The organism is Bowmanella yangjiangensis (genome assembly GCF_017255015.1).
Lineage (GTDB): Bacteria > Pseudomonadota > Gammaproteobacteria > Enterobacterales > Alteromonadaceae > Bowmanella > Bowmanella yangjiangensis.
In genome coordinates, this window is the sequence record NZ_JAFKCS010000001.1 from 1 (window position 1) to 57,671 (window position 57,671).

Here is a 57,671-nt window from a genome sequence, read left to right on the forward strand (position 1 = left end):
CAAATAGGGTTCCTTGGCGTGGCCCGCGTCGGAACCGGGTAGGTTGCTTGAGCCTGTGAGTAATTGCAGGCCTAGATGAATGATTGCCCTCGACAGAACCCGGCTTATCGGCCAACTCCATCCTTTTCTAATCCCGTCTGATATGGGACGTTAATCAATTTCCTGCTTATCTGGTTTTTCGTTCTTCGAGAAATGAACCAGCGGTACCCAAGTTTCTGCCCAAGTATGGTAAGGGTCTTCCCCTTTTGTACTTAAGGCTGCACTCAGAAATTCGATAAAGACCCTGACCTTGGCGGGTAGGTAAGTTCGCTTAGGGTAAATAGCAAATACACCGTTTTGTTGCTGTGGCGGTCTAAAGTGGTGAAAAAGTGACACCAGCTCGCCACTTTCCAAACCCGATTTAGCCAGAAAATGTGGGAGCTGGGCTAAACCAAGCCCGTCACTGCACATGTACGCCATGGCTTCACCATCATCGGTAATATGGCTGCGATCCAGTTCTGAGTGTATGTATTCACCTCGTGCATTGGGTAAAAAAATCGGCTGCAGTTGTTGTGTTTCTTTAATTCTGAATCCAATCCAGTGGTGTCCGACGAAGTCCTCGGCACATCTAGGTATACCCTTTCTCTGCAGGTATTGAGGGGAAGCACAAATAAGGAAATCCATAGGGCTGAGACGCCGGGCGACCAAGCGACTGTCTTTGAGATAACCGGTGCGTATCGCGATATCGATATCCCTCTCAATAATGTCTGCATGTAAATCACTAATTTCCAGTTCCAGTCTAATGGCCGGATAGCACTGGCTAAATTCGTGTAATAGCGGGCGAATATACAGATGTCCGTAGCAGACGGCGGAGCTGATGCGCAGGGTACCGCTTGGTGAGTCATTCAGATGTTTAAGATCGTCTTCGCAGGAAGATAAGTCCATCAGCGTTTTTCGCACTGCCTGGGCGTAACGCTGACCTGCTTCTGTAACTCTAAGTTGCCGGGTCGAGCGTTGAAATAAGGTGAGACCAAGCTTGTCTTCCAGACGACCAATGGCTTTGCTGACCGTCGACGGATCCGTTGAGCAGGCTCTTGCCGCTGCAGCAAAACTCCCGCCATCGCAGGTTGCCAGAAAAATCTCTAATGAGCGAAGTTTATCCATTGGCACAGCTTAACATGACTATTCATGAATAGTATTCATGACTTAAAGGGTTGTGTGCCTATTTTCTCTTGTCGTATCGGGAATAAAATTCACCAATCTCTTTAAACACCTTATGTTATGTGAGGATTCATGCTTAAAAAAATCCAGGCAGATAATGCGCTTTCCTATAGCTTCTTTGCATTTATCGCTATGGCGGGTTTGTCTTATGTAAACTTTTTACCTGGTGTGGTGAGTGCGCTCGCTGGCGGTATTGGTTTTTCAGAGGCCGAGGCCGGTGAAGTCATCGCAAGTAACCTGTTTGGCGGTCTATTAGGCTGTGCCGGTGCGTTTTTTCTGGTGCGACGAATTGACTGGCGGCCGGCTATGTTTGTACTTCTGGCTTCTCTCACCCTGGTTGATTTGAGCACCATATGGGTAGATAGCTACCACCTGATGCTTGGCTGGCGTTTCGTTGCCGGTTTAATCGGCGGGTTAAGTATGGGCATTATCTTTTCCGTACTCGCCCGTCTGAATAGCCCAGATCGTGCGTTCGGCTCTTTGCTATTAGTGCAGTTTGTCGTTGGTGCGGTGGTTATGTATCTGCTGCCCGGTTTGGAAACTTTACTGGGTACTTATGCGGTATTTTTTGTTATGGCGGGTTTAGCTTTCTTAAGTTTTCTGCTGCTTGGCTTAGTGCCACAGGTTCCCCGCAAGCTTGATAAAAAAAGGTCTTCAAGCGAGTCTAATGAAGGAAAAGCGCATGCAATACTATTGATGCTAGCCATTGTACTTTATCTCTGTGCTGCCAATGCCATTTGGGCGTATGTTGAACTGATTGGTTTGAAGGCGGGTATCGACGATGTTAGCGTAAGCTCATATATTGCATCGACCAGCTTACTGGGTTTGCTCGGTGCGATGTTACCTATAGTCAGTGGTAATCGTTTCGGACGATTATATTGGTTGCTTGCTGGCGTGATGTTATCAATCGTCTCTGCGGCAATGTTAAGTTTTATTCCTCTCACCCCCATTCTCTATGTCAGTGCCATGGCAATGCTGTTTTTCGCCTGGCCCGCGGTTAACTCCTATTTACTTGCCGTGGTTGCCGAGCTGGATAGCAGTGGTAGATTGTCGTCTTTGGCGGCCGTTATTTCACTGTTGGGTTTGGCAACGGGGCCTTTGATTGCGTCTGGCTTACTTAGCAATGGCGACTTCTCGGTGATGCTTTACAGCTGCATGTTTATTTTCCTTTCCAGTTTTGTGTTTTTGTACAAACCCGTAAAGATGACGGAAACCGTCAGAGGCGGCGATTTGTCGTCACAGTATCAGTCTTGAATCGCGTTATGCATGGTTGCTTTGCTTTAAATAGGTGTGAAACAAGGAACAGGAAATGATTAGATATATTTTCAACAAGATGCTGCTGGCGATGAAAAACAAGTACAGCTACGACGTAACTTATCAGCAAGACATACTTTCAACAGATGTGGCCGCATTTTTAAAATTTATGGGACTACAGATGATGGCGTCTCACTCAGGAAATGTGCCCGCAGGGCTGCTGTATGCAGCAAGAATACGGGCCATTATCTCTGAGGATTGCGGTCCATGTGCGCAATTGGTGGTAAATATGGCGCTTGAGGCTAATGTAGCGCCTGCTGTTGTGCGCGCTATTGTTGATCGGGACTTAAATAATTTGCCGGAAGATATTGCATTGATTGTGCAATTTACCGAATTGGTTTTGGCACATGATCCACTGGCCGATCCATTGCGCAGCAAAATACTCGCGTTGTGGGGGCAAAAGGGATTAGTTGCGCTTGGTTTTGCAATTAGTTCCTGTCGGGTTTATCCAATACTGAAGTACAGTTTGGGGCATGGACACACCTGCAGTCGTATTATAGTCGATGGCCAGTCGCTGGCTCCTGTCCGTTAGTGCATGAACCCCGTTGGGTCGATAGTGAAAACTACTACTGTTTGATAACAACGCCGATTTAGTTTGGTAAACCTGCATGAGTTAAGAAGGTGATCCGGCTTGAGTATGCAAATGCATACATAGGTGCAGTCTGGCTGCTATCGCTTTTTGCCATCCTTTTATAAGCTTTTCCCCGTCAAGACCAGAAATTCACATTTCACTTAAGAGGCAACGCTTATGAAAAAGTCAACTTTCGCATTGTTAGCATCTATCTCTGCTATTGCTTTCTCTCCGGTTAGCCAGGCGGATATCAACGAAGACCTGCAGAATATCTGCACAATCGTTAAAAACGACGACAAGTCTGAACTGCGTAAAAAAATTAAGAAGGTCCAAGACGATTACAACTTGCGTCTGGGTGACTATTACACCGGTATCAGTTGCGGTGGTAGTAGCCTGATTCGCTATGCAATGGAAAATGGTGCCACTGAAGTGGGTACCTTCATGATTAAGAAAATGAGTAAGGGAGACCTGACTCAGGCAGAGTCTGATGGACAGATGCTGCAACAATGGGCTGAAGCCAATGGCCATATTGCCAGTCCTATCGGGCAGGAATTATTAGCCCGTATTAATTAATTCGCTTAAAGGCGTTTTAAATAGAAGACCTTCGTACGCTTCGGAAAGTGGAAATGGATTACGGCAGTGGCTCAGCACACTGTCAACGGATTGGGCGGCACTCTCTCGAAGGTCTTGACGCCTCTTAATTTGAGAGAGTGTTATTGCCCAACTTATATAAAACCCCGCTTTGGCGGGGTTTTTTCTTAGCTGCGCTTGGTGTTAAACCAATAAGTTGCGCTGATAAACTTATCTTTGCGAAAAAACAGCAGTATCAATAGCAAGCCAATGTAAAGCGTTGGCTGAAGGATGTCCGACTTTACCGACCAAATATAATGCAAGGCGACAAGTCCGCCAGCCGGATACACCCAGTTATGCAGTTTCTGCCAGTTTCGTCCCAATCGACGCTGCGCGGCCTTAGGTGAAGTTAGGGCCAATAGCAGCAATATAGTCCAGGCTAGGAATCCAACGGTAATGTAAGGCCGTTTAACTATTTCCGAGCCCAGCAGATACCATTCAAGCTGCAATTCAAACAGAATGTAAGTCAGCAAATGTGCGCTTGCGAAAGCAAAGGCATACAGGCCAAGAAGGCGCCTAAACTTCATCAGTGGCGACGCTCGCAGTAACTTTGCCAGTGGTGAGATACACAGACACAGCAGCAGTAAATTGAAAGCGCTGATACCAGTAAAATGCAACAGCGCCTCCACGGGATCGCCGCCCAACTGATCATAAGCAGCCTGGTTGAAAACCAGCGAGGCCCAGCCGATACAAAGGCCATGAATAAACACTTTTATCCAGAATATGGTGGAGCCATTAAGTAGCTTTGCCAGCTTCATCAATAAGAACGTCCCAGATCCATGCCGCTATAAAGGCTTGCGACTTCCTCGTAGCCGTTAAATGGCAAGGTATCGATTCGGTTGCTGGCAAACAAGCCGCCAGTGGTAATTCGTCGCTCTCTAGCCTGGCTCCAGCGAGGATGGTCAACCTTGGGATTTACATTGGCATAGAAACCGTATTCATTGGGTGCCAACAGATTCCAGGTGGTTGGTGGCTGCTTGTCGGTGATACGAATACGCACAAGAGACTTAATGCTTTTGAAACCATATTTCCAGGGGACAACCAGGCGAATGGGCGCTCCGTTTTGGGCGGGCAAACTCTTGCCATATAGGCCCACAGCCAAAAGCGTCAGTGGATGAGCTGCTTCGTCCATGCGCAGTCCCTCCACGTAAGGATAGTCGATACCTCCGCCGCGAAAGACACTGGCCTGGCCTGGCATTTGTTTGGGATCATACAAGGTTTCAAAAGCAACATATTTGCCGCTACTTAGCGGCTTCGCCTTTTGCAACAGAGCCCGCAAGGGAAAACCAATCCAGGGAATCACCATTGACCAGGCTTCTACGCAGCGCAGCCGGTAAATACGCTCTTCCAATGGGGCGATTTTATAAAGTTCATCCAAGGATAAGCTAAAGGGATTTTCAACCAGTCCGTCTACTTGTAGTTGCCAGGGATCAACCTTGAATGCCTGGGCATTGGCTTTGGGATCGGCTTTATCGGTACCAAACTCATAAAAGTTATTGTGACTGGTTACTTTATTGAGTGGAGTCAGCGTTTGGTTGTCGTTTTCCTGTTTCGCATAGCTAAGGGCGTGAGTTTTGAATCCAGGTGGGTCATCGCCGAATAAATTGAAAGCCAGAGACTGGCCTGGTGACAGTAGGGCACCTGCGCCAATAAAACCAAGCTGTTTTAGCACTTGGCGACGATTTTGATATACCGACTCATCGGTAACCTGATTTTCCGCTATGGTTTGATAGCGGGGGCGTTTAATTAGCATCGAATGTCTCGCATCGCTGTTAAATCTGATACTGATACGAAACAAGACAGGAAAAAGGGCCAATTTGTTGCATAGTTTATTGGCCCCTATCTGCAGTAATGTTTAACTTTTTAGCGCAATAGATTTTTCAGTTGTGCTACATGCTCTGTACAGTCACCGATATTACAAGCTACCCATTCAGGTGAGTAATAGGTTTCCAGATAGCGCTCTCCGCTGTCACAAAGTAAGGTCACGATAGAGCCGTTCTGGCCTTTTTCACGCATATCTGCCGCTTTTATAAGTGCGCCCCACATGTTGGTGCCGGTTGATGGGCCAACCTTTCTACCCAGTAAGTTTTCCAGCCATAGCATGGTGGCAATGCTGGCGCCGTCCGCTACTTGTAACATGTCATCGACCACGCTGGGTACGAAAGACGGTTCCACTCGGGGACGACCAATGCCTTCAATTCTGCTGCCGCAGGAGGTCAGGCCTGCATCTCCGCTGTAAAAATAGGGGTAGAACACCGAATGTTCGGGGTCGACTACCAATAGTTGCGTATTAAGGCATTTGTATCTGATATATCGGCCAATAGTGGCGCTGGTACCCCCCGTACCGGCGCTCATGACTACCCAGCTTGGAATTGAATAACGCTCGTATTGCATCTGTTCGAAGATACTGCACGCGATATTGTTATTGCCTCGCCAATCGGTAGCGCGCTCGGCATAGGTGAACTGGTCCATATAGTGACCATCCAGTTCTTTGGCCAGTCGCATGGATTCGGCGTAAATTTGATCGCTCTTTTCAACAAAGTGGCATCGTCCACCGTAAAACTCTATTTGCTGTATTTTCCGCTGTGCCGTGTGTTTGGGCATGACTGCAATAAAAGGTAAGCCCAGCAATCTGGCAAAGTAGGCTTCTGAGACGGCGGTACTACCCGATGACGACTCAATGATGGTGCTGTGCTGATTAATCCAACCATTGGTTAACGCATACAGATAAAGTGAACGTGCCAGTCTGTGTTTCAGACTGCCGGTTGGATGTGTACTCTCATCTTTAAGGTAAAAGTCAATTTGCTCGAAGCCTGGCACATCTAACTTGATCAAATGAGTATCTGATGAACGTTGGAAATCAGCCTGGATACTTTCTATGGCCTGGTGGGTCCACTCTCTACACATTTCGGGTTGCCTTTGCGGTAAACAGACACAGATAACCTGATTGTCTGTGCCGTAGATTTATCTTGTGCATAAGTTATATCAAAAAGTTGTATGTGATTCGACATCACTGCTGTGTTTGGTGCCGATGAATGATCCTGGCATAGCATCCATGTATAAAAATCGCACATTTGGATCGGCAAGGTGCACTTTTTAATCCACAGGACCTTATCAGCCTGTAGAGCACTTTCTACAGTCAAAAGAAGATCTTAGATTGCTCTTTGGGTAGCACGCTTTTAAGCAAAAGCAAGTGATTTTGCCTAACTAATGACTTTTGACTTGAAATAGCGGAAACTTGGCGCCACTTAGTCATTCACATTTATATAAAAAGAGAACAGATTAAATGGCTCGCAACTACGTTATTTTGGATAAGGAAGCTCATAAGAAGCTTAAGATCAAACAAGACTCGACTCTGGCTCATGGCAAGTCTTCACACCTTATTGGTGTTTCAATTCGCGAATTCGCGCGTGCCTCCAGCGCAGTCCCTTTAGTACTGATTAAAGACGAATCTTCAGAGCGTTACTATGTGGCTGGACTATATGGTCTGAAGGAAGGTGTGAACCTGTTTTATTCAGAAGAAGGTTGGCAGAGCCATTTTGCGCCGCTCAACCTGCAACGTTACCCTTTCGATGTGCGTCCTAACGGTGATCAACTGTCTATCTTTATCGACAAAGACAGTGAACTGGTGGGTGAAAAAGAAGGTTTCGACTTGTTCAAAGAAGATGGTTCAGTGTCTGAGTTCCTGGAAACTCGTCAGCGTTTACTGACAGACTTGGTGAACAGCGAGAACATGACGCAGGAATTCATCAAGCAACTGGTTGAGCTTGACCTGGTAGATGAAATTCGTCTGGGCATCCGTTATGCCAACGGAGAACAGCGTCAATTGGTGGGTTTAAACAGCATCAGCGAAGAGAAACTGATGAAGTTGGATGATGAGCAAGTATTGAAACTGCACCGCAGTGGTTTCCTGGGCGCTATGTATGCCATGCTGAGCTCTATGGGCCAGTTGAATCGCTTGGTGCAGTTCTCACAGAAAACTGAAAACCCAATCGCTTCTATTCAGATGTTGCCTAAAGAACAGGCTCCTGCTGCAGAAGCCAGCGCTGAAAAAGCGAACTAATTACTTTCCAGGATCGGGAGCTCTTCCCGATCCTGATTTTTGACTGCTTTTTTCTTAGAAAAACAGAAATTCTCACAGCTCGACCTTATTTGCCACTTTTCCCCACTTAATCAACTACTTCCGCAGAACCCTTGATATATCTGGTGTTTGGGCCCGGATTATGGCGATTTTTATTCCTTGACACCCCGTAGTGGGGATACCTAAACTGTCAAATGTGGGTAAAAGTGGCAGAAAGTGGAAAAAACAATTTTAAAAAGGCTAGGGGATGTTCCGCGGCGCTAACGCAATCAGTCTGGACAATAAAGGACGTGTAACGATTCCAACTCGTTACCGGCAGTCTTTGCTGGACGATTGTCAGGGACAGCTGGTATGCACGATCGACAGTCAGCAGCCCTGTCTGCTGCTTTACCCACTCTCTGAATGGGAAGAGATTGAACTGAAGCTCAGCCGCCTTTCCAGTATGAACCCCCACGAGCGAAGGTTGCAACGTTTACTTCTTGGTTATGCCTTAGAAGGGACGATGGACAATAGCGGGCGCTTTTTATTGTCAGGCCCGCTTCGCCAACACGCCCATCTGGATAAGCAAATCATGTTAGTTGGTCAACTGAATAAGTTTGAGATCTGGGATGCCGGGATTTGGCAACAGCAGATTCAGGCTGATGTTGAGATCGAACAACAAGGTGGCTTTGAGTTAACCGAGAGACTTCAGGATTTTTCATTCTAATGGCCAGTGACTTTGTTCATCAGTCGGTTTTGCTGCACGAGTCAATTGAGGCACTGGCAGTTAAACCCAATGGCATCTACCTAGACGCGACCTTTGGTCGGGGCGGTCATTCGCGCGCTATATTGGCAAGTTTAGGTAGCCAGGGCCGGCTGCTGGCACTGGACAGAGATCCTCAAGCTATTCAGGCAGCTCAGGCACTTGCCGATGAACCGCGTTTCCAGATCTTTCATTGCGCTTTCTCCAATCTCCTTGGGGTCACTGAAGAACTGGGCTTGACCGGCCAGATAGATGGTATTTTGATGGATCTTGGGGTTTCCTCTCCGCAACTGGATGACCCCGAGCGTGGCTTTAGCTTCATGCGCGACGGTCCTTTGGATATGCGTATGGACACCAGCAAGGGGCAAAGCGCTGCCCAGTGGCTGGCTGAAGCGGAGTTGGAAGATATAGTCACTGTGTTGAAAGAATATGGCGAGGAGCGTTTTGCCAGACGAATTGCTCATGCCATCGTCACCACCCGTGATGAACAGCCACTAACCCGTACCCGTCAGTTAGCTGAGTTGATTGACCAGGCTGTTCCTTTTAAAGACAAGCATAAACATCCCGCAACACGCAGTTTTCAGGCGATCCGTATATTCATCAATCGCGAATTAGATGAAGTCGCCAGCACCCTTGAGCACGCTTTGAAAGCGCTCAGGCCCGGTGGGCGTTTGGCAGTGATTAGCTTTCATTCCCTGGAAGATCGCCTGGTAAAGCGTTTTATGCGCGACCAAAGTCGTGGCCGTCAGGTACCCGCAGGACTACCTCTTACTGAGGCCGAATTAAATGTCGGTAAGGCCATGAAACTGATTGGCAAGGCTATAATGCCGTCGGCCGCTGAGTTATCTGTAAATAACCGGGCCCGCAGCTCGGTGCTCCGGGTGGCGGAAAAGCTATGAAAGACGGGCAAACTCAATTCAGCCTGGTTGTCCTGATTTGGACGGATTTAACTCGCCACCCTGTGCGAGTTTTGTTGTATTTAATGGTGCTGTTAAGTGCTGCGGCAGTCATTTTAAGTTCTCACCATAATCGGCAGTTAGCCATAGTGCATGAAAAGCTTATGCAACAACGCGATCAACTGGATGTTGAGTGGCGTCATTTGCTGCTTGAACAAAGTGCGCTGACTGAACATAACCGGCTGGAAAGCATGGTGCGTAAGCAACTGAACATGCGTCGTCCGCTGCCGCAAGATGAAGTGGTGGTGAAAATCAAATGACCAAAGCCCACGCCAAGAAAAATCTTAAGCCCCGTTTGGTTGAATGGCGTTTTATGCTGGTGGCCGGCGTGGTGGTGTGTGTGTTTATGGCATTGGTAGCCAGGGCTGCTTACATTCAGGTTATTGAGCCCGACTCATTGATTCAGCAGGGGGACAACCGCACCAAGCGTACCCGCTACACTCAGGCACATCGTGGCAACATTATGGATCGCAATGGTGAAGAACTGGCTGTCAGTGTGCCGGTTCGGGCCATCTATGCGGATCCTAAGCTGGTGCACGACAACGGTGGCTTTGCCGATAAGCGTCGTTGGCAAGCGTTGGCCGAGGTATTAGGTCAGAACGTAGACGAGATTTACAGCAAGCTTGGCGATCCAAAGAAACGCTTCGTGTATATCCAGCGACAGGTATCACCCGCAATGGCTGACTATGTTGACCAACTTGACTTACCGGGTGTTTACCTGCGTAACGAGTCGCGTCGTTATTATCCTGTGGGCGAAGTGTCGGCCCAGCTAGTGGGTTTTACTGATGTGGATGACAAGGGCATTGAAGGTATCGAACGGTTATATAATGACTGGCTGACCGGTACGCCCGGTGAACGTAAAATTCGTCGGGACGGCAAGGGACGCCAAGTAGAAATCCTTGATGAAACCCAAAGTGAGCCTGGGAAAGACCTGCAATTGACCATTGATCAGCGCATTCAAGCCCTTACATATAAGGAGCTTAAGCAGGCAGTGGGTACTTACAAAGCAGCGTCCGGTTCTGCTGTGGTGGTGGATATCCATAGTGGCGAAATTCTGGCGATGGTGAACAGCCCATCCTTCAACCCAAATAATCGCAGCGGCGTATCAGCCCATCGCATTCGTAACCGTGCCATTACCGATACCTTTGAACCAGGATCCACTGCTAAACCTTTGGCTGTATTGGCTGCTCTGGAGTTCGGCAGTGCCAACCTGACTGACACTATCGACACCTCACCTGGCTGGATGCGGCTAGGAGGGAGTCTGGTACAGGATGCCCGCAACTATGGCGAAATGGACCTGACCGGCATAATTCGTAAGTCCAGCAATATGGGTACCTCAAAGCTGGCCTTGTCTGTGCCAAAGGAACACTTTATTGAGCTGTATTACCAGATGGGACTGATTGGCGATACTGGCACGCATTTGGTTGGCGAAAGTGGCGGTATTTTCCATGACCGTTCACGTTGGTCGCAGCATGAATTGGCTGCACTGTCTTTTGGCTACAACATTGCGGTTACGTCTGTGCAGCTGGCTAGGATGTACGCCATTATTGGTGCCGGTGGTATGAAACGCCCGCTGTCCATTATCAAGTCAAACCAAAGCGTGCCTGCTGAAAGAGTGCTGAGCGAAACTAATGCCAATGCCATGGTGAAAATGTTGGAAGCCGTGGTGCTGGAAGGTGGAACTGCCACTAAAGCCAGGGTGCCTGGCTATCGGGTAGCGGGAAAAACAGGCACTAGCCGCAAGGCCGTAGCCGGCGGCTACGGTGAAGAATACGTAAATAACTTTGCTGGACTGGCTCCTGTGTCGGATCCGCAGCTAGCGGTAGTTGTGATGATCAACGAACCAGGGGGTGACCTGTATCACGGTGGTGACACTGCCGCGCCGACTTTTGCACGGATTATGGCCGGTGCACTGCAACTGCTGAATGTTCCGCCTGATGATAAAGCCGTTAACTCGCTGGCAGCGGTGAATAATGGAGGCAAGCATGACTCCTGATATGACCTTACGCCAGTTGCTAATGCCTTTTGGCATCGATGCACCAGCCATCGAATTGCAAGATATGGTACTGGATAGCCGCGAAGTGGCCATTCACAAACTATTTGTGGCGGTAATTGGCCACAATCTGGATGGCAGGGATTTTATTCCGCAAGCGATCAGCCTGGGTGCCAAGGCGATTTTGGCTGAAACCCGCGATATGTCAGAACACGGCAATATGGAAATGCGTGAGCAGTCCTTAATTGTGCAGTTTTATGCCTTGAATGAAAAATTATCGGCCCTGGCGGCACAATTCTTTGCATATCCCGCCGAGCAATTGCAAATCGCCGCTGTGACGGGCACCAATGGCAAAACCAGTACCGCGCAACTGATTGCGCAGCTAAGCCAGGCCATGGGACAGACGGCTGGCACTATTGGCACACTAGGTGCGGGCTTGCTGGATCACATTACCGAAGGGACGAACACTACGCCGGATGCCATCAGCATGCATCGTTTATTGCGGCAGATGCAGGACGCCGGGGCCGGACTCGTGGCGTTGGAAGCCTCTTCTCATGCCTTAGTGCAGCACCGTATTGCCAACCTTAAGACGGATGTGGCGGTGTTTACCAATCTGACCCGCGACCATCTTGATTATCACGGTGACATGAGCCGTTACGCTGCTGCTAAGCGACTGCTTCTGGAGCAACCAGGATTACGCACGATAGTGCTGAATCAAGAAGAAAGTGAGAGCGAGAACTGGCTGGCAGCGTCCCGTGGACGCTTTGAAGTAGTGTTTTATGGTCTTGGGCAGGCCAAATACCCGACGCAGCCATATCTACTGGCCAGCCAGGTTGAGTACTTGCCCAGCGGCTGCCGTATTCAGCTTAAAAGTAGTTTTGGAGAGGCTTGGGTAGATTCGCCGCTTCTGGGTGAGTTCAACGTGTTGAACCTGGTGGCTGCCCTGTCGGTCCAACTGGGCTTTGGCCGCCCGCTGTCTGAACTGGCAGACGCGGTGAGCTGCATACGTACTGTACCCGGGCGGCTTGAAGTGTTTCACCGTGAAGACCTGCCCACACTGGTCGTTGATTATGCCCATACTCCAGATGCGCTGGAACAGGCACTTAAGGCTTTACGTCTGCATACACAGGGGCGTTTGGTTTGTGTTTTTGGTTGCGGTGGCGACAGAGATAAAGGCAAACGTCCGCTAATGGGACGAATCGCTGAGCAATACGCGGATGTTGCGATCATTACTAACGACAACAGTCGCTCAGAAGATCCACAGCAGATTGCCTGTGATATTCAGGCGGGTATGCAAAATCCAGCAGCGGCACTTATAGACCTGGACAGACAATCAGCGATCCGACAGGCCATAGCCAATTGCCATGCCGGTGACGTTATCTTACTGGCCGGTAAAGGCCACGAAAACTATCAGATTATTGGCAATACAAAAATTAACTACGACGAACGAGCGTTCGCATCAAGTTTGATTAAGGGGACAAGCGCGTGATCTCTGTAACACTAGAATGGGTTGCACAACAGCTGCAATCCGAGCTGAAAGGCGACAGTGCGGACATCCGGGGTGTCAGTACTGATACTCGCACAATACAACCTGGCGATCTGTTTGTTGCCTTGTCTGGTCCCAACTTTGATGGTCATGGGTTTATTCAGATGGCCGAACAAAAAGGCGCTGCCGCGCTGATTATCAGCAAGCCCGTCGACACCAGTCTGCCGACCATTATGGTACCTGATACTAAGTTGGCCTTGGGGCAACTGGCCGCGGCGGTGAGACAGTTGGTGCCGGTTAAAACCGTGGCCATTACCGGCAGCAGCGGTAAAACCACAGTAAAGGAAATGGTCGCGTCGATTTTATCCCGCAAGGGTAACGTCTTGGCTACCCAAGGGAATTTTAATAATGAAATTGGTGTGCCGCTGACTTTGCTGCGTTTAGAAGCAGACCACCAATATGCGGTAATTGAGCTGGGCGCTAATCACTTAGGTGAAATTGCCTATACCACTTCGCTAACTAAACCCGATGTGGCGACCATTGTAAATGCTGCCGCCGCGCACCTGGAAGGCTTTGGTAGTCTGTTCGGGGTGGCTCGCGCTAAAAGCGAAATTTTTAAAGGTTTACCAGAGAATGGGCTGGCCGTACTGAACGCCGATAGCCAGTTTCTGGCGTTTTGGAAAGGTAAGCTTGCTCACTTGCGTATTCAGGAGTTTGGCGAACAGCGCGGTGATTTCCATGCCTCCGATGTGGCGCTGGGATTGGATGGCTGCGCACAATTTCTGATGCATACCCCTCAAGGTAGTCTGGATCTGACCTTAGCAGTGCCTGGCATGCACAACGTATCTAATGCACTTTGTGCCGCCGCTTTGGCTATGGAAGTGGGGGCCAGCCTGGAAGATATCAAGTTAGGTTTGCAGGAAATGGCTCAGGTTCGTGGCCGTCTGAATATCAAACAGCTGACCAATCAAGTGCGTCTTATCGACGACAGTTACAACGCCAATGTGGCCTCTACCCAGGCGGCCATTGAGCTACTGGCCAGTTTCCCAGGGCGCCGTGTGTTGGTACTGGGAGATATGGCGGAATTGGGCGAGAAGGCACGTTTTTATCATGAAGAAATGGGCCAGTTTGCCCGAGACAAGGGCATAGACAACCTGTTCAGTCTGGGGGTGCTCAGTCAGCAGGCAAGTGATCAGTTCGCCCAGACTGGACGGCATTTTAGTGAGGTGGATGCATTGATTGCGCATTTGCAAAACGAATTACAAGCTGAGCAGCGGGATATCAGCATCCTGATAAAAGGGTCACGTAGCGCCAAGATGGAACGGGTGGTCAAAGCCATCGAGGAGTCCCCCGTGGGAAAGTTTGAACGGGCCAGGGAGCGTATCGCATGCTGATTTGGCTCGCCGAGTGGTTACGGCAGTTCGATGCAGGCTTTAATGTATTCTCCTATCTGACGATGCGGGCAATTTTAAGCACCCTAACGGCGCTGCTTATTTCCGTGTTACTGGGGCCTAAGATGATTCGCTGGTTACAGCGCATGCAGATTGGTCAGACAGTCAGAAGCGATGGTCCGCAAACCCATTTATCCAAGTCTGGCACGCCAACCATGGGTGGCGTGCTGATATTGGCGGCTATTATCAGCAGCACCTTGCTCTGGGCCGACCTGACCAACAGATACGTGCTGGTTACCTTATTTGTGGTAGCAAGTTACGGCGTGATTGGTTTTGTGGATGACTATCGTAAGGTTATTCGTAAAGACGCTAAAGGTCTGATTGCGCGCTGGAAGTACTTCTGGTTATCCGCAGTGGCGATTCTGGTCGCGTTTTATTTATATAGCAGCAGTCAAACGGCGGCAGAAACGGCATTGTTAGTGCCCTTCTTTAAAGAAGTCATGCCACAGCTGGGGCTGATGTATCTGGTGCTGACCTACTTTGTGCTGGTGGGTACCAGTAATGCGGTAAACCTGACCGATGGCCTGGATGGTCTTGCTATTGTGCCGACTATTTTGGTTGCGGGTGCCTTCGCCATTTTTGCATATGTCACAGGCAACGTGAATTTCTCGGCCTATCTGAATATTCCGCATATTCCCCTGACCAGTGAGCTGGTGATTGTCTGTACTGCAATAGTCGGCGCCGGGTTGGGCTTTTTGTGGTTTAACACTTACCCGGCCATGGTCTTTATGGGCGATGTCGGGTCGCTGGCCTTGGGCGGTGCTTTAGGCATTCTGGCGGTATTGGTTCGTCAGGAGTTAGTGCTGGTCATTATGGGTGGGGTGTTTGTTATGGAAGCCTTGTCGGTGATCCTGCAGGTCGGCTCATACAAATTGCGTGGCCAGCGGATTTTTCGTATGGCACCCATTCACCACCACTATGAACTAAAAGGCTGGCCAGAGCCGCGCGTGATTGTGCGTTTCTGGATTATTTCCCTGATTCTGGTGTTGGTGGGTTTAGCCACCCTGAAACTGAGATAGCGGAGCGACTTTGGTGCTGAATCTTGCCAATAAACAGGTTGCGGTTGTGGGACTGGGTCTTACCGGCCAGTCCTGCGTGCGTTTCCTGCTTGATAAAGGCGCGAATGTCAGTGCGTTTGATAGTCGTGAATCATTGAATTTGTCGTTACCTGCAGAAGTTCAGGTTAAGTTGGGCCCTTTTGACGCCGACAGTTTTTGTCAGGCACAGCTTATCCTGCTGAGTCCGGGGTTAGCCTTGGCCGAGCCTGCTATCCAGGCAGCCTTAAAGGCCGGCGTTGAAGTGATAGGCGATATTGAACTGTTCGCTCGTTTTAATCACAAACCTGTGGTGGCGATTACCGGTTCAAATGGCAAAAGTACCGTGACCTCGCTGGTCACCGATATGCTCAATGCCAGTGGTGTGAACGCCAAGATGGGCGGCAATATTGGCACCCCAGTACTTGAGCTGCTGGATACTGACTATGAGGTGGCGGTGTTGGAGCTGTCCAGCTTTCAACTTGAAACCACTCATAGTTTGGCGCCTGTGGCGGCCACCGTGTTGAATATCAGTGCGGACCATTTGGATCGCTACACTGGTATGCAAGCCTATCAGCAAGCCAAGCTAAGTATTTATCAGGGCGCAGATCTTTGTGTTTACAGCCGCGAAGATAAATTAACTGTCCCAAATGTGGGTGGCAAAGCCATGAGTTTCGGTCTGGATAACAGCGACTATGGTATGGGCTTTGACGCCGACAGTGGTTGGATACGTTATCAAGGGCAACCGCTGGTGGAACTGGCGGAGTGTAGCCTGGTTGGACAACATAATGTATTGAATATTCAGGCGTCCGCGGCATTAGCGCTGGCTGCCGGTGCCACTATCGAAGGTATTCGCCAGGCTTGCCGAGAGTTTAAGAATTTGCCTCATCGCTGCGAACTGGTGCGTGTACACCGGGGCGTGCGCTGGGTAGATGATTCCAAAGGCACCAATATCGGTGCCACACTCGCTGCCATCGACGGTCTGCGCGACCAGGTGAAGGGCAAGTTGGTACTGATCGCAGGCGGTGATGGTAAAGGAGCGGATTTCAACGAGCTATTACCGGCCTTAGGTAAGGTTGATAAGCTGATTTGTCTGGGTAAAGACGGCGCAGCAATAGCGGCACTGAAACAAGACTCAAGTCTGGTTGCAAGCATGGAAGAGGCCGTGAGCCTGGCCGATGGCTGGACGCAAAGTGGCGATATGGTGTTGTTGTCCCCCGCTTGTGCCAGTCTGGATATGTTTAAGAATTATCATCATCGTGGTCAGGTGTTTGCCACCGCAGTGGAGGCATTGCTATGAATGTATCGCCATCACTGATGGGGCAAAATCTGCAGCGTCTGTTCCAGCTTCGCCATGACGTTCGAGGCATGCGCCCTTACGATTTGGGTTTGTTGCTGATCGCTTTGGCACTGATGTCGGTGGGCATGATTGTCGTCACATCCGCTTCTATGCCTGCGGCGGCGCGCATATATGATAACCCCTTCCATTTTGCCATTCGTCATGGCGTATACATGATTATCGCGCTAACTGCTGCCTTAGTTACCATGCAATTACCCATGCGCTGGTGGCGTACCTACAATGGCTGGTTGTTATTGCTGGCCATTGTGTTGTTGCTGGCGGTATTGGTGGCCGGACGCAATGTGAACGGCAGTACCCGCTGGTTGGCTCTTGGACCTATTACCGTGCAGGCAGCAGAGCCTGCCAAGCTGTTCTTCTTCTGTTATCTGGCTGGCTATTTGGTACGCCGCTATGAAGAAGTGACCGAAAACCTTAAGGGCTTTATCAAACCCCTGGGGGTGCTGTTTATCATTGCTTTGTTGCTGTTGATGCAACCGGATTTGGGCACTGTGGTGGTGATGTTCGCTACTACTATCGGCTTATTATTCCTGGCAGGAGCCAAGCTTTGGCAGTTTTTCGGCTTGCTGCTCAGCGGATTGTGCGCTGTTGTCGCGCTGATTTTGTTTGAGGAATATCGCTTAAGGCGGATCACCGCGTTTTTAGACCCCTGGGCAGATCCTTTTGGTAGTGGTTACCAGTTAACCCAATCGCTGATGGCGTATGGACGGGGAGATATTTTTGGTCAGGGCTTAGGCAACAGCCTGCAAAAGCTAGAATACCTGCCCGAAGCCCATACCGATTTCATCGCCGCTATCTTAGCCGAAGAACTGGGATTCGTCGGGGTCTGTGCTGTGCTGGCACTGCTGCTGATGCTGGTGCTTAAAGCGCTGCGTCTGGGTAACCTGGCGCTGCAGCAAGGTCGCCCGTTTGAAGGCTATCTGGCCCATGCCATTGGTATCTGGTTTAGCTTTCAGACCGCGGTTAATGTGGGTGCCAGTGCTGGCATTTTGCCCACTAAAGGATTGACCCTGCCGCTGGTTAGTTACGGTGGTAACAGCTTGATTTTAATGAGCATGGCGGTAGCCCTGCTGATGCGTATTGATTTTGAGTTACGCATGGACGGCGTTCAGGCCCTGAGTGACCGAAAACGGAGTAAGAGTCAATGAGTGGCCGGATTATGATTATGGCTGGCGGCACCGGTGGACATGTGTTTCCTGGTCTAGCTGTGGCTGACCACCTGAAAGCCGAAGGTTGGCAGGTGCATTGGCTGGGGACCGCAGAGAAAATGGAAGCCAAAGTGGTGCCAGCTGCCGGTTACCCCATTAGTTATTTGAGTATTAGTGGTGTGCGTGGCAATGGTTTGGTGCGGTTGCTTAAGGCGCCGTTCAAAATTGTTCAGGCAATATGGCAGGCCAGAAAGGTAATAAAACAGTTTAAACCCGATGTGGTACTGGGCATGGGGGGGTTTGCTAGTGGTCCGGGCGGCGTTGCGGCCTGGTTAAGTGGTGTTCCATTACTGATCCATGAGCAAAATGCGGTGCCGGGTATGACCAATAAAATGCTCAGCCGTTTAGCCAAAAAAGTAATGACGGGCTTTGACCATACCTTTCCTGCCGGAACGGCCAGATTGGCTTGGGTGGGCAATCCGGTGCGAACCACTATTCAGCCGGCCTCACAAAAAGACAGTGGTGACAGGCTGCATGTACTGGTGGTGGGCGGAAGCTTGGGGGCTAAGGCCTTAAACGAACAATTACCTGCTCAGTTTGCTGGTATAGAAGGAATTGAAATTCGTCACCAATGTGGAAGCGGCAGAGAAGCCGAGGCCTTATCGGCATACCAACAGCATATGGGACAGCAAGCTAACTGGCAGGTACAGGAATTTATTCAGGATATGGGCCAGGCCTATGCCTGGGCCGATTTAGTCATTTGTCGGGCTGGCGCACTCACTGTGTCTGAAATTGCTACCCGCGGTGTGGCGGCGATTTTTGTGCCTTTGCCTTATGCGGTAGATGATCACCAAAGTCGCAATGCCGAAGTGTTGACAAAAGTGGGGGCGGCCTGGTCGGTACCCCAGAGTCAATTGGCGGATTTGGATTTTAAACAACGATTAACGCAATTAGTGGCCAACCCTTCGCAACTGGCAGAGATGGGACAAAAAGCCCTGAGTCAGGCGAAGCCGCAAGCCACGGCTAATGTAGCCGAATTTTGCAAAGAACTAGCGGAGCAAAGGGCATGAGTAGTACTGCCAATTATACGGTTCCGGAAATGCGCCGTATTAAACGCATTCATTTTATCGGCATAGGTGGTGCCGGTATGGGCGGTATTGCCGAAGTATTGCTGAACGAAGGTTATCAGATTTCGGGGTCTGACCTGGCTGCGAATGCCATGACCGGCCGACTTGAGGGCTTGGGCGCCACCGTATTTATTGGCCATCAGGCCAGTAATATCCAGGGCGTGGATGTGGTGGTGGTATCCAGTGCCATTGATACCCAAAACCCGGAAATCAAGCTGGCCCGGGAAAAACGTATTCCGGTTATTCGCCGCGCTGAAATGCTCGCCGAGTTAATGCGTTTTCGACATGGTGTGGCTGTGGCCGGCACTCATGGTAAAACCACTACTACCAGTCTGATATCTACTATTTTCGCCCATGGCGGCCAGGATCCAACTTTTGTTATTGGTGGTTTGCTCAACAGTGCCGGTACCAACGCCCGTTTAGGCAGTAGCCGATACCTTATTGCTGAAGCGGATGAAAGTGACGCGTCCTTCCTGCACCTGCAACCTATGGTGTCGGTGGTAACAAATATCGAAGCAGATCATATGGATACCTACCAGGGTGACTTCCAAAAAATGGAAGACACCTACCTGGATTTCCTGCACAACCTGCCGTTTTATGGTCTGGCAGTCATGTGCGGCGATGACCCGGTGATCCGTAAATTGCTGCCTCGTGTCGGTCGCCAGTACCTGACTTACGGCTTTGGCGAGGGTATGGATTACCGCGCTGTTAATCTGACCCAGGGCTTTAACCACAGCTGCTTTACTGTAGAGCGTAAGCAGGGCGAATCCTTTGAGGTGAAACTGGGGCTGCCAGGTAAACACAACGTGCTAAATGCCTTAGCAGCTATCGCCGTGGCGTTGGAAGAAGGCATAGATCAGCACAAAGTAGTAGAAGCGCTGGCCTCCTTTGCTGGAATCGGTCGCCGGTTTGAATGCCTGGGTGAGTTTGACACAGGTAATGGCAATGTGGTGTTGGTAGACGACTACGGTCATCACCCTACCGAAGTGGAAGCCACCATTGCCACGGCGCGCAGTAATTGGCCGGACAAACGATTGATGATGGCTTATCAGCCACATCGTTATTCGCGTACCCGTGATCTTTACGAAGACTTCGTTCGTGTATTGTCACAAGTAGATGTGTTGCTGTTGCTGGAAGTCTACTCAGCCGGTGAAGCGCCCATTGAAGGTGTCGACAGCAAAGCCCTGTGCCGCTCTATTCGTCAGCGTGGTCAGATTGAGCCGGTGTATGTTAGTCGCCCTGAAGAGTTGCCAGCCATACTGGCACCGTTGCTGCAAAATGATGATTTATTAATGACCCAGGGTGCCGGGAATATCGGCAAATTGGCCAAAGACCTGCAAAAAATGCAATTGAATATTGCCGCGATGAGCAAGGAGATTGGGGCATGAGCGTCGAGCGCTTCGGTAAAGTCGCGGTGTTGTTCGGCGGAACCTCCGCAGAGCGGGAGGTATCGCTGAAATCTGGACAGGCTGTATTGGACGCTTTGTTGGGGGCTGGTGTTGATGCCCATGCCTTTGATCCTGCCAATGCCGAGCTTACCGAACTGGTTGCTGCAAAGTTTCAACGTGTGCTGATTATGTTGCATGGCCGTGGTGGTGAGGATGGTACCCTGCAAGGTGCCTTGCAACAGCTGGGTATTCCTTACACAGGCTCTGGTGTATTGGGTTCTGCATTGTGTATGGATAAGGTCCGCAGTAAATGGATCTGGCAGGCTCTGGGGCTACCTACGGCAGAATACCAAGTAGTTGATAAATCCAGCTTTAATGCGGATCTTTGCGGCGATATACTATCGCGCTTGGGAGGCATAGTGATGGTCAAGCCGGCCAATGAAGGTTCGAGCATCGGCATGGCTAAGGTAAGTACAGCAACTGAGTTACAGGAGGCAGTGACTCAGGCGTTTCAGTTTGACCATCAGGTATTGCTGGAAAGATTTATCACAGGCCAGGAATTTACTGTCAGTTTACTGGGCGATAACACGCTACCATCCATTCGGATGCAAACCCCCCGCACTTTCTATGACTATGAGGCAAAGTATCAGTCCGACACGACTCAGTACTTCTGTCCTAGTGGTTTGGACGGTCAACGTGAGACGCAATTGGGTGAACTGGCCCGCCAGGCCTTTGCTGCGCTAGGCGGTAGTGGCTGGGGGCGTGTGGATTTTATGCAGGATAAGGATGGCCAATTTTATCTGCTGGAGGCCAACACCGTACCTGGTATGACCCAGAAAAGCTTGGTGCCTATGGCGGCTAAGCAAGCAGGTATGAGCTTTACAGAATTGGCGTTGGAAGTCCTGGCGACCTCGGAGGTCCGCCGGTGAATGAATTGCAAGTTCTACCAGAGCCGGCCCGAGGGCCACAACTGTGGTGGGGCTTGCTGTTTTTGGTTTTGGTACTTAGCGGCCTGGTGTATGGCGCCTACAGCATTAATGCCTGGCTGGATGATGAGCAACAGTTACCGGTAAGGGATATCCGGGTATCAGGTGACTTGAAGTATCTGGTTAAAGCCGACGTAGAGCAGGCAATTAGAGGAAACCAACCAGGCAGTTTTTTTGAGTTGGACATTCAGCGAGCCTTAAAGGATATCGAAGCGCTGCCATGGGTATACCGGGCGTCTATTCGTAAGGAATGGCCCAATAATCTGCATGTTCATGTGGTTGAACAGCAGGCTGCGGCAAGCTGGAACGGTGATATGTTGCTGAATACCCAAGGGGGAACCTTCAGCGCTGTGTCGCCAGAAGGCGTTACGCTGCCCAAATTGTTCGGACCTGAAGGCAGCGAGCAGACTGCTTTGCAAGGATACAGGGCGATGCAGGCACTGTTGTTACGCTCAGGTGTGCAGGTTGAAGAGCTGGTCTTGAGTGAACGCTTTGCCTGGAATCTGCGTCTGAATAACGGCTTGCGGCTAAATCTGGGACGCGACGAGTTTATCGATAGATTACAGCGGTTTGTGGATATTTATCCGTTACTGCAAAAAGATCAGCGACAGCCTGAGTATGTAGATTTGCGCTATGACACAGGTTTGGCGGTAGGGTGGAAAAGCACTGATGTGCAAAAGCCCGGTTAGTCAGGGTACGCATGCACTTTGATTTAACAAATAAAAGCCAGTCATTGGCAAGAATGACAGATTTATAAACAGATAAAACAGCGGACAGCATAGTGAGAATGAACATGCCGGTGGCAAAGGTAACAGATCGGAATTTGATTGTAGGTCTGGATATAGGTACCAGTACTGTTAAAGCAGTCGTTGGCGAAGTGCTGGACGACGGCGGCATCAGTATCGTTGGTGTGGGTACCCATATGGCCAGAGGCATGGACAAGGGTGGCGTGAACGATTTGAACCTGGTTGTGCAGTCCGTGCAAAGTGCCATTAATGAAATGGAGCTGATGGCGGATTGCCGTGTTTCCTCTGTGTATATGGCGATTTCTGGAAGACATGTGCAATGTCAGAATGAGAGCGGCATGGTGCCGATCAACAATAAAGAAGTCACCCAGGAAGATGTGGATAACGTTATCCACGCTGCGCGTAGCGTGCCCATTGCCGCTGAACGCCGTCTGCTACATGTATTGCCGCAGGAATTTACTATTGATGTGCAGGAAGGGATTAAAAACCCGGTGGGCATGTCGGGCGTTCGTATGGAAGCCGAGGCGCATATCATCACATGCGCAGATGACATGGCCAAAAACCTGGTTAAGTGTGTGGAGCGATGTGGGCTGAGTTCTGACCAATTGATTTTTTCCGCATTGGCGTCCAGCTATGCCGTAGTGACTGAAGACGAGAAAGAACTTGGGGTCTGCGTGGTGGATATCGGTGGTGGCACTATCGATATCGTTATTTACACCGATGGCGCAATTCGCCATACCGCCGTGATCCCGGTGGCTGGAAATCAGATTACCAGTGATATTGCCAAAATTTTCCGTACCCCTATCAGTCATGCGGAAGAAATAAAGATTAATTATGCCTGTGCTCTGAAAAACATGGTCAGCATGGAAGAAAGCATAGAAGTGCCAAGTGTCGGGGGCCGCCCTTCAAGAGCGATGTCCAGACATACTCTGGCAGAGGTGATAGAGCCCAGATATCAGGAACTTTTTGAATTGGTTCATGACCAGATTCGTTCCAGTGGGCTGGAAGAGCAGATTGCTGCGGGAATAGTGTTAACTGGCGGTACCGCAAAAATGGAAGGTGCCGTGGAGTTTGCCGAAGAGTTATTCCAAATGCCGGTCAGAGTGGGAAGACCGTTAAATGTAAAAGGATTGTCGGAGTATGTTGAGGATTCAACCTTTGCCACCGTCGTAGGGCTGTTGCAATACGCCAAAGACCATATGCGAGCCAAGCAACTGGCTAAGCAGAAGTCAGCAGAAGGTATTTGGCAGAGAATTCAAAGCTGGTTCAAGGGCGAGTTTTAAGAAAGATAGAAATAATGTCTAGCGGGGTGCGGTTAACGCCAAGGACCGCACGTTGTTAAACAAAAAACCGGAGAGAAAACATGTTTGAGTTAATGGATAGCCACGGCGATGAAGCCGTAATCAAAGTCATCGGTGTTGGTGGTGGCGGTGGTAACGCCGTCGATCACATGGTGTCGCACAATATTGAAGGTGTGGAATTCATCGCTGTTAATACTGATGCTCAGGTACTGCGCAGTTCCAAAGCCAATGTCACCCTGCAGATTGGTTCAAGTGTTACCAAAGGCTTGGGTGCAGGTGCCAACCCTATGGTCGGCCGTCAGGCTGCCGAGGAAGATGGTGAGACCATTCGTCAAAGTCTGGAAGGTGCTGACATGGTATTCATCACTGCAGGCATGGGTGGTGGTACAGGTACCGGCGCTGCACCTGAGGTGGCACGTATTGCCAAAGAAATGGGCATTCTGACCGTAGCTGTTGTGACAAAGCCTTTCCCTTTCGAAGGGCGTAAGCGTATTGAATATGCAGATCAAGGGATCCAGGAGTTGTCCAAGTATGTGGATTCATTGATCACTATTCCCAACGAAAAGCTGCTGAAAGTCATGGGACGCGGTACACCACTGTTAAAAGCGTTCAGTGCCGCTAACGATGTACTGCGTGGCGCGGTTCAGGGGATTGCCGAGTTAATTACCCGCCCAGGCCTTATCAACGTCGACTTTGCGGACGTACGCACGGTAATGTCTGAAATGGGCAAAGCCATGATGGGTAGTGGTACAGCAACGGGCGAAGATCGTGCAGAAGAAGCGGCCGAAGCGGCAATCGCCAGCCCTTTGCTGGAAGATATCGATCTGTCAGGTGCACGCGGTATTTTGGTCAACATTACTGCAGGTCCTGACTTTGCTATCGATGAGTTCGAGACTGTGGGTAATGCCGTGAAAGCCTTCGCGTCAGAAAATGCTACTGTGGTAGTGGGAACTGTTATCGACATGGAGATGTCAGACGAACTGCGCGTTACTGTGGTTGCCACGGGTATTGGTGCTGACCGCAAGCCAGAAATTTCGCTGGTCAGTAATCGTCAGCAAAGTGCAACTAATCGCTATATGCCTGAACCTAATGATTTTAAATTGAGTCCGGCAGAAGGGACTGGTGAGAGAGTCACCACCATGCGTGAACCTGCACGAGCGCACAATGTAGAAGAGAAACCCGAGTCTAATAACGACCTGGAATATTTAGATATACCAGCGTTTTTGCGTAAGCAAGCGGACTAACAATAGCAGAAAGGGTAGTCATAAAACTGTCATTTGTGGCAAGAAGTCTTTGCATTTCTTGGTCTTGCCTACACTTGATGTTTTGACAATTGGTGGTCTAACCACTAAAATGCCGGCCCTTTTGAGTTTTGGTTAATTGTTGAGCTAAGGCGAGATGATCAAACAACGTACCCTTAAACAGTCAGTGCAGGTGACAGGAATTGGTCTGCACAAAGGTGATAAGGTCACTATGACTCTCCGGCCCGCGCCTGTGAACACGGGGATCCTGTTCCGTCGCGTAGACCTAGAGCCTTATGTGGACATTCCATCCCGTGCTGATGCCGTCGGGGATACGATGCTCTGTACTTGTCTTAGCAATCAGGATGGCGCCAGCATTTCTACCGTAGAGCATTTAGCCTCTGCGCTTGCTGGTCTTGGTATTGACAACATTATTGTTGAAGTCGATGCCAATGAATTGCCAATTATGGATGGTAGTGCGAGCCCTTTTATTTTCCTGCTGCAATCAGCAGGTATAGAGGAGCAAGGCGCAGCGAAGAAATTCATCCGCGTAACCAAAACGGTTCGTGTCGAAGATGGCGATAAATGGGCAGAACTTCGCCCTTATGATGGTTTTCGTGTGGACTTTCGCATTGATTTCGAACACCCGGTCATCAGTCAGACTCGTCAACATTTGGTGATGGACTTTGATACGGCGTCTTATATTGACGAAGTCAGCCGGGCCAGAACCTTTGGCTTTATGAAAGATCTCGAGTACATGCACGCCCACAACTTGGCGTTGGGTGGCAGCATGGAAAATGCTGTAGCGTTGGACGAGTATCGCGTGCTTAACCACGAAGGACTGCGCTACGAAGACGAGTTTCTCAAGCATAAAATTCTGGATGCTATTGGTGACCTGTATTTAGGCGGACACAGCATTATTGGCGAGCTTTGCGCATACAAAACCGGGCACGGATTGAACAACAAACTATTGAATAAGTTGTTGGCCATGAAGGATTGCTGGGAATTTGTCAGCTACGAATCGGAAGAAAAAATGCCTATTCGATTCGGGGCGCCATTGTTGGCGAACTAGCCATTTATAGATAGAAAAATGCCGCAACTGCGGCATTTTTGTTTTTAACCCCTTGGCTGTGGATACCAGTGAGATGACTAACTGGCTTGTTCAATGCATAGGACTAAGTTGAAAACGAAAAAATTGACGTTTGATAGATTATTCCTGGTTATGGTTCTGAATTCGTCTATTAGCTTTTTTTTAACCTTGAGTCGGTTTAGAATCGGTCGACGCCGCAGTGAGTAAGAGATCCGATGAGTTTAACCCTAGTAGTCAGAAGCAAAAAGGTGCGCTTTCGATATAGCCTATCGAAGCGGCAGTTGGGTGCCGCTTTGGCGGTCACACTTGGGCTGACCCTGATTGCTGGTCGCTCTACTCAGGATCCTGCCGAAGCACAGGCCCGGGTTGCGTATACGCAAACCGGGTTAATAAAACAAAAAGAAGAAGTTGAACTTCTCAAGGAAACCACCCAGCAGCAACTTACTGGTATGTTGATGAAGCTGGGCGAAGTGCAAGGGCAATTACATCGTCTGAATGCGCTGGGCGAGCGCCTGGCGAACGAGTCGGGCCTTAACAGCGAAGAATTTAACTTCTCAGAACTACCTGCTGTCGGTGGCCCTGCTCAGGACCTGGTGGAAACTCAAGTGCAGGCCGCCAGTGATGTAATGTTTCAAATCGATCAAATGCTGGCGCAACTAGACGGTAAAGCCAAGCAACTTCAAGCCCTTGAATCTATCTTGCTTAATCACCATATTGAAGCTCAGAGCTATCTTGCTGGTAGACCGATTAACAGTGGTTGGTTGTCTTCTTACTACGGCGTACGTAAAGATCCGTTCTCCGGAATGCCCGCCATGCATAAAGGATTAGACTTCGCTGGCCAGGAAGGTGATGAAGTGGTGGCAACAGGAGCCGGGTTAGTAACCTGGGCCGGTGAACGCTATGGCTACGGTAATCTGGTCGAAATTGAACATGGTAACGGGTTGGTAACTCGTTATGGGCATAACAAAGACCTGGAAGTGAAAGTCGGTGATGTGGTGACCAAAGGGCAAACTATTGCCATTATGGGCAGTACAGGACGCTCTACCGGCGCTCATGTGCATTATGAAGTGATGCAACATGGCAGACAGATAGACCCATTGCCCTTTGTCTATCGTAAGTCTCAGGGATAACCCTGACGATACCGGAGTAGGCCTGACTTACTCTTATAGGATTTTCCTGATCCTCATAAGCTGCAATCGGCAGAGGGTGATACAGCCCGAGGCCGATTGTTTTGTTTGGAATTAGATTAAAAGAATTGGAAGCCGTTGAAGCATGTTTTCAAGTATCCTCACGAAAATTTTTGGTAGCCGAAACGAACGCACGCTGAAGAAACTGGGCAAGGTCGTTGAGCAGATTAACCAGTTGGAAGCCGAATACGAAGGCCTCAGCGATGAGCAGTTAAAGCACAAGACCAGTGAGTTCAAAGAGCGGCTGGAAAAGGGCGAGACCACTAACGATATTCTACCTGAGGCATTCGCGGTAGTCCGGGAAGCCAGTAAACGCGTATTTGGTATGCGTCATTTTGACGTGCAGATGATTGGCGGTATGGTGCTGCAGGAAGGCCAGATTGCCGAAATGCGTACCGGGGAAGGTAAAACGCTGACAGGTACCTTGAGTTCTTACCTGAATGCAGTAACTGGCAAAGGCGTACATGTTATTACCGTGAACGACTACCTGGCTCGCCGGGATGCGGACTGGAGCCGTCCCTTATTTGAATTCCTGGGGCTGACCGTTGGTTGTAATGTGCCGGGCATGAGCCACGATCAAAAGCGTGAGGCATACGCCGCTGATATTACTTACGGCACCAATAACGAGTTTGGTTTTGACTATTTGCGTGACAATATGGCTTTCCGCCCGGAAGACCGTGTGCAGCGCCCATTACATTATGCTGTAGTGGATGAAGTTGACTCTATCCTGATTGACGAAGCCCGTACCCCGCTGATTATCTCTGGCCAGGCCGAAGACAGTTCAGAGATGTATAAGCGTATCAATGCCATTATTCCTGAACTAAAGCTGCAGGAAAAAGAAGATGAAGAAGGCCAGGAAGGCGACGGTGACTTCACTATTGATGAGAAGGCCAAGCAGATCCACCTTACCGAACGTGGTCAGGTAAGGATCGAAGAAATCATGCATAAATATGAGCTGCTACCCGAGGGGGAGTCCCTGTATGCAGCCGGCAATATTTCCCTGATGCATCACGTCAATGCGGCACTTCGTGCGCACAAGTTGTTCCATCGTGACGTAGATTACATCGTCAAGGATGGGGAAATTGTCATTGTTGATGAGCACACGGGCCGCACGATGGAAGGTCGTCGTTGGTCTGAAGGTCTGCACCAAGCTGTGGAAGCCAAAGAAGGGGTGCGAATTCAACACGAAAACCAGACACTGGCCTCTATTACTTTCCAGAATTACTTCCGCTTGTATGACAAGCTGGCGGGTATGACAGGTACGGCTGATACAGAAGCAGCTGAATTCCAGCAAATCTATGGTTTGGATACTGTGGTGATCCCCACTAACAAGCCGATGATTCGTGATGACCGTGCGGATTTGATTTACCTGACAGCGGAAGAAAAGTACGAAGCTATTATTGCTGACATTAAAGACAACGTAGAAAAAGGCCGCCCGGTTCTGGTTGGTACGGTGTCTATCGAAAACTCTGAATTGCTGTCAAATGTACTTAAAAAGGGCAAGATCCCGCACAAAGTACTGAATGCCAAGTTCCACGCTCAGGAAGCCGACATTATTGCCCAGGCGGGGCGCCCTGGTGCGGTAACTATTGCTACAAACATGGCGGGCCGTGGTACCGATATCGTGCTTGGCGGTAACTGGCAGGCGGAGCTGGATAAGATTAACGATCCTAAACCTGGCACGGTTGAAAAAATAAAAGCCGAGTGGCAGGAACAGCATGACAAAGTGATAGCTGCCGGTGGCTTGCATATTATCGGTACCGAACGTCACGAATCCCGACGTATCGACAACCAGTTGCGTGGCCGTGCAGGTCGTCAGGGTGACCCGGGGTCTTCACGATTCTACTTGTCGCTGCAAGATTCGCTGATGCGTATTTTTGCCTCAGAGCGTATGGCTAATATGATGAAGCGCCTGGGTATGGAACGTGGGGAGGCTATCGAGCACCCATGGGTGACCAAGGCGATTGAGAACGCGCAGCGTAAGGTTGAACAGCGTAACTTCGACATACGTAAGCAATTGCTTGAGTATGATGATGTAGCCAATGATCAGCGTAAAGTTATCTATGAACAGCGCAATAGCCTGCTGGACGAAGGCGACATCAGCGGTACCATTGAAGCCATTCGTCATGACGTAGTGGAGGAAACCATCAGCCAGTTCATTCCGCCTCAGTCACTGGCTGAAATGTGGGATGTGTCCGGTCTGGAAGAACGCATTAAAGCCGATTATCTAATCGATCTGCCCATTCAGACCTGGTTGGATGAAGACGACAAGTTGTTTGAAGAAACCTTGCGAGAGCGGATTCACGAGCATGTGAACGCTGCCTATAAAGCCAAGGAAGAAATGGTTGGTGCCCCCGTACTGCGTCAGTTTGAAAAAGCCATTATGTTGCAAAGCCTGGACAGTCACTGGAAGGAGCATTTGGCGGCGATGGATCATCTGCGTCAAGGCATTCATTTGCGTGGTTATGCGCAAAAGAACCCTAAACAGGAATATAAGCGCGAGTCTTTCGAGCTGTTTGCCCAAATGCTGGATAATCTGAAAGCCGAGGTGGTTAACGTTCTGAGTAAAGTGCAGGTGCGTGCTGAATCCGACGTTGAAGCGGTGGAAGAACAGCGTCGTCGCGAAGAAGAAGCGATGCGTCTGCGTATGAAAGCGCAGCATGAGTCAATGTCTCAAACTCAGGTCGAAGAGCGTGAAGGACCTAAGGTTGGGCGAAATGATCCTTGCCCTTGTGGTTCAGGTAAAAAGTACAAGCAATGCCACGGTAAGCTGTCATAAGCCTGCAAGCTTAAGCATCTGAAAATGTTAACAAGGCCGGGATATCCCGGCCTTTATATTTGGAGAATACAAGCATGAAAGTGGTTCATGTGGCAGTGGGCGTCATCCTGCGTAAGCAACAGGTTTTTATCACTCTGCGGGACGCAAGCTTACATCAGGGCGGAAAATGGGAGTTCCCTGGTGGCAAAGTGGAAGCGGGGGAAACTGTTACTCAGGCGCTGATTAGGGAGCTTCAGGAAGAAGTGGATATTCAGGTGAGTACCTCCCAACCATTTATGTTGGTTGAGCATGATTATGGTGACAAACAGGTGAAGCTGGATATCCATTTGGTCATGGACTTCATTGGTGAACCTCACGGACGTGAGGGGCAACAGGGAAGGTGGGTAGCCTTGCAGAGCCTGCCTGACTATGGCTTTCCCGAAGCCAACAAAGCAATAGTTGACAAATTGCTATGTGAGCCGCGTTTTTCACTGTGATTATTGCTTAAAAAACGCATCCTCCTGCTGGGCCAGCATGGCTTCGATATCTTCAATATCGGGTAACTGAGTTTCGGCGTCTTTACTGGCGCCGCAGGGGATAGTTTTTTGTTCTTCAGCCCATTCCCCCAAATCAATCAGCTGACAGCGTTTTGAACAGAAAGGGCGGTGTGGGCTTTGTGGCCCCCATTCCAGTTGAGTTTGGCAGGTTGGACAGGTAACTTTCATTTCTGGCTTGGCCTAAACATCCGGCAATAAGCGGATTGTAGCATAAAGTCAGACATCCGAGCGCGTTCACAGAATGCAAAGAGTAAGACATGCCTGACAAGACATTGGCTTAAAAAGACATCAGAATAACGGCTAAGTGTTTATTAACAACAAGCGAGCTTAAACTGCACCATGGTTTCCATGGCGACCTGACCAGCTTCTTCCGGATTAAACATCATAAAGCGGATGGCATAGCGGTACTTATTGCCACTTAATGTGGGGAAGTAACCCTGATCTGTACGGCAGTATACGCGGATCACTTCATTTTTATCGTCAGCGACACCCTGATAGAAGCCTTTTTCTGCATCTATGGTCTCAAAGCGCCCACGCTCACGTAGAAAAGCCAATGTCATATCAATAGCATTTTGCATCAAAGCAAACTCTCTAAACCAGCCTTTGATGGTTTGCTGTTTAACACTGGCATCCTGACGCAACCAATAATGCAGATTGGGTAAATCGAAACTGCAGGTACCGCCTGGAATACTGAAGCGCTGGCGAATAGACATCAGAAATTTTTCATCTCGCAGGGCTGAGCCGAACTTGCGGGCATTTTTCAACTCATCGCGAAGGGTCACGACTTTTTGTTGGGCTTGCTTTAACGCGTCCAGATCGATGTTGGGATGTTGTGCCCAATAATTAAGATTGCGTTCGTGCAACTCGATATCTTTGATAAGGTCAGTGCGAACATCGACACGTTCGGCCAGATCAAGCAAAGTGAATAGCGATTCGATAAAGCGCACGTATTGCCAATCCTCATTGGCATTAATACTTTGACCAAGTTGTTTGAATAACTGCTCAAGGCGCAAATAGGTGCGCACCTTTTCATTGAGCGGAAATTCATACACGGCCTGGTTCATTGCTTTACCTCGTAGTTTTGGTGTGCTCTTACCTTAAAAATTTCACCATGAAATCCAAGGGCTGAGCATAATACTAGCACTACAACGCAAATGCTGATTTATTTCAAGCTTTTAGACTATTGGCCAGCGTCAGGTACTGCTGATGTAGCTTATTTACCTGTGGGATTAATGCCTCTACCTGGCCACTATTATCGATAATGTCATCGGCAGCAGCCAAACGTTGTTGGCGGCTTGCCTGGGAAGCCAGAATGGCCTCTGCCTGCGCTTCACTAACCTGATCCCGAGCGACGACTCTGCTGCATTGTATGGACTCTTTGACATCCACAACCAGAATCCTGTCCACAAGCTGATGCAATTGGTTTTCCACCAACAAAGGAATGGCCAGAATGCAGTAAGGGCTTTTGGCTTGACGGCTACGAGTCTGCATTAACTGGCGAATTAATGGATGCAGTAAGCTATTCAGCCACGACTTTTCTTGCGGGTTAGCAAATATCCGCTCCCGCAGGGCCCGGCGGTCAAGTTGACCATCGGCTTGCAGTATTTCAGCACCAAAATGCTCGGTAATTTCTTTAAGTGCAGGGGTGCCTGGCTCGACTACTTCACGGGCTAATAAATCCGCATCAACAATATCTATTCCTAAGTCGGCAAACAGATCAGACACTTTAGTCTTACCGCTGCCAATACCGCCTGTCAGTCCGATGACCAAAGGACGATGACCCGTCACGATAAGATCCAGCCCCAATAATACTCAGCTACCGGCTCACCGTATAAAAAGGTTAGCCAGCCAGCGATGGCGAGGTAAGGGCCAAAAGGTATTGCCTGGCCTTTGTCTTTCCCTTGAATGCTGAGCATCAGCACGCCGATAATGGCACCCACTAAAGAAGAAGCCAGTATAACCATAGGTAGATATTGCCAGCCAAGCCAGGCTCCTAAGGCTGCCAGCAGTTTGAAGTCCCCATAACCCATACCTTCTTTGCCGGTCAGCAGTTTGAAACCCCAATACACTGACCATAAACTCAGGTAACCGGCAATGGCACCAATAATGGCGTCGACGGGGGATACGAATAGCGATTGGGTACTGGCCAGTAGTCCAACCCAAAGTAGTGCCAGGGTTAACTGGTCTGGCAACAGCATTTTATCCAGGTCAATAAAGGTCATGGCGACCAATAGCCAAGTGAGCACTAATGCTGCCAAAAGTGGCCAGCCAAATCCAAGATGCCAGGCCATCCAGCCGGAAAGGAGCCCGGTCAATAGTTCTACTAAGGGATAGCGAGCTGAGATGGGGGTTTTACATTGGCTGCATTTGCCCCCAAGTAGCAACCAACTAAGTAGCGGAATATTTTCCCAGGCACGAATTTTATGGCCACACTTTGGACATTCGGAGTCAGGCTTAACCAGATTGTAAGGGGTAAGCACTTCGGCTTGTTCGGGATGAAAATAGCTTTGATATTCTTGCTTCCAGCCTCGCTCCATCATAATGGGTAAGCGGTGAATTACAACGTTGAGAAAACTACCCACCATCAAACCGATTAGCAGCACGAAGATAATCAAAAAAGTTGGGGAACTTTGCAGTAAAAGAACAATATCAGGCATGGGACTCTTATAATTATTGGCTAATTATCCGTTGTCAGAAAACTGGGAAAACCCCGTAGTTCCGACAGCCAGAAAAGTCTGTTGTCTTAATGATGTGAAGTCAACAGACTTTTCTTTGCTAAGGTAAGGTGTTAAACCACGTTACCCATCTGGAAGATTGGCAGGTACATTGCCACGATCAGACCACCGATAACTACACCTAGTACTGCCATAATCATAGGCTCCAGCAGGCTGGTTAAGCCGTCCACCATATCGTCAACTTCCCGCTCATAGATAGTGGCGATTTTGCCGAGCATCTCGTCTACGGCACCGGATTCTTCACCAATGGCAATCATTTGAGTGACCATATCAGGGAATACGTTAGTGGCACGCATTGATGTATGCATCGGCATACCGCCAGCGACCTCTTTACGGATATACAAAATGGCATCACGGAATACGGCATTACCTGAAGCGCCTGCTGCAGATTCCAAAGCGCCAATTAATGGAACGCCGGCAGCAAAGGTGGTCGATAGTGTGCGGGTAAAACGGGCGATGGAGGCTTTTTTTAGGATTTCGCCAATAACTGGAATTTTTAGGATCTTTTTATCCAACGAGTCACGCAAATCTTTGGATTTTTTGTACGCTCTGCCGAATAGTACAGCTGCAACAAATACCGCCCCAGCTATATATAAACCGTAGTCCTGAACAAATCTGGATATGCCTAAAACAAATTGGGTAAAAGCTGGGAGCTCGGCACCAAAGCTGGAAAAAATCTCTTCAAACTGCGGAACTACAAAGACCAATAAGATAGTGGTAACGATAAAAGCCACGACCACTACGGCGATAGGGTAGAACATGGCCTTTTTAATTTTAGATTTAAGGGCTTCGGCTTTCTCTTTATACGTAGCGATACGGTCGTAGATGGTTTCCAGTGCACCGGATTGTTCACCGGTCTCGACTAAATCACAGTAAAGGTCTTCAAATTGTTCGGGATGTTTGCGCAAGGCTTTTGATAGCGGGTTACCAGCTTTAACTTCATTACCTACTTCGGTAAGCATTTTGCGCATGCTGGCTTTAGCATGGCCTTGGGCAATCATATCTATGGTTTGAATCAGGGTAACACCCGCTGCGAGCATAGTGGCAATTTGACGGGATACCACACAGATATCGGCGGCATTTATCTTGTCACCACCGCCGAACAGTGGCTTGGCAAACTTCTTAACCTTGGTAGCCGAAATACCTTGTCTTCGAAGCAGATTTCGCGCTTCACTAATGGACTTTGCGCTTATCTCGCCTTTGACCTGCTGCCCTTTGCGGTTTTTCCCTTGCCAAACAAAGACATCTAAGGACTGTTCTTTTGCCATATATAGTACCCGACTTTTAGACAAAAAAGCCCAGTTAACCTGGGCTTTTTTATAAACTATGCAGTTTTAACGATTAGCACAAGCCGCCAGCGTTTGTGCAATCTTCAGTCCAAACCACTTGTCCATTAGATAATGAAGCGTTTAGGACATAAACTTGACCGTTCAGACCGTTAGTAGAAACCGCTGTTGCAGTTAAGGTACCAGCAGTTGCAGAACTCGGTAGCCACGTCATGCTTGCCAGAAGACCTTGTCCGGTAGTTATGTCAGCTGGCACACCATTCGTTCCTTGTGTGCACAGCGTCAGGTCGCCTTCGGTCTGAGCACATACTTCGATAGCTGACTTAAATCCAGAAGTTGCTAATGTTACTTCTGAGAAGCGTGCTTTTTGTGTATAAGTTTGATAAGCAGGCAGAGCGATTGCAGCCAGGATACCGATAATGGCTACAACGATCATCAATTCAATCAGGGTAAAACCCTTCTGGTTAGTTTGCTGTACTTTCATGGTTTATCTCCAATGCATTCCCGGAATGCTTTACGTTGCTGACTAAACAAGTAAGCCATTCACAGAATTCTGCAAGCTGGCTTGTTTTCCGATATCCAGTATAGGCAGGTTTGCTATGTGAACAAGTATAGGCATTAATACTCAAGTGTGGAACTTGGCGAACTTGTCTGCATCTGTACCATGCTCAATTTGTTTCAGTGACCAGGCGTAATGACAGATCAATTGCTTGTACATTTTTTGTCAAAGCCCCGCTGGATATATAATCCACACCGGTTTCAGCTAATTCAGCAAGACGCTCAATAGTGATGTTTCCCGATACTTCCAGCTTGGCTAGTCCTTGGTTAATCTGTACGGACTTGCGTATAGATTCAAGATCGAAGTTATCCAGCATAATAATATCTGCCCTTGCATCCAGCGCTTGTTGGAGTTCCTCAAGGTTTTCTACTTCCACCTCTACGGGCTTGTCCGGGTGCTGTTGGCGAGCTGCGTCGACGGCCTTTTTGATAGAGCCGCAGGCCAGAATATGATTTTCCTTGATAAGGAAAGCATCGAATAAACCGATACGATGATTTTTGCCGCCACCACAAGTAACCGCATACTTTTGTGCTGCTCGCAAACCCGGTAACGTTTTTCTGGTATCAAGAATTCGGGTTTGGGTATGCTTTAAAACCTCGGCGTACTGGGTTACCTGAGTAGCGGTGGCAGATAACGTTTGCAGAAAGTTTAGTGCGCTTCGCTCTCCGGTAAGGATGGCTCTGGCGGGACCTTTCAGTTCAAAAAGACAGGTATTGGCATCAACTTTATCGCCATCTTTAACATGCCAGGTCAGTTGCACCTCGCCACCCAACTGACGGAATACTTCATCGACCCAAGGCCTGCCTGCCACTGTACAGGGTTCACGACAGATTACCCGGCCTACAGCCTGTTGCTCTGCAGGAATCAGACTGGCAGTAATATCACCTTGCTCTGGAGCTTGGTAAGCCAAGTCTTCATTAAGTGCAGCCTTCACGTTATGGGTGATTTCTTGTTCGAGATTCAACATGTCATGTTCTCATTAAAAGCTGTAAGTCAGTGTCAGTACGTCTCCGGACTGGCTGAATTCAAGTTGATTAAGTGCGCTCATGCCCAGCAGTATCTCGTCAGACTGCATGCCGGGATTGATATTTGCGCTGATATTTCTAAGTTCAATATTACCAATTTGCACGCTGTCCAATTGGGTTGAGGCAACCTCGATACGCCCATTGGCGGTGCTGACTAAAAAGCGTTGGCCTGCTTTAAGTCCCAGTTTCTGGGCAAGATGCGAAGGTACTGAAACTTGTGTTGCACCTGTATCCAAAAGAAAAACCACGGGCTCTCCGTTTATCAAGCCACTGGTAACATAGTGTCCCTGGCGGTTACGTTTGAGTTTAACGCTGGTTTGGTTGCCTTGAACAACTGAGCTGGGGGCTTCGTTTGGATTAAACTGACGTGCCAGCTGTTTATCAAACAACAGGGTGAGTAAGCCGATTGCGCTCACCCAGGTCAGTATCCACATCCATCGTGCCATGCATTCTCCATCTGTTATCCAGATTTCAGGAGCGCTATAGTACCTAAAACCTCGTTGGAATTTCATCTATGTTCGACCCACAAGGTTGGTATCTTAAGGCACGCCATTGCCCTTCTTCCCATTGTAATGAGCGCCCACAGAAGATTCCGGCCAATTTGTTGGTGATTCACAACATATCGTTGCCTGCCGGGCAGTTCGGGCAGCCTCATATAGAGGCATTATTTAGTGGCACCCTGGATTGCGCATGCCATCCTGACTTTGAGAGCCTGCGGGAACTGAAAGTATCCAGTCACTTCGTTATTTATCGGGATGGCAGCATTGTGCAGCATGTGCCTATTGGGGAACGCGCCTGGCATGCCGGGAAATCAGTGTTCCAGGGCAGGGAGAATTGCAACGACTTTAGCATTGGTATTGAAATGGAAGGGACAGATTATCAGCCCTACGAATCTGACCAATATAATAGTCTGGTGGCTTTAACTCAGGCTATTATGTCGGTCTGTCCAGATATCAGCCTGGGGCGAATTGTCGGACATTGTGACATTGCTCCTGGCAGAAAAACTGACCCTGGCCCAGCTTTTGACTGGCAGAGGTACCGAGCGGCACTGAGGGAACTGAAATGACATTGATTAGTTTGCTACTGGTATTGGCCTTAGAAAGGTCTACACACAAAACCCGATATTGGCAGGCGGAATTTTATGTCGACCAATATCTCCAGTTTCTGCAAAACAAAAACTTAATAAGCGCACAGAGTAACCTGGCCAGTATGGCGGTTGCGATGGTGTTACCTGCATTAGTGGTGGGGCTGCTTCTATATAGTCTCGATGCCTTTTTGCTTGAGTTCATTGTTAACACAGCCATTTTAATGGTGTGTATTGGTTGTCCGTTGCTAAGGGAAAGCTACCGTGGCTACCTGCAGGCTGCCAGTCGCGGCGATACAGAAGCTACCCATTTGTATGCGGAGCAACTCGGTTATCCTTGTGACAGCAACAATAGCTTTGGCCAGTGCCTGGTTTGGATAAATTATCGCCACTATATTGCGGTCAGTCTTTGGTTTATTGCATTGGGTGGGGCAGGTGCGATGTTTTATGTGCTGACTCGCGCTGCGCTTGGATATTTATCTCAGCAGCAATCCGCGTTATTCCCTCAGTGGCAGAAGGTGATGGATGCCGTTGACTGGATACCGGCGAGGCTTTCCAGCCTGGGTTTGTTGGTGGTGGGGCACTTTTCTCGTGCGCTACCCGTTTGGCTGGGACATGCGTTTGACCTTCGAGGCTCGGCAAGAAGCCTGGTGACGGATGTGGCCGAGGCGGCAGAGTATGTGGAAGATGACAATGTTACCTGTACCGAAGCGCCTTGCACTATGGTAAGGCTGGTGAAGCGAAACATGATGTTCCTATTGGTTGTAGTGGCCGTCTTGACCCTTGGCGGGGTGATACGCTAGCACGTTTTCTGGCTGGTCACTATCGTCCAGCCAGCTCCTTTTAACCTTGTGATTTACTCAGTTATTGACAGCTCTGATCAGTTAACTATTAGCATTTTTTCTTTAGTATAAATTGGTCTTACCAATGTTGCTTAGCCAGTCAAATTGCTACTTCACCGCATTAATATTGAATAAAAGTATTAAACTGACAGGGTTAAAATCTTTGTTTTACCTGCCTGTGGTTTTGCACTATGCTTATAGGTTAATTGGTATTACCATTTTTGAATGAGTGTAATGCAACGAATTCGTACGACTAAATTATCCGATGTGATTATGGAACAACTGGAGTCCATGATCCTCGACGGCAAGCTCGCCCCTGGCGAGCGTTTGCCGTCTGAGCGTGATTTAGCCGAGCGTTTTGCCGTGTCCCGGCCCTCGTTGCGCGAAGCTATACAGAAGCTGGAAGTGAAAGGCTTAGTGGTACGTAAACAAGGTGGTGGCACCTTCGTGCAGACCAAGCTGGCACTTCTGGAAAACGCGCCTTTACTGGAGCTAATTGCCTCCAGGCCTGAATCCCAGTTTGATTTACTGGAGTTTCGTTTGGCACTGGAAGGCATGGCGGCCTATTACGCTGCATTGCGTGGCAATGAAGAGCAGATTGCCGCTATAAAGCAAGCTTATGATAGGGTCAGGCAAGCTCAGGATCGCGACAGACTGGATTTTGAAGCGCAGGCCCAAGGTCTGGCGAGTTTCTATCTGGAAGTCATTCAGGCCTCACACAACATGGTAATGCTACATATATTCCGGGGCTTACAGCCCTTGCTTAAGGATAACATCAGGCGAAACCTGGAAGTGCTGTCAACTTACCCTGAGGTAAGTGAGCAAATAGACAGGCAAAGGGTAAGAATACTGGATGCGATTGTCGCCAGTGATCCTGAACAGGCCAGGCTGGCCAGCAACGAGCATTTGGCCTTTATTGAAGAGACCCTGCTCGATATCAACCGGCAGAATACCAATATGCAACGCACCCTGCGTCGCATAGAAATGCCAGAATAAACAACAGAATGTCGGCGGATAAAGCGGTGTTTTGCACTATCTTTATCCACTAGCCCCATTCATCAATGAAAGGAAAGCGCTATGGCAGAACTGATTAAGCCAGACGTGGATCCCCAGGAAACACAAGAATGGCTTGAGGCACTCGAGGCGGTACTGGAAAACGAAGGTACTGAGCGAGCCCATTTCCTGCTTGAATCTCTGATTGAAAAAGCCCGTCGTAACGGTGCGTATTTGCCCTATACGGCGACAACCGCATACGTGAATACGATTCCGGCAGGCCAGGAGCCAACCATGCCGGGCGATCAGACTATCGAAGCCAGGATCCGCAGTGCCATTCGCTGGAATGCATTGATGATGGTGGTGCGGGCGTCTAAGAAAGATCTTGAGCTGGGCGGACATATCTCCAGTTTCGCGTCTTCAGCCATGTTATACGATGTGGGCTTTAACCACTTTTTCCGCGCCCCAAGTGATAGGGACGGTGGTGACTTCCTGTATATTCAGGGTCACGTGTCACCTGGTATCTATTCCCGCGCCTTTGTTGAAGGTCGTCTGAGTGAAGAAAAACTGGATCTGTTCCGTCAGGAAGCCGATGGTCAGGGCCTTTCTTCTTATCCTCACCCTAAATTAATGCCTGACTTCTGGCAGTTCCCTACCGTATCTATGGGACTGGGGCCAATGCAGGCGATCTATACTGCTCGCTTCCTTAAGTATCTGACCGATCGCGGCCTGAAAGATTGCTCCAACCAGCGCGTATGGTGCTTTATGGGCGACGGCGAATGTGATGAGCCAGAAAGCTTGGGTGCTATCGGCCTGGCTGCCCGCGAAGGCCTGGATAACCTGACCTTTGTTATCAACTGTAACCTGCAGCGTTTGGATGGGCCGGTACGTGGCAACGGCAAGATTGTTCAAGAGCTGGAAGGTACTTTCCGTGGCGCAGGTTGGGAAGTGTTCAAGGTTTTGTGGGGTCGCTATTGGGATCCGCTGTTTGCCCGTGACACTACAGGTAAACTGATTGACCTGATGAACGAAACCGTTGACGGTGAATACCAGAACTATAAAGCCAAAGGCGGCGCGTATACCCGCGAGAAGTTCTTTGGTAAGTACCCTGAGCTGAAGGAAATGGTTGCCAATATGTCAGATGAAGATATCTGGCGTTTGAACCGTGGTGGCCATGATCCGGTAAAAGTTTATGCTGCCTATAAGCGCGCCACCGAAACTAAAGGCCGTCCACAGGTAATCCTGGCTAAAACCGTTAAAGGTTATGGTATGGGGTCTGCTGGTGAAGGTAAGAATATTGCTCACCAGGTTAAGAAAATGGATATGGATGCGATTAAGCACTTCCGTGACCGTTTCAATATCCCGGTTTCCGACGATAAGCTGACCGACCTGCCATACTTCCGTTTCGCTGATGACAGTGCTGAAATGAAGTATCTGCGTGAGCGTCGTGAAGCGCTAAATGGCTTTATGCCAGTGCGCAAACCGCAAAGTGCAGAGAATCTGCCGGCGCCAGCCTTAAGTGCTTTTGATGCCATCATTAAAGGCTCCGGTGATCGCGAAATCTCTACCACTATGGCCTTTGTGCGTGTACTGACCGCTATGCTTAAAGACAAGCAGGTTGGCCAGCGTGTAGTGCCTATTATTCCGGATGAAGCCCGTACTTTTGGTATGGAAGGCTTGTTCCGTCAGGTTGGTATTTACTCGAGCCAGGGGCAGAAATACGAGCCTCAGGATGCCGATCAGGTCGCCTATTATCGTGAAGATAAGAAGGGCCAGGTATTGCAAGAAGGGATCAACGAGCTGGGTGCCATGGCATCCTGGTTGGCGGCAGGTACGTCCTACGCCAACAACGATTTGCCCATGATTCCAGTGTACATCTACTATTCTATGTTTGGTTTCCAACGTGTGGGTGACCTGGCATGGGCCGCAGGTGACAGCCAGTGTCGCGGTTTCCTGGTCGGCGGTACTGCCGGTCGTACCACGTTAAACGGAGAAGGCTTGCAGCACCAGGATGGCCACAGCCATATCCAGGCAGGCTGTATTCCTAACTGTATTACCTATGACCCAACTTACGGTTATGAAGTGGCTGTTATCGTGCAAGACGGTATGCGTCGTATGTTCGAAGAGCAGGAAAACGTCTTCTATTACCTGACCGTAATGAACGAGAACTATGTGCAACCGGCTATGCCGCAGGGTGTGGAAGAGGGCATTATTAAGGGTATCTACAAGCTTGAATCTGTGCAGGCAGAGAAGGCTAAGCACAGCGTCAAACTGCTAGGCTCTGGTACCATTTTGCTGCAAGTGCGCGAAGCGGCCCGTATTCTCAAAGAAGAATATGCCATCAGTTCCGACGTTTACAGTGTGCCGTCATTCAACGAACTGGCACGTGATGGTCTGGATTGCGAGCGCTTCAACATGCTGCACCCGCAAGCTGAAGAGAAAGTCGCATACATCACCCAAGTGCTGAATGCGGGTGTGGACGGCCCGACTATTGCCGCAACCGACTATATGAAGTCGTATGCTGATCAGGTTCGCGCGTTCGTTCCAGGCCAGTTCAAGGTGCTGGGTACAGATGGTTTCGGTCGTTCAGACAGCCGCGCCAATCTGCGTCGCCACTTTGAAGTGGACGCAGCCTATATCGTGGTGGCGAGTCTGCATGAACTGGCTAAAGCCGGTAAGCTTGAGCGTAAGGTAGTGAGCGAGGCTATTGCCAAGTTCGGTATTGACGCCGAGAAAATTAACCCGCTGTACGCCTGATAGGGAGGAAGAGCATGTCTAATTTGAAAGATGTCCTGGTTCCCGACGTCGGTGGGGATGAAGTTGAAGTTATTGAGATCTGTGTCGCCGTTGGCGACCAGATCGAAGCCGAACAGTCGCTGATTACGGTTGAAAGTGACAAGGCCAGTATGGATATTCCCGCGCCTTTTGCTGGTACGGTAAAAGAGATCCTGGTGAAGGTAGGCGATAAAGTCGGTCAGGATAAGCTAATCCTGAAAGTGGAAGCTGCCGATGCCGCTGCTGCGGTTGAAGCGCCTGTTGCCCAGGAGGCTCCTACTGCACCGGCCGCCAGTGCGCCTGCACCTCAAGCTGACACTCCCGCGACAGCTCCTGCAAGCGGCGCCAGCCAGATTATTGAAGTGACAGTACCGGATATTGGCGATGCCGCCGATGTGGATGTCATTGAAGTGCTGGTTGCTGTGGGTGACAAGGTTGAAGCCGAAACCGGTTTGATTACGCTGGAAACCGATAAAGCCACCATGGATGTGCCTGCGCCTAAAGCCGGTACGGTGAAAGAGCTGAAAATTAAAACCGGTGACAAAGTCTCCGAGGGCTCGTTGATTCTGCTGCTGGAAGTGGGTGTAAGCAGCAATGCTGAGGCGGCCCCGGCTGTTTCTGCTCCTGCAACTTCCGCTGAGGCTATGCCTGCCGCCGCGCCTGCGGGGCAGCCCGAAGTGAAGGAAGTGGTAGTACCGGATATCGGTGATGCCTCCGACGTGGATGTTATTGAGGTACTGGTTGCCGTAGGTGATAAGGTTGAAGCCGAAGCTGGCCTGATTACCCTCGAAACCGACAAGGCGACTATGGATGTGCCTGCGCCTTTTGCTGGTGTCATCAAAGAGCTGAAGATCAAAACGGGTGATAAGGTTAGCCAAGGTAGCTTGATTGCCCTGATTGAAACTGCGGGTTCTGCGCCTGCACAGCCAGCGCCAGCTAAACAGGAAGCCGCAGCGGCCCCTGCGCCCAGCGCAGCGCCAGCCAGCGCTTCGCGTCCACCGCCTGTACCGCATCACCCCAGTGCCGGTGAAATTAAATCATCCGGCAAGGTGCATGCTTCTCCGGCTGTGCGTCGTTTAGCTCGTGAGTTCGGTGTTGACCTGTCGTTGGTTAGCGGTACTGGCCCTAAGCGCCGTATCCTTAAAGAAGACGTGCAATCTTACGTGAAGTACGAGCTGTCGCGACCCAAAGCCAGTGTCGGCTCTGCGGTGGCCGCCGGCAGTGGTGGCTTGCAAGTCATTGCCCAGCCCAAGGTCGACTTTAGCAAGTTTGGTGAGGTGGAAGAGGTGGCACTGACGCGCATTCAGAAGCTATCTGGCCCTAACTTACATCGTAACTGGGTAACCATTCCGCATGTGACGCAGTTCGAAGAAGCGGATATCACTGAGCTGGAAGCCTTCCGTAAGGAACAAAACCTGCTGGCTGATAAGAAAAAGCTGGGTTTCAAGATTACGCCTTTGGTGTTTATCATGAAGGCCGTGGCAGATGCACTGAAAGCCTACCCGGTATTTAATAGTTCACTGTCTGAATCAGGTGAAAGCCTGATTATGAAAAAGTACATCCATATCGGTATTGCCGTTGATACGCCCAACGGGCTGGTAGTGCCGGTGGTACGTGATGTCAATAAGAAGGGCATTTATGAGCTCTCGCAAGAACTGATGGAAATCAGCATCAAAGCCCGTGACGGTAAGCTTAAAGCGGCCGATATGCAGGGTAGCTGCTTTACTATTTCCAGCTTGGGTGGCATTGGTGGTACGGCCTTTACGCCTATCGTCAACGCACCAGATGTAGCAATTCTTGGCGTGTCCAAGAGCGACATTAAGCCCAAGTGGAACGGTAAGGAATTTGAACCCAGGCTGATGCTGCCGTTATCACTGTCTTATGATCACCGCGTAATTGACGGCGCGTTGGCGGCACGTTTTGCCGTGCATTTAAGCAGTGTAATGGGCGATATCCGTCAGATGTTGCTGTAGTCGGGTTACCCGACCATGCTACCTGCGGTGTTGCACTAAAGTTTGACACCGCAGGTTTTGCCAAGCAGGGCCTGCGTAGGTATCATTCGCCGGTCTGCAAAGGATAGAACAACTTTTACCCCTGAACGATTGAGGTCACTAATGAGCGAGATTAAAACGCAACTGGTTGTGCTTGGTGCAGGACCGGGTGGTTACTCCGCCGCTTTCCGCGCGGCTGACTTAGGCATTGAAACTGTTATCGTCGACGCCCGTGAAACCCTGGGCGGCGTATGTCTTAACGTGGGCTGTATTCCTTCTAAAGCACTATTGCACGTTGCCAAAGTGATTGACGATGCGCGTGAAATGGCCGCCCATGGTGTGAGTTTCGGTGCGCCTCAAATCGATCTGGACAAAGTACGCGGATGGAAAGACAGCGTAGTTAGTCAGTTGACCAAAGGTCTGGCTGGCATGTCCAAAATGCGCAAAGTCCAACACGTTCAGGGTTATGGCAAATTCACCGGCAGCAACACTTTAGTGGTTGAAGGTAAAGATGGCAAAACCACCATCCAGTTTGACAACGCCATTATCGCTGCGGGTTCTGAGCCAGTATCTCTGCCATTCATTCCTAAAGACGATCCTCGCGTTATTGACTCTACCGGCGCACTGGAAATGAAAGACATCCCAGGCAAAATGCTGGTACTGGGCGGCGGTATCATAGGTCTGGAAATGGGCACTGTGTACAGAGCACTGGGTTCGCAGATAGATGTGGTTGAGTTCCTTGACCAATTGGTACCTGCAGCGGATAAAGACATCATCAAGGTTTACCAGAAGTACGTGAAAGACAAGTTCAACGTCATGCTGGAAACCAAAGTGACAGGTGTTGAAGCCAAAGACGATGGTTTGTACGTGAGTTTCGAAGGCAAGCAAGCCCCTGCCGAAGCCGTGCGTTACGACAAGGTGCTGGTGGCGGTTGGCCGTCGTCCTAACGGTGGTTTAGTGGATGCCGACAAAGCTGGCGTGAAAGTAGACGAACGTGGCTTTATCAGCGTAGACAAACAGATGAAGACCAACGTTAACCACATTTATGCCATTGGCGATTTGGTTGGTCAGCCTATGCTGGCGCACAAGGCCGTACATGAAGGTCATGTGGCTGCTGAAGTGATTGCTGGTAAGAAACACTACTTCGATCCGCGTTGCATTCCTTCTGTGGCTTATACCGATCCAGAAATTGCATGGGTAGGTTTGACCGAGAAAGAAGCTAAAGAGAAAGGCATCAACGTTGAAACCGCGACCTTCCCATGGGCTGCTTCTGGCCGCGCTATCGCTTCTGGCCGTACCGAAGGTATGACCAAAATGATCTTCGAAAAAGACAGCGGTCGCGTAGTAGGTGGTGCTATTGTGGGTATCAACGCCGGTGAAATGCTGGGCGAAATCGGTCTGGCCATCGAAATGGGCGCAGATGCTGAAGATGTAGCATTGACTATTCATGCTCACCCAACGCTGAATGAGTCTATTGGCCTGGCGTCTGAAATTTTCGAAGGCAGCATCACTGACTTGCCTAATCCAAAGGCGAAGAAGAAGTAATCGTCAGCATTGCTTTACTGTAAAAGGCGCCCTTGGGGCGCCTTTTTGCTTTCTTTGACTTTTAAATCCTTTCAATCCAGGTAAATTACGAGAACTAAAATAAGAAAGGAACATACATGAAGCCGTTTATTCCCGCTATTCTGGCGACCTCCATTTTGGCTGGCTGCTCGCAGCAAGCCGAGCAACCCACAGAGCGATCAATGCAAGCAGTTGAACCAAAGATTGAATATATAAAAACCAGGCAGTCCGATCAGGTGGATAGCTATTTTGATGTGCAAGTCCCTGATCCTTATCGCTGGCTGGAAGACGATCGCAGCGAAGAAACGGCTCAGTGGGTTAAAGCACAGAATGAGGTGACCTTCGGTTATCTGGAGCAGATCCCTTATCGTGATGAAATTAAACAGCGCATCACTAAGTTGTGGAACTACGAGCGGGTCGGCGCACCTTTTAAAGAAGGCGACTACACCTACTTCTTTAAAAACGACGGACTGCAGAATCAATCTGTGCTGTACCGCACTGACAGTCAGGGGCATACCGACGTATTTCTGGATCCTAATCAGTTCAGCGCGGATGGCACCACTTCATTAGCCGGCTTGAGCTTCTCCAAAGATGGCAGCAAATTAGCCTATTCCATATCCGAAGGTGGCAGTGACTGGCGTAAGGTTATCCTTATCGACACCGAAACTAAGGCGCAGTTGGAAGCACCTTTGGTAGACATTAAATTCAGTGGCATTGCCTGGTATGGCAATGAAGGTTTTTATTATTCCAGCTACGACAAACCCGATGGCAGCGAATTATCGGCGAAAACAGACCAGCATAAGCTTTACTACCATAAGCTGGGACAAGCGCAGACCGAAGACAGTGTGGTTTTCGGTGGCACTGATGCCGAGAAGCATCGTTATGTCGGCGCCTACGTGACAGAAGATGACAGATATCTGGTGGTGGAAGCCGCAGTATCTACTTCGGGCAATAAGTTATATATCCGTGATTTGAACAAGCCGGATGGCGAACTGGTAACAGTGCTGGATCATACGGATTCAGATACTTCGGTGTTGGAGAGCTTAGGTGACGAGTTGTTGCTGGTGACTAACCTCAACGCACCAAACAAGAAAGTCGTTAAAGTATCTGCCGCCAAGCCTGGGGTGGAAAACTGGCAGGATTTTATTGCCGAGACCGACAATGTACTGACCATCACTACTGGTGCGGGTTATTTGTATGCCGAGTACATGGTGGATGCTATCTCAAAAGTCATTCAGTACGACTATCAGGGCAAACAGGTACGTACTGTTGAGTTACCCGGTGTAGGCAGCGTGGGGGGCTTCAGTGCCAAGCAGGATGATAAGGTGGTGTATTTCACCTTTGGCAACTACACCATGCCAAATACTATCTTTGCCTTTACACCACAAACCGGTACCTCAGAAGTGTATTACCGACCCCAAGTGGCCTTTGACAGTGACGCCTATGAGTCTAAGCAGGTGTTCTATCATTCCAAAGACGGTACCAAAGTACCGATGATTATCACTTTTAAGAAAGGCACTAAACTGGATGGCACCAATCCCACCCAGCTATATGGTTACGGTGGCTTTAATGCCAGCATGACCCCAGGCTTTTCTTCTGCCTGGGCTGGCTGGTTGGACTTGGGCGGTGTTGTGGCCGTAGCTAACCTGCGTGGTGGCGGTGAATATGGCAAAGCCTGGCATAAAGCCGGCACCCAAATGCAAAAGCAAAATGTGTTTGATGATTTTATTGCTGCAGCCGAATACCTGATTGATAACAAATACACTGATTCCAGTCATTTGATGGTTCGCGGTGGCTCCAACGGTGGTTTGTTGGTTGGTGCGGTGATGACCCAACGTCCTGATTTGATGAAAGTGGCTATCCCGCAAGTGGGTGTAATGGATATGCTACGCTACCACACCTTTACCGCAGGAGCGGGGTGGGCTTATGACTACGGCACGGCCGAAGACAGCAAAGCCATGTTTGAATACCTCAAAGGTTATTCACCGGTGCATAATGTCAAAGCTGGCGTGCAGTATCCAGCCACCCTGGTCACCACCGGCGACCATGATGATCGCGTGGTACCGGCGCATTCCTTTAAGTTTGCCGCCGAGCTGCAGGCCAAGCAATCAGGTGCTAATCCAACGCTTATCCGCATTGAAACCAATGCTGGCCACGGTGCCGGTACACCCACAGCTAAGCAGATTGAACTATACGCAGACATGTATGCCTTTGCCCTTTACAATATGGGCATTCGCAAACTCTAAACAGCCTGAATAGGCTTTAAACGCGGCGGGCTATCGAGTCCGCCGTTTTTTTACCATGTTGTAATTTTATGAAATCTGCTACAGACTCAGACTAATGGTGCATTTGTAAAAGGTTTTAACAACTTGATGCGTGGTGTAGCTCCCGCTGCGGCTCTGCTTTTCACAATAAGCAACTTAGTCTGCAAGGACGCTTTCGCACAGGACGTCGAGGCGCTTTTTAATCTTACCTTCGATGAGTTGCTGGAACAGCAGGTCAGCATTTCGTCACGCGACGCTGTCGCGTTGGACGCCAGCCCTTCTACCGTTACCTTGTTTACCCGTCAGATGTTGGATCGTCTGGCTGTGTCTAATCTTTATGACTTACTTAACTATGTGCCTGGTTTTCAGGTGACCCGTGGGGACTGGGTAGGGGCCGTGCCCAAGGAACACGCCAGAGGTGTTTATCTGGATAACGGTTACGTGCTGTTTATGGTGGATGGGCAGAGAGTTAACGAAGTCTCGTTTGGCAAAGCCTCGGTGTATATGCCGTTTATTCCATTAAGTATTGCCGAGCGCGTTGAGGTTATCAGGGGACCTGGCTCAGCCTTGTATGGTAGCAATGCCTTTATGGGGGTGGTGAATCTTATCACCCGTAAACAAGACAATATGCTGGTGCCACGTATAGGTAACAGAGGCAGCCAGGCACTATCAGTGGCATATTTTCCTAACTGGTACGGATTGGACTGGCAGGTTTTACTGGATGTAGACCAGCAAGGACCAGCCAGCCACAGGTTTAACTATTCCCAGGTAAGGGATCCACGTCATTATGTTTTTGCCCAGTTGGGTGTGCAAGGTGAAATATGGCACCTAACGAGCCGCTATGCCAAGGCGAGGATGAACGGCTATATCAATCTTGGGGGCGCCAGTGAAGATAACCGTTATCAATCAGAGAACATTGGCATTGAAGGCGGTGTGACCTGGTGGCAGGGAGAACAAGGTACTCTGACCAGCACAGTGGATGTTAGTGAGCACCGAATTTCCAGTGCGGGTTTGTTACTAACTGCGGCGCAATCTGGCTTAGCTAACGATTTTTTTAATGGCCCTAATTGGGTCACACGCAATGTGCAATTCAGCACCGATTGGGTCAAACCTATCAACGATAATTGGGAATTAAGTGCAGGATTTGCCTGGCTGGACACTGAGCAAACTCAGGCAGGGGCCATGACCAGCCACTTATTAGATGGCGTTTTTTTATTAGAGGACCGCGCTTATCTTGGAGGGATCCGCAGCCTTGACCAGGTGGATGAATTTGATGCACTGCTGGCCAGCCAGGACTCCCGCAGTGGCTATGTACAACTTAAGTGGCAGGCCGCAGCAGATTGGTTAGTTTATCTGGGAAGCCGGGTGGACAGAGTTGAGCGCTTATCCACAAACTGGTCCCCCAGGCTGGCGCTTATTCATCAAGTAAATGCACAGCACAGTGTTCGTTTGCAATATGGCGAAGCCTTCCGCACTCCAACGATAAATGAGCTATTCTCCAGTGATGCGGTTACGCAAGGTAACCCAGAATTACAACAGGAAAAAATCGCTACCTTGGAAGCTATCTGGCGTTGGCAGGGAGAGCAGGCGCAACTGGAAACCGTATTGTTTCAGAATGATATGCGCGATTTTGTTAACAAGGTGGAGACGCAGCAGGACAGCCGTTTTTCCTTTGCTAATACCGGTCAGCATAGCATTCAGGGTATTGAGTCCAGTCTGAACATCAAGTTTGGCAGCCATTGGGAAACGCAAGTATCCTACACGCAGCTCTTTGATGAGCCTTTTAATACCAGTTTTAAGCGTTATGGGAATCTCAGACTGGGTTATCAGGATGAAATCTTCAGTCTCAATTGGGATCTGCTGTGGCGCACAAAAGTCTCTCAAGATACCTTTGTTCAGTCCGCATATGGGTTACTGAACTTTCAAGGGCGCTGGCAATGGCGGGAAAATCAGGCCTGGACTCTATCTGTGGTTAACTTATTGGATAAAGAATTCCAGGTTTATGAGCCCAGGCTGACCGGGTTAGCCATGCCTGGGGAGCGTCGTCAATTGATGTTGGGTTACCAATTATTGTTCTGAGTTAATTATCTACCATCACCGACAGTTTGGGTAACCCGGCTCTGGCAGCTTGATCGAGCACGCTCACTACAACGCCGTGCTTAGTCTCTTTATCGGCTTGAATCACCGCGTTTTCAGTGATGTTCTCGGCCAGAAAACTCTGAATATTCGCTTCAACGCGTTCTATATCAATCTGCCTGCCATTCATATACACAAAGCCGTTAGCATCTATTTTGATAGAGACGTTTTTACTCGGCTTGTTGCTCTTCTGTGCATCGTCGGGACGGTTGACTATCAAGCCTTTCTCTTTGACGAATGAGGTCGTCACTATAAAGAAGATCAGCATGATAAATACAATATCCAACATGGGGGTCATATCAATGTTGGCTTCTTCTGTTTCTCTGTTATGTTTTTTCTTCATGATTTCCCTCATGACGAAGCTGTCGCCTTCCTTCTGACAGATTCGCCTTAGATCACTATCATCCTTTCCCTATAGTCATCGAAAAATAGTTATTGTGCAAATATTCGACAGTTTATATTTGCTTAATCTGCACCTGAAAATAGCCAGAGCTAAAAGCTTGACCTTACCATAAGGTTAAGGTTTAGAGTTTATGGCACTTGGCAATGCCTCTGAGGTTGTTTACTCTTAACAACTTATGACAGTCCAAGTTGTCTGTTTTTTATAAACCGTTACGGGCTTGATACAAGAAATCCCAGTGAAACTACTTACTTGTCTGATACTTATCGCTACCCTGATGGTGGGCACCCACGTGCCAAGCCAGGGTGATGCGTTGGTATCCGCGCAGTCGCACCATATGCAAATGCAGCATGATTGTTGTGACGATGGTGAACACCTCGCCAGTATGGACAGGCAAGACAAGGTCTGTGGTGATGAATGTGGTCAGAGCGACTGTGCCACCCATTGTGTCAGTCATGGCGGTTTACTGGCCGGCTTGGTTAGCTCGCCGCCCTTGGCCACGCAGGAGCGTTTGAACCTGATTCCTGCTGAACTGCGTCGCCTGCCTTCGAATTTATTCCGTCCTCCTAACGCCTGAGTAAGCCCGATTCTTTCGTTTTTGCTTATTCAGGAGTTTTTATGAAACCTTTTATTTTTGCAGGTTTGCTTGGCACAGTATTGCTTAGCTCACCACTTGTAGCCCAACAAAACCAGGATCATAGTGCGCATCAAATGCCAACTCAGGCACAGCAAGATGCGGTGACTGGGGAAGTTCGTTATGTCTGTCCCATGCATAGCCATATTGTTAAAGACCATCCTGGCAACTGCCCAATATGTGGGATGGCGTTAGAGCCCGTCAGTCTGAATACCAATGCACAGCAGGATGGCCCGGTTATTCACGTCAGTGGTCAAATACAGCAGGCTATGTCAATTCGTACTCAAACTGTGCAAAGGGATGATATGTGGAAATATATCAAAACCTTAGGCACGGTTAGCTTTGATGAGTCGGCTATTTCCCATGTACACCCCCGGGTATCTGGATGGTTGGAAAAACTCACCGCTCATGCAGTGGGAGAACGGGTTGAAAAAGGTGAATTGTTGTTCACTTTGTATTCGCCGGAACTGGTAGTCGCGCAGGATGATTACTTGCAGGTGCTGAAAGGCGCGACGGGTTCTTCTCGTGATCGTTTAATCAAGCAAGCCAGACTGCGTTTGAATCTGCTTGGTATAGATGAAAAGGTGATTAGTGAGCTGGAGAAAAATGGTCAGTCGTTTTACACCGTGCCTTTTTACGCTCAGCAATCCGGTGTGCTAACAGCATTGAATGTGCGCCACGGTATGTATGTCACGCCTAATGTTGAGATGCTGTCAATCTCAGACCTGAAAAAGCTCTGGGTAATAGCTGATGTGTTCGAAAACCAGTTTGACTGGTTGAAGCTTGGTAAACCGGCCGAAGTCAGTCTGGCTGGGCTTGGCGTACATGGTATGGAAGTTAATATCGACTACATCTACCCACAGCTCGACCCTATTACCCGTAGCATGAAAGTGCGTTTGAGTCTGGATAATCCTCTGGAGCGCATTAAGCCGGGGATGACCGCTGAGGTGGCCATATTTGGTGGTCCGCTGCGTGATGTACTGGTGATGGATAAGCAAGCCTTGATTCAGACCGGGCAGGGTAGTCGCGTCATAGTCAAAACCGATGAACAGCAGTTTGCCGTGCGCAAAGTGCAAACCGGTATGCAGGCCAGGGGCAAGGTCGAAGTGCTGTCCGGGCTTACCGAAGGTGACGAAGTCGTGGTGTCCGGCCAGTTCTTGCTTGATTCCGAGGCCAGTCTGGCGGCTGGGCTGCAGCGTCTTGATGACGCCGGCCACAATCACTAGGAGGCCACATGCTTAGCAAACTGATAGAACTGGCAGTACGCCAGCGCATGCTGGTGCTGCTATTTAGCGCGCTGTTAGCTTTAGCGGGCTGGCAAGCCATGCGTGGCTTAAATGTTGACGCAATTCCTGACCTGTCGGATGTTCAGGTCATCATCAAAACCCCCTATCCAGGACAAAGCCCGGAGCTGGTCGAACAGCAGGTCACTTATCCACTGGCTAACGTGATGATGGCAGTACCCGGCGCCAGAACCGTGCGTGGTTTTTCCTTTTACGGTGATTCTTACCTGTATGTATTGTTTGAAGATGGTACAGACATCTACTGGGCACGTTCCAGGGTGCTGGAGTACCTGAATCAGGCTGCCAGTCAGCTCCCAGAAGGTGTACAACCACAATTAGGACCGGATGCTACCGGGGTGGGCTGGGTGTACCAATATGCGCTGGTGGATCATAGCGGTCAGTGGGATTTATCCGATCTGAAAAGCCTGCAAGACTGGTTTTTAAAGCAGGAACTGCAATCGGTCAGCGGGGTTTCTGAAGTTGCGACCGTAGGTGGCATGACCCGTACTTATCAGATTGTGCTCGATCCGCTAAAGCTGGCTGGTTACCAGATGTCGGTGGAGCAGGTCATTCAGGCGCTTAAGAATCACAACAGTGAAACCGGTGGCGCCTCGGTGGAGATGGCCGAAGCCGAATACATGATTCGGGTGCGTGGCTATCTGCAGACTATTGAGGATATTCAGAGTGTCCCCTTAGGTAAACGTAACGCCGGCAATGTGGCTTTGTATCTGAAGGATATCGCTGAAGTAAGATTAGGGCCACAGCTTAGGCGCGGTATTGCCGAACTGGATGGTAAAGGCGAAGTGGTCGGCGGCATTGTGGTGATGCGCAGCGGAGAGAATGCCCGCCAGGTTATCGACAAAGTGAAGCAGCGCCTGGAAGAACTAAAGAGCAGTCTGCCGGATGGGGTGGAAATTGTTCCTACCTACGACAGGGCTGATTTTATTCAGCGCGCGGTAGACAACCTGTCGGACAAATTGCTGATGGAAATGATTCTGGTGTCGCTGGTGCTGATGCTGTTCTTGTGGCACGTAGGCTCCATCATGGTGGCGGTACTGGTGTTGCCACTGGCATTGCTGGCCGCCTTCGGTCTGATGAGAATGCTGGATATTAGCGCCAATATCATGAGTTTGGGAGGAATCGCCATTGCCATAGGTGCGCTGGTGGATGCCGCCATCGTCATGATTGAAAATTTGCATAAGCATCTCGAACATTTCGAACATAAACAAGGGCGAAGGCCCAATAACACCGAGCATTGGCAATTGGTCAGCCAAGCGTGTAAGCAGGTGGGACCGGCACTGTTTATGTCTTTGCTGATTATCACCGCCAGTTTTTTCCCGGTTTTTGTGTTGGAAGGGCAAGAGAGCCGGTTATTCACGCCCCTGGCGTTGACCAAGTCCTTTGCTATGGCCGCTGCTGCTTTGTTGGCCGTGACCTTGGTGCCGGTTCTGATGGGATATTGGGTGCGGGGGAAAATCGTGCCTGAAAACAAAAATATCTTATCCCGCATCCTGATAGCCATGTATCGTCCGGTACTGACCAAAGCCCTGGCCTGGCCGAAGACCTGTTTGTTTATTGCCTTGCTGTTAATGCTCAGCGGTGCTTATCCATTGTCCAAACTGGGTAAGGAATTTATGCCGCAAATCGAAGAAGGTGATTTGCTGTATATGCCTACCACGCTGCCAGGTATCAGTGCCGGTAAGGCTGCCCAGCTATTACAACAAACCGACAGGCTGATTGCACAAGTCCCCGAGGTAAAAAGGGTGTTTGGCAAGATAGGGCGCGCCGAAACGGCTACCGATCCAGCGCCGCTGACTATGCTGGAAACCACGATTCAGCTCAAGCCTCGAGAGGAATGGCGTCCAGGTATGACGCTGGATAAAGTGATTGACGAGTTGCAGGCAACAGTGAAGTTTCCTGGCCTGACCAATGCGTGGGTACAGCCTATCAAGACGCGTATTGATATGCTCTCTACCGGTATAAAAACCCCCCTGGGGCTGAAAATTACCGGGCCTGAGCTGACCCAAATCGAATCCATAGGTCAGGATGTTGAGCGTTTGCTGAACCAACTATCTGCTACTCGTTCTGTATATTCCGAGCGGGTAGCGGCAGGGCGTTATCTGGATATAGAACCTGATTTTAAAGCCTTGGGCGAGTATGGTATCAGTTTGTCGCAACTGCAAAGCATCATACGTCAGGCTGTCGGCGGTGCTAAGGTCACGGATATGGTCATAGGTAACGAGCGCTACCCGGTTAACGTGCGTATCGATGCGCAGTACCGTGAAGACCTGGATGCTTTAGCCAGCTTGCCGATCAGCACGGCTCAGGGGGTATTTGTACCGCTTTCAGCCCTGGCCAATCTGCATCTCAAAGATGGCCCGGCCATGATTAAAAGCGAAAATGCACGCCAGGTGGGGTGGGTGTTTGTGGATATTCAGGATTTGTCTGTAGGAGAATACCTGAATCAAGCCAAAGCTTTGTTGGATAACGAGCTGACACTGCCGCCACGCTATGCGGTACAGTGGTCGGGGCAATATGAATCAATTAAACGGGTAGAGACTAAGCTGATTCAACTGGTACCCTTAACGCTGTTGCTTTGCTTGGTGTTGTTGTACTTTACCCTGTCAAGTTGGCGGCAAAGCCTGGTGGTGATGCTCACTCTGCCTATTGGTCTCAGTGGCAGTCTATGGTTGATTTGGTTGCTGGGATTTAACATGTCTATCGCGGTAATTGTGGGAATGATCGCATTGGCCGGAGTAGCGGCCGAGTTTGGTGTGGTAATGTATCTGTACTTGAACCATGCCTGGCAGGATGCCGACAGCCGGGATAACCAGGGGCTTTATCGGGCAACGGTATCAGGCGCTGTGCAGCGTATCCGTCCCAAAGCCATGACAGTGATTACCGTGCTGGCAAGTTTGCTGCCGATTATGCTGACACAGGGCACCGGTCATGAGGTAATGCAGCGTATTGCCGCCCCAATGTTAGGTGGCATGGTACTGGCGCCGTTCGTTTCGCTCTTTGTGATTCCGGTAATTTTTTATATGCTGGAACGCAGGCGCCACAACGTAACCGATACTGAGTGCAACAATTAGAGTTTTTTGACATTCCCAGTCCCTGCATTGGCGTATGCCAAAGCGGGGACAAGGGGTATTGCATTGGCTGCTTCAGGAGTCGTGAAGAGCGTCTTTATTGGCATCAGGTGGATGCCGATGTAAAACGTAAAATTATCCGCGCTTGCCAAATGCGGAAACGCCGTGCGATGTCTGCTGCACAGGCTGGCAAGGGGGGAGAGAAGCCAGATCAACAACTATTGGATTTTGACGAGGACCCGTTCTGATGCGCGCTACCGATTTAGCCAGATACGCCAGCCAATCTTTTGCCTTACCGGACACTTGTAGCCGGATTAGGGCATTGCTGGATGATGTCAGTGCTGATTCGGCAGACATCGCCGACGTTATTGCGTTGGACCCTTCCTTAAGTTCCAAGTTGCTGAAGTTGGCCAACAGTGCGCTGTTTCGCTTCCCCGCGCAGATTAATTCCATTCCCAAAGCTGTCGGTATTATCGGTGGTGAGGCTTTGTACAACCTGGCCCTGGCAGAAACCGCCACTTCGGCGTTTCGGCATTTCTCCAGTGAAGCGATTAATCTGCGCCGTTTCTGGCAGCAGAGTGTGTATTGTGGACTACTGGCTAAACATCTGGCTAAAACAGCCAAAATTCGTGCCAGCGAGCAGTACTTTGTGATGGGATTGCTGCATCAGTTCAGCGAATTGGTTGTAGCCAGCAAAGACGCCAGTCTGGCGCACCAATGTGAGGTGTTTGAAGCCGGGCAACTACCCTGGCAACGTCAGGAACAAGTGCTGGGTTTTACCTATGCACAATGCTCTGGGTTGATTCTACAGCAGTGGCATTTGCCAGAACAGTTTTGCTACGTGATCAGCAATGTGCACAAAGAGATTCATGCCAAAGACGGTAAAGACATTGCCATCGGCCAATTGGCAGTGCGTTTGGCTTTGCATATGGTGGACGACAGATACTGTCTGGATACGCTGCTATCACCACTGGCAATGAAAAAGCTCAAGCTGGCTGAGGAAGATGTTCAGGACGTGATTAAATTTACCAGAATGGATGCCCAAAAACTGCTGGCGATGATGAATCCCGAGTTGTTTTAAAAGTTTGCGGCGTTTTCAGCAGGGATAAGCTATGCGTATTAACAATTTTATCTGCATTTTGCTCGTACTTGTGCTGTGTGGGTGCCAGTCATCGCCAGTGACAGAGTATCAGGCTCCGGTTTACCAGAGCTTTTTGCCAACAAATTGGCCGACAGACGAGCAGGCCTCCGAAGAACATGCTGAAGCAGATTTATTCGCATTATCAGATGCTCAAAAGCAACACTTTCTGGCGTATTTCCACGCCCCCGAAAATGCAAAGCACCAACCTCATTGGCGTCTGGCTAATTTTCTTGAGAACAAACTGGGTAATTTTGATTACCGCGGCGATACCTATACAGCGCAACAAGCAATGGCCAGTAATTCCGGGAATTGTTTGTCGTTAGCGCTAATTACCGGCGCATTAGCAAAAGTTGTTGGGTTGAAAATTGAGTTTCAGCAAGTTGAAGCCGCACCCGTTTACCGACTTGAAACGGATCTCTTAATACTGTCTCGCCATGTGCGCAGCAAAGTGTATGACCCGGACTTTATTCTAGAAAAGCAGATGATCTATCTGAGTAAGCCCGCGGTCTTGATTGACTATTTACCAAGGTCGGGTGACAGATATGGAAAACGTGTGACAGAACAAGATGTTATTGCCATGTATTATCAGAACCTGGCGGCCGAAGCTCTGATAGAAAATGATTTAATCAAAGCGCACGGTTGGATCCGACTGGCACTGGCGCAAAATGAGTTGAATCCGTCCAGTTTAGCTACCCTGGCGGTGATTTATGCCCGAGGGGGCCACAAGCAGCAGGCAGAACAAGTTTATCTTTATGCTATGGAGCGGGACGTCAGGTCTTTGGAGTTATTAGATAATTATCGCCAGTTGCTGACTAAGCAGGGAAGAAATAAAGAGGCGGCACAAGTAGCGAAAAAATTAGGCAACACGCAGGACAATAATCCCTATCGGTGGCTTAAGCTAGCAGAACAAAGTTTTGCCGAAGGAAACTTTGAAACCTCAGTAAGCTATTACCGTAAAGCCGATAACATTGCGCCTTATCTGGAAGAAGTCCATTTAGGCTTTGCAAAAGCCTATTTTAAACTTGGCAAAATTGAAGCGGCCGCAAAAGCTCTGGAGAAAGCCATTGAGCTAAGCTACCGCGCCAAAGAGAAGCGTCTTTACGAAGCTAAGTTGGCAACCTTACGTGCTATTCATAGTGAAATGGAAAGCGATGCCAATTGAGAACTATTCCCATCTTATTCACCTTGTTTATTAAATTTTAATCAACATCACTGAAATTTATACTGGTTATAAGTGAACTAAAGGTTGGGCAAATTTAAATCTTCATACTAAACCCTTATACTTGTCGGGTTTTAATGTTCCTGCCGCAAACTGGGCAACCAGTCATTTGGGCAGCTAACTCAAGAAGAGGACCAAACTGTGTTAGAAGCATATCGTCAACACGTAGCAGAACGTGCCGCTGAAGGTGTCCCGCCAAAGCCTCTGAGCGCCGAACAGGTAGCTGAGCTGGTTGAACTGTTAAAGAATCCCCCTACCGGTGAAGAAGCCTTCCTGGTTGAACTGATTTCCGAGCGTGTGCCTCCCGG

50 protein-coding genes and 1 pseudogene (1 of these 51 running past the window's edge) are annotated in these 57,671 nt (G+C 49.5%); 38 read left to right on the forward strand and 13 right to left on the reverse strand.

Features of this window, described 5'->3' with window-relative positions; all coding sequences use genetic code 11:
* Nucleotides 1–150: 150 nt before the first annotated feature.
* The gene (locus J0A65_RS00005; protein ID WP_206592062.1) at nt 151–1,143 is read right to left on the reverse strand and encodes a LysR family transcriptional regulator; all 993 of its coding nucleotides are present in this window, start codon (nt 1,141–1,143) and stop codon (nt 151–153) included.
* 129 nt (nt 1,144–1,272) lie between these two features.
* Here J0A65_RS00005 and J0A65_RS00010 point away from each other — a divergent pair, with 129 nt between their 5' ends.
* The 3 genes from J0A65_RS00010 (at nt 1,273) to J0A65_RS00020 (ending at nt 3,658) form a co-directional block, all read left to right on the forward strand.
* Nucleotides 1,273–2,454 carry an MFS transporter gene (locus J0A65_RS00010; RefSeq protein ID WP_206592063.1) on the forward strand — a complete coding sequence of 394 codons (1,182 nt, stop codon included), beginning with the start codon at nt 1,273–1,275 and terminating at the stop codon, nt 2,452–2,454.
* A gap of 55 nt (nt 2,455–2,509) precedes the next feature.
* Nucleotides 2,510–3,046, forward strand: coding sequence for a hypothetical protein (locus tag J0A65_RS00015; protein ID WP_206592064.1), 537 nt, complete (start codon nt 2,510–2,512; stop codon nt 3,044–3,046).
* A gap of 216 nt (nt 3,047–3,262) precedes the next feature.
* Nucleotides 3,263–3,658 carry a DUF3718 domain-containing protein gene (locus J0A65_RS00020; protein ID WP_206592065.1) on the forward strand — a complete coding sequence of 132 codons (396 nt, stop codon included), beginning with the start codon at nt 3,263–3,265 and terminating at the stop codon, nt 3,656–3,658.
* A gap of 185 nt (nt 3,659–3,843) precedes the next feature.
* Here J0A65_RS00020 and msrQ read toward each other — a convergent pair whose 3' ends face one another.
* The 3 genes from msrQ to J0A65_RS00035 form a co-directional block, all read right to left on the reverse strand.
* Nucleotides 3,844–4,473, reverse strand: coding sequence for a protein-methionine-sulfoxide reductase heme-binding subunit MsrQ (msrQ, locus tag J0A65_RS00025; RefSeq protein WP_206592066.1), 630 nt, complete (start codon nt 4,471–4,473; stop codon nt 3,844–3,846).
* On the reverse strand, nt 4,473–5,468 hold the full coding sequence (msrP, locus tag J0A65_RS00030) for a protein-methionine-sulfoxide reductase catalytic subunit MsrP (RefSeq protein ID WP_206592067.1): 996 nt from the start codon (nt 5,466–5,468) through the stop codon (nt 4,473–4,475). The genes msrQ and msrP overlap by 1 nt, the downstream gene beginning before the upstream one ends.
* A 110-nt stretch (nt 5,469–5,578) precedes the next feature.
* Nucleotides 5,579–6,622, reverse strand: a complete 1,044-nt coding sequence (locus J0A65_RS00035) for a PLP-dependent cysteine synthase family protein (RefSeq protein WP_206592068.1) — start codon at nt 6,620–6,622, stop codon at nt 5,579–5,581.
* Between the two features lie 379 nt (nt 6,623–7,001).
* On the opposite strand from J0A65_RS00035, the gene J0A65_RS00040 reads away from it, so the two are divergent.
* The 20 genes from J0A65_RS00040 (at nt 7,002) to mutT (ending at nt 30,284) form a co-directional block, all read left to right on the forward strand.
* On the forward strand, nt 7,002–7,778 hold the full coding sequence (locus J0A65_RS00040) for a SapC family protein (RefSeq protein ID WP_206592069.1): 777 nt from the start codon (nt 7,002–7,004) through the stop codon (nt 7,776–7,778).
* A 265-nt stretch (nt 7,779–8,043) separates the two neighbouring features.
* Nucleotides 8,044–8,502: a division/cell wall cluster transcriptional repressor MraZ gene (gene mraZ, locus J0A65_RS00045; RefSeq protein WP_206592070.1), complete on the forward strand. Its 459-nt coding sequence runs from the start codon at nt 8,044–8,046 to the stop codon at nt 8,500–8,502.
* Entirely contained in the window at nt 8,502–9,437 is a 936-nt protein-coding gene (rsmH, locus tag J0A65_RS00050) for a 16S rRNA (cytosine(1402)-N(4))-methyltransferase RsmH (RefSeq protein WP_206592071.1), read from the forward strand. The genes mraZ and rsmH overlap by 1 nt, the downstream gene beginning before the upstream one ends.
* Nucleotides 9,434–9,754, forward strand: coding sequence for a cell division protein FtsL (gene ftsL / locus J0A65_RS00055; RefSeq protein ID WP_206592072.1), 321 nt, complete (start codon nt 9,434–9,436; stop codon nt 9,752–9,754). Before rsmH ends, ftsL begins: the two co-directional genes overlap by 4 nt.
* The gene (locus tag J0A65_RS00060) at nt 9,751–11,490 is read left to right on the forward strand and encodes a peptidoglycan D,D-transpeptidase FtsI family protein (RefSeq protein ID WP_206592073.1); all 1,740 of its coding nucleotides are present in this window, start codon (nt 9,751–9,753) and stop codon (nt 11,488–11,490) included. The genes ftsL and J0A65_RS00060 overlap by 4 nt, the downstream gene beginning before the upstream one ends.
* The gene (murE, locus tag J0A65_RS00065; protein WP_206592074.1) at nt 11,480–12,976 is read left to right on the forward strand and encodes a UDP-N-acetylmuramoyl-L-alanyl-D-glutamate--2,6-diaminopimelate ligase; all 1,497 of its coding nucleotides are present in this window, start codon (nt 11,480–11,482) and stop codon (nt 12,974–12,976) included. The genes J0A65_RS00060 and murE overlap by 11 nt, the downstream gene beginning before the upstream one ends.
* The gene (murF, locus tag J0A65_RS00070) at nt 12,973–14,367 is read left to right on the forward strand and encodes a UDP-N-acetylmuramoyl-tripeptide--D-alanyl-D-alanine ligase (RefSeq protein WP_206592075.1); all 1,395 of its coding nucleotides are present in this window, start codon (nt 12,973–12,975) and stop codon (nt 14,365–14,367) included. The genes murE and murF overlap by 4 nt, the downstream gene beginning before the upstream one ends.
* On the forward strand, nt 14,361–15,443 hold the full coding sequence (gene mraY, locus J0A65_RS00075; RefSeq protein ID WP_206592076.1) for a phospho-N-acetylmuramoyl-pentapeptide-transferase: 1,083 nt from the start codon (nt 14,361–14,363) through the stop codon (nt 15,441–15,443). Before murF ends, mraY begins: the two co-directional genes overlap by 7 nt.
* Before the next feature lie 10 nt (nt 15,444–15,453).
* A complete protein-coding gene (gene murD / locus J0A65_RS00080) occupies nt 15,454–16,758 on the forward strand; it encodes a UDP-N-acetylmuramoyl-L-alanine--D-glutamate ligase (protein ID WP_206592077.1) in 1,305 nt (434 codons plus the stop codon).
* Nucleotides 16,759–16,775: 17 nt separating this feature from the next.
* Nucleotides 16,776–17,963 (forward strand): cell division protein FtsW, encoded by a 1,188-nt coding sequence (gene ftsW / locus J0A65_RS00085; protein ID WP_206592511.1) that lies wholly within the window; start codon nt 16,776–16,778, stop codon nt 17,961–17,963.
* Nucleotides 17,960–19,033: an undecaprenyldiphospho-muramoylpentapeptide beta-N-acetylglucosaminyltransferase gene (gene murG / locus J0A65_RS00090; protein WP_206592078.1), complete on the forward strand. Its 1,074-nt coding sequence runs from the start codon at nt 17,960–17,962 to the stop codon at nt 19,031–19,033. Before ftsW ends, murG begins: the two co-directional genes overlap by 4 nt.
* Nucleotides 19,030–20,478 carry a UDP-N-acetylmuramate--L-alanine ligase gene (gene murC / locus J0A65_RS00095; protein ID WP_206592079.1) on the forward strand — a complete coding sequence of 483 codons (1,449 nt, stop codon included), beginning with the start codon at nt 19,030–19,032 and terminating at the stop codon, nt 20,476–20,478. The genes murG and murC overlap by 4 nt, the downstream gene beginning before the upstream one ends.
* Nucleotides 20,475–21,407: a D-alanine--D-alanine ligase gene (locus tag J0A65_RS00100; protein WP_206592080.1), complete on the forward strand. Its 933-nt coding sequence runs from the start codon at nt 20,475–20,477 to the stop codon at nt 21,405–21,407. Before murC ends, J0A65_RS00100 begins: the two co-directional genes overlap by 4 nt.
* A complete protein-coding gene (locus J0A65_RS00105) occupies nt 21,404–22,153 on the forward strand; it encodes a cell division protein FtsQ/DivIB (RefSeq protein WP_206592081.1) in 750 nt (249 codons plus the stop codon). Before J0A65_RS00100 ends, J0A65_RS00105 begins: the two co-directional genes overlap by 4 nt.
* A gap of 98 nt (nt 22,154–22,251) precedes the next feature.
* Nucleotides 22,252–23,493, forward strand: coding sequence for a cell division protein FtsA (gene ftsA, locus J0A65_RS00110; RefSeq protein ID WP_232849680.1), 1,242 nt, complete (start codon nt 22,252–22,254; stop codon nt 23,491–23,493).
* An 80-nt stretch (nt 23,494–23,573) separates the two neighbouring features.
* A complete protein-coding gene (ftsZ, locus tag J0A65_RS00115) occupies nt 23,574–24,755 on the forward strand; it encodes a cell division protein FtsZ (protein WP_206592082.1) in 1,182 nt (393 codons plus the stop codon).
* A 154-nt stretch (nt 24,756–24,909) separates the two neighbouring features.
* Nucleotides 24,910–25,824 carry a UDP-3-O-acyl-N-acetylglucosamine deacetylase gene (gene lpxC / locus J0A65_RS00120; RefSeq protein ID WP_206592083.1) on the forward strand — a complete coding sequence of 305 codons (915 nt, stop codon included), beginning with the start codon at nt 24,910–24,912 and terminating at the stop codon, nt 25,822–25,824.
* A gap of 233 nt (nt 25,825–26,057) precedes the next feature.
* Entirely contained in the window at nt 26,058–26,972 is a 915-nt protein-coding gene (locus J0A65_RS00125) for a M23 family metallopeptidase (RefSeq protein ID WP_206592084.1), read from the forward strand.
* Between the two features lie 142 nt (nt 26,973–27,114).
* Nucleotides 27,115–29,808, forward strand: a complete 2,694-nt coding sequence (gene secA, locus J0A65_RS00130; protein ID WP_206592085.1) for a preprotein translocase subunit SecA — start codon at nt 27,115–27,117, stop codon at nt 29,806–29,808.
* Between the two features lie 74 nt (nt 29,809–29,882).
* The gene (mutT, locus tag J0A65_RS00135) at nt 29,883–30,284 is read left to right on the forward strand and encodes an 8-oxo-dGTP diphosphatase MutT (RefSeq protein WP_206592086.1); all 402 of its coding nucleotides are present in this window, start codon (nt 29,883–29,885) and stop codon (nt 30,282–30,284) included.
* On the opposite strand, the gene yacG is transcribed toward mutT, so the two are convergent.
* From yacG to J0A65_RS00175, 8 genes are all read right to left on the reverse strand, one after another.
* On the reverse strand, nt 30,285–30,512 hold the full coding sequence (gene yacG / locus J0A65_RS00140) for a DNA gyrase inhibitor YacG (protein WP_206592087.1): 228 nt from the start codon (nt 30,510–30,512) through the stop codon (nt 30,285–30,287).
* 143 nt (nt 30,513–30,655) lie between these two features.
* Nucleotides 30,656–31,408 carry a cell division protein ZapD gene (gene zapD, locus J0A65_RS00145; protein ID WP_206592088.1) on the reverse strand — a complete coding sequence of 251 codons (753 nt, stop codon included), beginning with the start codon at nt 31,406–31,408 and terminating at the stop codon, nt 30,656–30,658.
* Nucleotides 31,409–31,511: 103 nt separating this feature from the next.
* Nucleotides 31,512–32,132 carry a dephospho-CoA kinase gene (gene coaE, locus J0A65_RS00150; RefSeq protein ID WP_206592089.1) on the reverse strand — a complete coding sequence of 207 codons (621 nt, stop codon included), beginning with the start codon at nt 32,130–32,132 and terminating at the stop codon, nt 31,512–31,514.
* Nucleotides 32,129–33,001: a prepilin peptidase gene (locus J0A65_RS00155; protein WP_206592090.1), complete on the reverse strand. Its 873-nt coding sequence runs from the start codon at nt 32,999–33,001 to the stop codon at nt 32,129–32,131. Before J0A65_RS00155 ends, coaE begins: the two co-directional genes overlap by 4 nt.
* A gap of 131 nt (nt 33,002–33,132) precedes the next feature.
* Entirely contained in the window at nt 33,133–34,347 is a 1,215-nt protein-coding gene (locus J0A65_RS00160; RefSeq protein ID WP_206592091.1) for a type II secretion system F family protein, read from the reverse strand.
* Between the two features lie 73 nt (nt 34,348–34,420).
* Nucleotides 34,421–34,849 carry a pilin gene (locus J0A65_RS00165; protein ID WP_206592092.1) on the reverse strand — a complete coding sequence of 143 codons (429 nt, stop codon included), beginning with the start codon at nt 34,847–34,849 and terminating at the stop codon, nt 34,421–34,423.
* A 184-nt stretch (nt 34,850–35,033) separates the two neighbouring features.
* Complete coding sequence (gene nadC / locus J0A65_RS00170) at nt 35,034–35,891, reverse strand: carboxylating nicotinate-nucleotide diphosphorylase (RefSeq protein ID WP_206592093.1); 858 nt, start codon at nt 35,889–35,891, stop codon at nt 35,034–35,036.
* Nucleotides 35,892–35,903: 12 nt separating this feature from the next.
* The gene (locus tag J0A65_RS00175; RefSeq protein WP_232849657.1) at nt 35,904–36,395 is read right to left on the reverse strand and encodes a retropepsin-like aspartic protease family protein; all 492 of its coding nucleotides are present in this window, start codon (nt 36,393–36,395) and stop codon (nt 35,904–35,906) included.
* 68 nt (nt 36,396–36,463) lie between these two features.
* On the opposite strand from J0A65_RS00175, the gene ampD reads away from it, so the two are divergent.
* From ampD to J0A65_RS00215, 8 genes are all read left to right on the forward strand, one after another.
* Nucleotides 36,464–37,015, forward strand: a complete 552-nt coding sequence (gene ampD, locus J0A65_RS00180) for a 1,6-anhydro-N-acetylmuramyl-L-alanine amidase AmpD (protein WP_206592094.1) — start codon at nt 36,464–36,466, stop codon at nt 37,013–37,015.
* Nucleotides 37,012–37,836, forward strand: a complete 825-nt coding sequence (ampE, locus tag J0A65_RS00185) for a beta-lactamase regulator AmpE (RefSeq protein WP_206592095.1) — start codon at nt 37,012–37,014, stop codon at nt 37,834–37,836. The genes ampD and ampE overlap by 4 nt, the downstream gene beginning before the upstream one ends.
* Nucleotides 37,837–38,109: 273 nt before the next feature.
* Nucleotides 38,110–38,871, forward strand: a complete 762-nt coding sequence (pdhR, locus tag J0A65_RS00190) for a pyruvate dehydrogenase complex transcriptional repressor PdhR (protein ID WP_206592096.1) — start codon at nt 38,110–38,112, stop codon at nt 38,869–38,871.
* Between the two features lie 81 nt (nt 38,872–38,952).
* Nucleotides 38,953–41,625 carry a pyruvate dehydrogenase (acetyl-transferring), homodimeric type gene (gene aceE / locus J0A65_RS00195; protein WP_206592097.1) on the forward strand — a complete coding sequence of 891 codons (2,673 nt, stop codon included), beginning with the start codon at nt 38,953–38,955 and terminating at the stop codon, nt 41,623–41,625.
* A gap of 14 nt (nt 41,626–41,639) precedes the next feature.
* Nucleotides 41,640–43,616, forward strand: coding sequence for a pyruvate dehydrogenase complex dihydrolipoyllysine-residue acetyltransferase (gene aceF, locus J0A65_RS00200; protein WP_206592098.1), 1,977 nt, complete (start codon nt 41,640–41,642; stop codon nt 43,614–43,616).
* Nucleotides 43,617–43,757: 141 nt separating this feature from the next.
* Nucleotides 43,758–45,179 (forward strand): dihydrolipoyl dehydrogenase, encoded by a 1,422-nt coding sequence (gene lpdA, locus J0A65_RS00205; RefSeq protein ID WP_206592099.1) that lies wholly within the window; start codon nt 43,758–43,760, stop codon nt 45,177–45,179.
* A gap of 116 nt (nt 45,180–45,295) precedes the next feature.
* A complete protein-coding gene (locus tag J0A65_RS00210; protein WP_206592100.1) occupies nt 45,296–47,443 on the forward strand; it encodes a prolyl oligopeptidase family serine peptidase in 2,148 nt (715 codons plus the stop codon).
* 126 nt (nt 47,444–47,569) lie between these two features.
* Nucleotides 47,570–49,540: a TonB-dependent receptor plug domain-containing protein gene (locus J0A65_RS00215; RefSeq protein WP_206592101.1), complete on the forward strand. Its 1,971-nt coding sequence runs from the start codon at nt 47,570–47,572 to the stop codon at nt 49,538–49,540.
* A gap of 1 nt (nt 49,541) precedes the next feature.
* Here the strand turns inward: J0A65_RS00215 and J0A65_RS00220 are convergent, their stop codons facing one another.
* A complete protein-coding gene (locus tag J0A65_RS00220; protein WP_206592514.1) occupies nt 49,542–49,943 on the reverse strand; it encodes an ExbD/TolR family protein in 402 nt (133 codons plus the stop codon).
* Between the two features lie 292 nt (nt 49,944–50,235).
* On the opposite strand from J0A65_RS00220, the gene J0A65_RS00225 reads away from it, so the two are divergent.
* The 7 genes and pseudogenes from J0A65_RS00225 to J0A65_RS27225 all read left to right on the forward strand — a co-directional run.
* Nucleotides 50,236–50,574, forward strand: a complete 339-nt coding sequence (locus J0A65_RS00225; RefSeq protein ID WP_206592102.1) for a hypothetical protein — start codon at nt 50,236–50,238, stop codon at nt 50,572–50,574.
* Nucleotides 50,575–50,615: 41 nt separating this feature from the next.
* Nucleotides 50,616–51,857: an efflux RND transporter periplasmic adaptor subunit gene (locus J0A65_RS00230; protein ID WP_206592103.1), complete on the forward strand. Its 1,242-nt coding sequence runs from the start codon at nt 50,616–50,618 to the stop codon at nt 51,855–51,857.
* Between the two features lie 8 nt (nt 51,858–51,865).
* Nucleotides 51,866–55,006, forward strand: a complete 3,141-nt coding sequence (locus tag J0A65_RS00235; RefSeq protein WP_206592104.1) for a CusA/CzcA family heavy metal efflux RND transporter — start codon at nt 51,866–51,868, stop codon at nt 55,004–55,006.
* The gene (locus J0A65_RS00240) at nt 54,994–55,251 is read left to right on the forward strand and encodes a DUF1289 domain-containing protein (RefSeq protein ID WP_206592105.1); all 258 of its coding nucleotides are present in this window, start codon (nt 54,994–54,996) and stop codon (nt 55,249–55,251) included. The genes J0A65_RS00235 and J0A65_RS00240 overlap by 13 nt, the downstream gene beginning before the upstream one ends.
* Nucleotides 55,251–56,084 carry an HDOD domain-containing protein gene (locus J0A65_RS00245; protein WP_206592106.1) on the forward strand — a complete coding sequence of 278 codons (834 nt, stop codon included), beginning with the start codon at nt 55,251–55,253 and terminating at the stop codon, nt 56,082–56,084. Before J0A65_RS00240 ends, J0A65_RS00245 begins: the two co-directional genes overlap by 1 nt.
* Before the next feature lie 31 nt (nt 56,085–56,115).
* The gene (locus J0A65_RS00250) at nt 56,116–57,306 is read left to right on the forward strand and encodes a tetratricopeptide repeat protein (RefSeq protein ID WP_206592107.1); all 1,191 of its coding nucleotides are present in this window, start codon (nt 56,116–56,118) and stop codon (nt 57,304–57,306) included.
* A gap of 198 nt (nt 57,307–57,504) precedes the next feature.
* Nucleotides 57,505–57,671: pseudogene (locus J0A65_RS27225) on the forward strand (bifunctional aconitate hydratase 2/2-methylisocitrate dehydratase); its annotated part runs 1,090 nt beyond the window's last position; the annotation flags it as partial.

Excerpts from the sequence above, each read along its gene's own strand:
- J0A65_RS00005 (WP_206592062.1), bottom strand. The coding sequence starts at position 1,143 with ATGGATAAACTTCGCTCATTAGAGATTTTTCTGGCAACCTGCGATGGC.
- J0A65_RS00010 (WP_206592063.1), top strand. The coding sequence starts at position 1,273 with ATGCTTAAAAAAATCCAGGCAGATAATGCGCTTTCCTATAGCTTCTTT.
- J0A65_RS00015 (WP_206592064.1), top strand. The coding sequence starts at position 2,510 with ATGATTAGATATATTTTCAACAAGATGCTGCTGGCGATGAAAAACAAG.
- J0A65_RS00020 (WP_206592065.1), top strand. The coding sequence starts at position 3,263 with ATGAAAAAGTCAACTTTCGCATTGTTAGCATCTATCTCTGCTATTGCT.
- msrQ (WP_206592066.1), bottom strand. The coding sequence starts at position 4,473 with ATGAAGCTGGCAAAGCTACTTAATGGCTCCACCATATTCTGGATAAAA.
- msrP (WP_206592067.1), bottom strand. The coding sequence starts at position 5,468 with ATGCTAATTAAACGCCCCCGCTATCAAACCATAGCGGAAAATCAGGTT.
- J0A65_RS00035 (WP_206592068.1), bottom strand. The coding sequence starts at position 6,622 with ATGTGTAGAGAGTGGACCCACCAGGCCATAGAAAGTATCCAGGCTGAT.
- J0A65_RS00040 (WP_206592069.1), top strand. The coding sequence starts at position 7,002 with ATGGCTCGCAACTACGTTATTTTGGATAAGGAAGCTCATAAGAAGCTT.
- mraZ (WP_206592070.1), top strand. The coding sequence starts at position 8,044 with ATGTTCCGCGGCGCTAACGCAATCAGTCTGGACAATAAAGGACGTGTA.
- rsmH (WP_206592071.1), top strand. The coding sequence starts at position 8,502 with ATGGCCAGTGACTTTGTTCATCAGTCGGTTTTGCTGCACGAGTCAATT.
- ftsL (WP_206592072.1), top strand. The coding sequence starts at position 9,434 with ATGAAAGACGGGCAAACTCAATTCAGCCTGGTTGTCCTGATTTGGACG.
- J0A65_RS00060 (WP_206592073.1), top strand. The coding sequence starts at position 9,751 with ATGACCAAAGCCCACGCCAAGAAAAATCTTAAGCCCCGTTTGGTTGAA.
- murE (WP_206592074.1), top strand. The coding sequence starts at position 11,480 with ATGACTCCTGATATGACCTTACGCCAGTTGCTAATGCCTTTTGGCATC.
- mraY (WP_206592076.1), top strand. The coding sequence starts at position 14,361 with ATGCTGATTTGGCTCGCCGAGTGGTTACGGCAGTTCGATGCAGGCTTT.
- ftsW (WP_206592511.1), top strand. The coding sequence starts at position 16,776 with ATGGGGCAAAATCTGCAGCGTCTGTTCCAGCTTCGCCATGACGTTCGA.
- murG (WP_206592078.1), top strand. The coding sequence starts at position 17,960 with ATGAGTGGCCGGATTATGATTATGGCTGGCGGCACCGGTGGACATGTG.
- murC (WP_206592079.1), top strand. The coding sequence starts at position 19,030 with ATGAGTAGTACTGCCAATTATACGGTTCCGGAAATGCGCCGTATTAAA.
- J0A65_RS00100 (WP_206592080.1), top strand. The coding sequence starts at position 20,475 with ATGAGCGTCGAGCGCTTCGGTAAAGTCGCGGTGTTGTTCGGCGGAACC.
- ftsA (WP_232849680.1), top strand. The coding sequence starts at position 22,252 with ATGAACATGCCGGTGGCAAAGGTAACAGATCGGAATTTGATTGTAGGT.
- ftsZ (WP_206592082.1), top strand. The coding sequence starts at position 23,574 with ATGTTTGAGTTAATGGATAGCCACGGCGATGAAGCCGTAATCAAAGTC.
- lpxC (WP_206592083.1), top strand. The coding sequence starts at position 24,910 with ATGATCAAACAACGTACCCTTAAACAGTCAGTGCAGGTGACAGGAATT.
- J0A65_RS00125 (WP_206592084.1), top strand. The coding sequence starts at position 26,058 with ATGAGTTTAACCCTAGTAGTCAGAAGCAAAAAGGTGCGCTTTCGATAT.
- secA (WP_206592085.1), top strand. The coding sequence starts at position 27,115 with ATGTTTTCAAGTATCCTCACGAAAATTTTTGGTAGCCGAAACGAACGC.
- mutT (WP_206592086.1), top strand. The coding sequence starts at position 29,883 with ATGAAAGTGGTTCATGTGGCAGTGGGCGTCATCCTGCGTAAGCAACAG.
- yacG (WP_206592087.1), bottom strand. The coding sequence starts at position 30,512 with ATGAAAGTTACCTGTCCAACCTGCCAAACTCAACTGGAATGGGGGCCA.
- zapD (WP_206592088.1), bottom strand. The coding sequence starts at position 31,408 with ATGAACCAGGCCGTGTATGAATTTCCGCTCAATGAAAAGGTGCGCACC.
- J0A65_RS00155 (WP_206592090.1), bottom strand. The coding sequence starts at position 33,001 with ATGCCTGATATTGTTCTTTTACTGCAAAGTTCCCCAACTTTTTTGATT.
- J0A65_RS00160 (WP_206592091.1), bottom strand. The coding sequence starts at position 34,347 with ATGGCAAAAGAACAGTCCTTAGATGTCTTTGTTTGGCAAGGGAAAAAC.
- J0A65_RS00165 (WP_206592092.1), bottom strand. The coding sequence starts at position 34,849 with ATGAAAGTACAGCAAACTAACCAGAAGGGTTTTACCCTGATTGAATTG.
- nadC (WP_206592093.1), bottom strand. The coding sequence starts at position 35,891 with ATGTTGAATCTCGAACAAGAAATCACCCATAACGTGAAGGCTGCACTT.
- J0A65_RS00175 (WP_232849657.1), bottom strand. The coding sequence starts at position 36,395 with ATGGCACGATGGATGTGGATACTGACCTGGGTGAGCGCAATCGGCTTA.
- ampD (WP_206592094.1), top strand. The coding sequence starts at position 36,464 with ATGTTCGACCCACAAGGTTGGTATCTTAAGGCACGCCATTGCCCTTCT.
- ampE (WP_206592095.1), top strand. The coding sequence starts at position 37,012 with ATGACATTGATTAGTTTGCTACTGGTATTGGCCTTAGAAAGGTCTACA.
- pdhR (WP_206592096.1), top strand. The coding sequence starts at position 38,110 with ATGCAACGAATTCGTACGACTAAATTATCCGATGTGATTATGGAACAA.
- aceE (WP_206592097.1), top strand. The coding sequence starts at position 38,953 with ATGGCAGAACTGATTAAGCCAGACGTGGATCCCCAGGAAACACAAGAA.
- aceF (WP_206592098.1), top strand. The coding sequence starts at position 41,640 with ATGTCTAATTTGAAAGATGTCCTGGTTCCCGACGTCGGTGGGGATGAA.
- lpdA (WP_206592099.1), top strand. The coding sequence starts at position 43,758 with ATGAGCGAGATTAAAACGCAACTGGTTGTGCTTGGTGCAGGACCGGGT.
- J0A65_RS00210 (WP_206592100.1), top strand. The coding sequence starts at position 45,296 with ATGAAGCCGTTTATTCCCGCTATTCTGGCGACCTCCATTTTGGCTGGC.
- J0A65_RS00215 (WP_206592101.1), top strand. The coding sequence starts at position 47,570 with ATGCGTGGTGTAGCTCCCGCTGCGGCTCTGCTTTTCACAATAAGCAAC.
- J0A65_RS00230 (WP_206592103.1), top strand. The coding sequence starts at position 50,616 with ATGAAACCTTTTATTTTTGCAGGTTTGCTTGGCACAGTATTGCTTAGC.
- J0A65_RS00235 (WP_206592104.1), top strand. The coding sequence starts at position 51,866 with ATGCTTAGCAAACTGATAGAACTGGCAGTACGCCAGCGCATGCTGGTG.
- J0A65_RS00245 (WP_206592106.1), top strand. The coding sequence starts at position 55,251 with ATGCGCGCTACCGATTTAGCCAGATACGCCAGCCAATCTTTTGCCTTA.
- J0A65_RS00250 (WP_206592107.1), top strand. The coding sequence starts at position 56,116 with ATGCGTATTAACAATTTTATCTGCATTTTGCTCGTACTTGTGCTGTGT.